Annotated in this window: 27 protein-coding genes; 10 read left to right on the forward strand and 17 right to left on the reverse strand. The window is 67.2% G+C overall.

The annotated features are described in order from the left end of the window. Nucleotides 1–548 precede the first annotated feature (548 nt). From ACZ4VW_RS31370 to ACZ4VW_RS31380, 3 genes are read left to right on the forward strand one after another with little or no spacing between them, the layout of a single operon-like run. Complete coding sequence (locus ACZ4VW_RS31370) at nucleotides 549–1,706, forward strand: restriction endonuclease-related protein (protein WP_467968338.1); 1,158 nt, start codon at nucleotides 549–551, stop codon at nucleotides 1,704–1,706. Then, the gene (locus ACZ4VW_RS31375; protein WP_467968340.1) at nucleotides 1,703–4,960 is read left to right on the forward strand and encodes a hypothetical protein; all 3,258 of its coding nucleotides are present in this window, start codon (nucleotides 1,703–1,705) and stop codon (nucleotides 4,958–4,960) included. The genes ACZ4VW_RS31370 and ACZ4VW_RS31375 overlap by 4 nt, the downstream gene beginning before the upstream one ends. Beyond that, entirely contained in the window at nucleotides 4,954–7,578 is a 2,625-nt protein-coding gene (locus ACZ4VW_RS31380; protein WP_467968342.1) for an RNaseH domain-containing protein, read from the forward strand. The genes ACZ4VW_RS31375 and ACZ4VW_RS31380 overlap by 7 nt, the downstream gene beginning before the upstream one ends. A gap of 61 nt (nucleotides 7,579–7,639) precedes the next feature. Here ACZ4VW_RS31380 and ACZ4VW_RS31385 read toward each other — a convergent pair whose 3' ends face one another. The 6 genes from ACZ4VW_RS31385 to ACZ4VW_RS31410 all read right to left on the reverse strand — a co-directional run bounded on the left by ACZ4VW_RS31385 (nucleotide 7,640) and on the right by ACZ4VW_RS31410 (nucleotide 18,604). Next, nucleotides 7,640–8,569: a hypothetical protein gene (locus tag ACZ4VW_RS31385; RefSeq protein ID WP_467968344.1), complete on the reverse strand. Its 930-nt coding sequence runs from the start codon at nucleotides 8,567–8,569 to the stop codon at nucleotides 7,640–7,642. Between the two features lie 79 nt (nucleotides 8,570–8,648). After that, on the reverse strand, nucleotides 8,649–9,668 hold the full coding sequence (locus ACZ4VW_RS31390; RefSeq protein ID WP_467968346.1) for a hypothetical protein: 1,020 nt from the start codon (nucleotides 9,666–9,668) through the stop codon (nucleotides 8,649–8,651). Nucleotides 9,669–9,966: 298 nt separating this feature from the next. Further along, on the reverse strand, nucleotides 9,967–12,219 hold the full coding sequence (locus tag ACZ4VW_RS31395; protein ID WP_467968347.1) for a helicase associated domain-containing protein: 2,253 nt from the start codon (nucleotides 12,217–12,219) through the stop codon (nucleotides 9,967–9,969). A 75-nt stretch (nucleotides 12,220–12,294) separates the two neighbouring features. Continuing rightward, a complete protein-coding gene (locus tag ACZ4VW_RS31400) occupies nucleotides 12,295–15,303 on the reverse strand; it encodes an AAA family ATPase (protein ID WP_467968349.1) in 3,009 nt (1,002 codons plus the stop codon). Between the two features lies 1 nt (nucleotide 15,304). Continuing rightward, nucleotides 15,305–16,504, reverse strand: a complete 1,200-nt coding sequence (locus ACZ4VW_RS31405; RefSeq protein ID WP_467968351.1) for an exonuclease SbcCD subunit D — start codon at nucleotides 16,502–16,504, stop codon at nucleotides 15,305–15,307. Between the two features lie 270 nt (nucleotides 16,505–16,774). After that, nucleotides 16,775–18,604, reverse strand: a complete 1,830-nt coding sequence (locus ACZ4VW_RS31410; protein ID WP_467968353.1) for an ATP-dependent nuclease — start codon at nucleotides 18,602–18,604, stop codon at nucleotides 16,775–16,777. Nucleotides 18,605–19,566: 962 nt separating this feature from the next. Here ACZ4VW_RS31410 and ACZ4VW_RS31415 point away from each other — a divergent pair. Both ACZ4VW_RS31415 and ACZ4VW_RS31420 read left to right on the forward strand, forming a co-directional pair. Next, entirely contained in the window at nucleotides 19,567–20,427 is an 861-nt protein-coding gene (locus ACZ4VW_RS31415; protein WP_467968385.1) for a serine hydrolase, read from the forward strand. Nucleotides 20,428–20,508: 81 nt separating this feature from the next. Then, on the forward strand, nucleotides 20,509–21,867 hold the full coding sequence (locus ACZ4VW_RS31420; RefSeq protein WP_467968355.1) for a serine hydrolase domain-containing protein: 1,359 nt from the start codon (nucleotides 20,509–20,511) through the stop codon (nucleotides 21,865–21,867). A 120-nt stretch (nucleotides 21,868–21,987) separates the two neighbouring features. On the opposite strand, the gene menC is transcribed toward ACZ4VW_RS31420, so the two are convergent. The 3 genes from menC to ACZ4VW_RS31435 all read right to left on the reverse strand — a co-directional run bounded on the left by menC (nucleotide 21,988) and on the right by ACZ4VW_RS31435 (nucleotide 25,715). Further along, the gene (gene menC, locus ACZ4VW_RS31425; protein WP_467968357.1) at nucleotides 21,988–23,106 is read right to left on the reverse strand and encodes an o-succinylbenzoate synthase; all 1,119 of its coding nucleotides are present in this window, start codon (nucleotides 23,104–23,106) and stop codon (nucleotides 21,988–21,990) included. Beyond that, nucleotides 23,103–24,008, reverse strand: a complete 906-nt coding sequence (locus ACZ4VW_RS31430; protein ID WP_467968359.1) for a GNAT family N-acetyltransferase — start codon at nucleotides 24,006–24,008, stop codon at nucleotides 23,103–23,105. The genes menC and ACZ4VW_RS31430 overlap by 4 nt, the downstream gene beginning before the upstream one ends. 117 nt (nucleotides 24,009–24,125) lie before the next feature. Further along, nucleotides 24,126–25,715, reverse strand: a complete 1,590-nt coding sequence (locus ACZ4VW_RS31435; RefSeq protein ID WP_467968361.1) for a PucR family transcriptional regulator — start codon at nucleotides 25,713–25,715, stop codon at nucleotides 24,126–24,128. A 185-nt stretch (nucleotides 25,716–25,900) separates the two neighbouring features. On the opposite strand from ACZ4VW_RS31435, the gene ACZ4VW_RS31440 reads away from it, so the two are divergent. After that, a complete protein-coding gene (locus ACZ4VW_RS31440; protein ID WP_467968363.1) occupies nucleotides 25,901–27,508 on the forward strand; it encodes an N-acyl-D-amino-acid deacylase family protein in 1,608 nt (535 codons plus the stop codon). 44 nt (nucleotides 27,509–27,552) lie between these two features. Next, nucleotides 27,553–28,629, forward strand: a complete 1,077-nt coding sequence (locus tag ACZ4VW_RS31445) for a M20 family metallopeptidase (RefSeq protein ID WP_467968365.1) — start codon at nucleotides 27,553–27,555, stop codon at nucleotides 28,627–28,629. Nucleotides 28,630–28,919: 290 nt separating this feature from the next. Here ACZ4VW_RS31445 and ACZ4VW_RS31450 read toward each other — a convergent pair whose 3' ends face one another. The 5 genes from ACZ4VW_RS31450 to ACZ4VW_RS31470 form a co-directional block, all read right to left on the reverse strand. After that, nucleotides 28,920–30,299, reverse strand: a complete 1,380-nt coding sequence (locus tag ACZ4VW_RS31450) for a serine hydrolase domain-containing protein (protein WP_467968367.1) — start codon at nucleotides 30,297–30,299, stop codon at nucleotides 28,920–28,922. A 125-nt stretch (nucleotides 30,300–30,424) separates the two neighbouring features. Continuing rightward, nucleotides 30,425–31,426, reverse strand: coding sequence for an ABC transporter ATP-binding protein (locus tag ACZ4VW_RS31455; protein ID WP_467968369.1), 1,002 nt, complete (start codon nucleotides 31,424–31,426; stop codon nucleotides 30,425–30,427). Beyond that, the gene (locus ACZ4VW_RS31460) at nucleotides 31,423–33,378 is read right to left on the reverse strand and encodes a dipeptide/oligopeptide/nickel ABC transporter permease/ATP-binding protein (RefSeq protein WP_467968371.1); all 1,956 of its coding nucleotides are present in this window, start codon (nucleotides 33,376–33,378) and stop codon (nucleotides 31,423–31,425) included. The genes ACZ4VW_RS31455 and ACZ4VW_RS31460 overlap by 4 nt, the downstream gene beginning before the upstream one ends. 47 nt (nucleotides 33,379–33,425) lie before the next feature. Then, the gene (locus ACZ4VW_RS31465) at nucleotides 33,426–34,361 is read right to left on the reverse strand and encodes an ABC transporter permease (protein WP_467968387.1); all 936 of its coding nucleotides are present in this window, start codon (nucleotides 34,359–34,361) and stop codon (nucleotides 33,426–33,428) included. 137 nt (nucleotides 34,362–34,498) lie between these two features. Beyond that, entirely contained in the window at nucleotides 34,499–36,094 is a 1,596-nt protein-coding gene (locus tag ACZ4VW_RS31470) for an ABC transporter substrate-binding protein (RefSeq protein ID WP_467968373.1), read from the reverse strand. A 243-nt stretch (nucleotides 36,095–36,337) separates the two neighbouring features. Between ACZ4VW_RS31470 and ACZ4VW_RS31475 the strand changes: the two genes are divergently transcribed. Further along, nucleotides 36,338–37,402, forward strand: coding sequence for a Glu/Leu/Phe/Val family dehydrogenase (locus ACZ4VW_RS31475; RefSeq protein WP_467968375.1), 1,065 nt, complete (start codon nucleotides 36,338–36,340; stop codon nucleotides 37,400–37,402). 766 nt (nucleotides 37,403–38,168) lie between these two features. Next, nucleotides 38,169–38,663, forward strand: a complete 495-nt coding sequence (locus ACZ4VW_RS31480) for a hypothetical protein (protein WP_467968377.1) — start codon at nucleotides 38,169–38,171, stop codon at nucleotides 38,661–38,663. A 582-nt stretch (nucleotides 38,664–39,245) separates the two neighbouring features. Here the strand turns inward: ACZ4VW_RS31480 and ACZ4VW_RS31485 are convergent. Beyond that, nucleotides 39,246–40,238 (reverse strand): pirin family protein, encoded by a 993-nt coding sequence (locus tag ACZ4VW_RS31485; protein ID WP_467968379.1) that lies wholly within the window; start codon nucleotides 40,236–40,238, stop codon nucleotides 39,246–39,248. Between the two features lie 672 nt (nucleotides 40,239–40,910). Here ACZ4VW_RS31485 and ACZ4VW_RS31490 point away from each other — a divergent pair. Beyond that, entirely contained in the window at nucleotides 40,911–42,158 is a 1,248-nt protein-coding gene (locus ACZ4VW_RS31490) for an alpha/beta hydrolase (RefSeq protein ID WP_467968389.1), read from the forward strand. 106 nt (nucleotides 42,159–42,264) lie between these two features. On the opposite strand, the gene ACZ4VW_RS31495 is transcribed toward ACZ4VW_RS31490, so the two are convergent. Together ACZ4VW_RS31495 and ACZ4VW_RS31500 are read right to left on the reverse strand one after the other, a co-directional pair. Next, entirely contained in the window at nucleotides 42,265–44,277 is a 2,013-nt protein-coding gene (locus ACZ4VW_RS31495) for an ATP-binding SpoIIE family protein phosphatase (protein WP_467968381.1), read from the reverse strand. A gap of 450 nt (nucleotides 44,278–44,727) precedes the next feature. After that, nucleotides 44,728–45,474, reverse strand: a complete 747-nt coding sequence (locus ACZ4VW_RS31500) for an MIP/aquaporin family protein (RefSeq protein ID WP_467968383.1) — start codon at nucleotides 45,472–45,474, stop codon at nucleotides 44,728–44,730. Between the last annotated feature and the right edge of the window lie 416 nt (nucleotides 45,475–45,890).

Genomic DNA, 45,890 nt, shown 5'->3' on the forward strand with positions numbered 1-45,890 from the left:
GGGGGCGGAGAGCCTGACGGCTCTTCAGTTGGCCTGACGGCCAACTACGGGCCTGACGGCCCGTAAGGTGACGCGCCGTCATGCCTGGCGGCATGACTGTGTGTTGACTGGGTTGGCCCTGACGGGCCAACAGGGAAAGGAAGCGGGGCCTGGCGGCCCCGCTGTTGCATGTTCAGGTGTCATGCCTGGCGGCATGACTGTGGGGTGCTGAGTAAATTCAGGTTCCCTGCCCTGCCGGGCAGGGGTTCTGTGCGTTTCGGCGCCTACGGCGCCGTGATGTCGTAAGGGTTTTTTAGACAGTTATCCGGTTCCTCTCCCCCCTGGTGTACCCGGACTGTGGGCTTTGGGCCCTGACGGGCCAACAGAACGGGGCCCATGAGACACGCCTGCCGGCGTGTCCAGTTTCCTATAGCGCCCCGCTGTCGCGGGGCACGTCTTCGCCGGTTTTGGAGTGCACTGTCAGACTCGGCCTGTATGTTCTGGAAGCTGTTGGCCCGTCTGGAATGAGCCCCGAATACCACTGGTGGGGCGTGGAGGGGTTGTGAGCTATGCCTGTAAGTCAACATGTTGCCGCTCGGAGGATCATTACCGCTGCTCTGCGGGCCGGTGCGGCGTGGATCAACCGGGTTGAGGAGCCTCGTGCCTGGCGGGAGCTGTCTCGTATGCACGGGGTGCTCTTGTCGAGTCTGCCGGTTGGGGCAGGCCCTTCGACCCCTGCCGAGATGATCGACTTGCTGCCGGTGCGCTTGCGGGAGTGGGTGCCGTTGGCGTGGGACGAGCTGCCTTCTGTCATGGGTGATTTGGTTGTCCTGACGGACAAAGGTGAGCTGACCGAGGATGCCTTCGAGGCGGGGATGAACTACCTGGAGGCCTTGTACGGGGACGACGGGTACTTCGATCTCGGTGGGATGTGGCTTCCGGCGTGGGTTCGGCAGACGGCTGAACAGACGGAGCGGGCTGCCTTTCGGCACATCCGCTCCGATGGACAGGCTGGCTATGTGACCGCGCGAACCATGCTGACCGAGGTGCCGTACGGCACGGAGCGAGCGTTGGTCGAGGAGTACTCGCGGCGTGGCGCGGCACGGATGGACGTGTATCGGCCTGTTCCCTCGGACCGAGTGTGGGCGGGGGCGGCGTCATGGTTGTGGCCGTGCCCGCAGTGCCGGTATCCGATGGTGCTGCGGGGCGGGCAGTTGCGGTGTGAGTACCCGCCGCATCAGAGCCGATTCGGCCTCGTCCCGGGCGGCGGCACTCGGGGTGGGCCGCCTGTACTGACCGGTGGGCGAGGCCGGTTGGCGACGGCTGCGGAGCCGGCGGAGGGCGTGTTGTGCCTGGACTGGGGGGTGTGGCGGTACATCACCTGTCCCGGGCTGAGTGAGGTGAACCTGATGCAGTGGCTGGAGAAGCAGGAGGGGGTGCGGATCGAGCGCTGGGAAAACCTGGACGAGTGGGATGTCGGCGTCTACCTGACGGACGGGCATCGCTGGCGGGTGGACGTCAAGGACCACCAGGACGCGCAGACGATCATCGACCGGCCGCCTGCCGGGGAGACGGTGGTTGTGCCCAACTACCGGCGCAGCCAGGTCAATCAGCTGCAGTCCGGGCTCGATGCGCTGCGGACTGCTGACGGGCAGCGCTACAGCGTGTTCACGGTCAGCCGTTTCAAGGCTGCCGTGACCCGACGGTTGAAGAGGGTGGGCGCATGACGTCGCCGAAGAACGCGAGGTACTCCGTCAGCGTGCCGCTGACGCTGCGGGCTGCGGTCCTGCTGGCCGCTCGGGTGTTCCCCAACCGTGCGCTGGAGGAGCAGGCGGCGTGGCGGCGTGTGGTGGATCTTGCTGATGCGCACTTCCTGGCTACGGGGCAGATGCATCTGTGGGACGGCTGGCCTGCTCTGGCTCTGCCCGATCAGGTGCGGATCACGCGGATGCTGCGGCAGCGGCCGGCTGTCCTTGCCCACCATTCGGTGTTTGTCACGGAGACGGCAGCGGTCCTGGACAGCGGTGAGGCGGTCGAGTTCGCCCCGGCCGGCGGGAAGGAGCAGGTGCTGATATTTCCCGCCGGCGACGAGGAAGCCCTCATTGACGCCTTACTGGACGAGCTTGAGGACAACGCGGCCAAGGGGCAGTTGCTGCCCAAGCCTGCGCCACCCGGCTACTACGTCAGCGACCTGCGGATCAAGGATCCGCTCAGCCCGTCCGGCCGGGTGGTGGACGTCTTCTACGACCTCGACTACCAAGGGTCGCCTGCTCCCAGCGTCGTACAGGAACTGGGTGATGCCCCGGTCACGGACGAGGTGGTGATCCCCTTCGCCGACCTGGGCGAGATCGCGGGCCGACTCGATGAGCTGCGCGGGCAGAACTACCGGCGCAAAGCGGTCGCGGACATCAGGCGCCACGCCCGCGGCCGCGACGGAACGGACGTGGGCGAGCTCCTGCGCGTCCAGGCCGGGCCGCTGCGGGTCTTCCACGCCCCCACCGGCATGGGCAAGAACGTCCTGAGTGAACTCGTGGCGGTGTGGTGCGCTCAGCAGGGCCGGGTGATCTCGCTGATCGTTCCGCAGAGCGCGCAGGTCCTGGCCACGGTGTACCGGCTGCGGCAGGATCTGGCGGATCTGAAGGTATCCGCGCAGGTCACACCGGTCGTCTCCCCCGCCTCCATGATGGATCTGGCCGAGCAGACGGCCGGCAATCCGCACGACGATGCGGACTTCAGGACCTGGGTGTACCGGGAGATGTCTTACAGCTGCCCCCTGACCGGGCATGCCACCACTTCCTCCGAAGCGGTGGATGCCTGGAGGCCGGGTCAGGAGCCGTGTGACCAGCTCAAGCCCAACGGTCCGAAAGCGGACAAGGCCCTGGCCTGTCCGTGGCGGGGCGGCTGCGGAAAGTTCCGCCACCACCGGGCCGCGGCGTCGGCGGACATCCTCGTTACCAACCATGCGAACTTCCTGACCGGGCACATCCACGCGCCGGTGGTGGGCCGGCCTGCTCCGGGGCGACGCATGACCACCGAGCAGCTCCTGTTGCACCGCAGTCATCTGGTCATCATCGACGAAGCCGATGCGCTGCAGGCGCAGGCTTTCGACCAGGCGGCCCGTCAGGTGCTGCTGGCGCAGGACGGTGCGGAGCGCACCCCGGTCCGCGAGCTCGACAGCCAGTTCCGGCGGCACTGCCACCGGCTGCCGATGAGCCTTGAGCAGTATCTGCGGCCGCTGATCAACCACCTGGTGTGGTTGGCCGAGTCCTACGTGTCGCACCTCGTCGGCGGGGTCATCCATCCCGACCGGGAACGGCGCAGCATGGTGGTGCCGCGTCGCTGGGATGGGATGTTCGCCTCTCGGATCTTCGGGCTGGAGGATGGGGAGCGGCCTACGGAGCAGCAGATGGAGGCGGTCAACCAGCTCTACAAGCGGGAGGGGCCGCTGGAGTTTGCCGATGAGGTCGAGGGGCTGGCCGAGCTGAGGGAGCTGTTGTCCTCGGTCACGGATCTGGCTGGCGGGTCAGACCGGCTCACCCACGCCACCTTGAAGCGCATCGGGGAAGCGTTTTCGGCGATCACTGGTGAGACGGACGAGAAGCGGCTGTCTTCGCTGGCGCTGCTGGCGGCCCGGCGCGCGTATCTGGAGGAGATGCGCAGTATCCTGCACCGCATCGTCGGTGTCGCTGCACCGTTGCAGGGGGCGGGGATCTCCGCCGGCAACGGCCTGGTGGACGCGCTGGCCTCGCACGTGCCGTGGCGAGCTGCCCCCTATGGTCCTTTGGGGCGTGCGCTGTTCGCGTTCTCCGAGACGTTCGATCCTGGCGACCGGCACCAGACGGCGCTGCGGCTGAAGTCCTATGTCGGGGACCCGCACGCTCACCTGGCCTACCTGGGCGAGGTGACCGCGCTCGCCCATACTGGCACCCGCCGGGCGGTGATCGGGATGTCGGCCACAGCGTTCATGCCGTATGCGCCGCGGCATCACCTCCTGCCGGAGCCGGCCTGGTACGTGCCGGACGACGTCAATGGAAGCCTCACCGTCGAACTGCAGGCCGGCCAAGACAACGGGGCAGGCATCGTGGTGTCCGGCACCGACGGGGTAAACCGGGAGCGCGCCTATACGGCGATGGGGCGCAGCGTCGGCCAGGACCTTCCCCCGCAGCTCGACGCGGTGGCCGCCGACCCTGCCACCGCGCATCGTGCGTATGCGCTGCTCGCGCCGACCGCCTACGACGCCGGTCCCGCGCTCGCCCGCGGCATGATCGACGCGGGAGTCGCGGCATCGGAAATCTGTGTGGCGGTGCGGCCGCAGGAGATGGCCTCGCTGGAGCGGATGCCGCCCGGCTGGGTGCCCATCCCCAGCAACCGGCTCGAGGAGTTCCCCCACGCCGTGGGTCGCGGCCGGTGCCGGTACCTGATCGCCCCCATGGCGCGGGTCGAGCGTGGTCTGAACATTGTTGACCGTGACGGGCGCTCCCTGCTGCATGTGGCCTGCCTCGTCAACCGGCCCATTCCGGTGATGGAAGATCCCCCGGTGCTGCTGTCCCTAGTCAACTCTCTGGCCTACCGACGGCGGCGGCCCGGTCCGGAGCCCGCGGCGGAGCTGGAGCGGTTGCGGATCGTGGCGGGCCAGATCTTCGATGACATCCGCAGCGGGCAGGGCTACTTCAAGTCGCTGGGCGAGGACGTCAAGCTCGCCGTGGTCGCGGAGATCCTGACCCGGCTGATCCAGCTGGGCGGGCGCACCCGCCGTGGCGGGGATCACGGGCGGCTGCGGCTGCTGGATGCCGCCTTCACCCAGACCGCCGCCGACTCCACACTGCCTGCCCTTCTTGAGCAGTTGCGCGGGAAATGGCAGGCGGAGGACCACGTGCCGCTGATCGACGCCGTCTACCGCACCACCATGACCGATGCCCTGCTGGGGCTGACGGAGCACTCCCCCACTGGATATGAGGAAGAGGCGATGAGTGAATGGTGAGTGACGAGCGTGGCCGTCTGTTCACCCTGTCCTTCGCGCTGGAGGACCGGCTGCTGGGCACGGTGCACGTCTATCCGCAGGACGAGGCGTTCGCGCCGGCCTGGCGGCGGCTACCGAAGCCGCGGGGCAAGGACGCCGTGCAGCCGATCGCGTCCCTGCAGACGGCGGCGCGTGCCGTGACCGGGGAGCGGCTGGTGTTCACCAACCCTGACCGGCCCGCCAGGACGGGCCGGTGGGCCGGGCGGAGCGTGATCGTCACGCCCGGGGCGCTGGACGGGGCCGTGGTGCGCACTCTGATGCGGGAGTGGGAGACGCGGCTGGAGGGGCATGACGGCCGTGACACCCTCGCCGCCCTGCTGCAGCTGTCCGACGACGGGCCCCAGCCACTCAGTTCGCTGCTGCACCGCGACGCCATGGGGCGGATCACCGGTCCCCGCTGGGCGTTCAGGGTGGCCGGGTGGCGGCTGGCGAGCATGCTGGCCGCCCAGCCGCTCCCGCTCGACGAGTCGCTGCCTGCGCTGCGGTTCCACCTCGACAGTGAGGGCGACCTGCTGGCGTGGCAGGCCCCGCTGGTCCACGAGCGGACGTGGATCGACGAGGAGAGCGGCAAACGCCGGCGCATCGCCGGCTACGCCATGGAGCGCATCCACGTCGAGGTCGAACCGGCCCCCGGCGGAAAGACTCTCATCGCGCATCTGTCGGCGCGTATCTCGCGCATCGCCACCCATTACAAGGGCATCCGCAACGTCCTGCTGCGCCATCCCGTCAACCCGGACATCATCCTCAAGGCTCCGATCACCACCCGGTGGGAGAAGGGCCCGGACGGATTCATGCAGCCCGCGGCCGTCCTCTACCGCGGGGCGGCGGCACAGATCGTCGAGGCTTGCGGTGTCGGCCGCCTGCCCCAGCCGCCCCTGACAGGGCTGGACGAGCTGGCAGAGGTGCGCGGGGTGCACCGCACGGGCAAGCATCCGATCGACAAGGGTGCGGGGGCGATGTTCCACGCCCGGCTCGAGGAACACGCCGGGGAGGTTCTCGGGCAGGAGCCCGTCGTGTACTCCGGAACATCGATCAAGATCAGCAAGCCGGGCGGGAGCCTGCCGCCCTACGTACCAGCTGGCAAGATGGCCGACGCCATGGCCAGTGCCCGCCTCGATACGGTGCGCACCGTCGTGTTGTATGAGTCGGCGCCGTGGCGCACGCGGGTGGTGGGGCAGCTGGCCCGCGACTACGCGCGGCCCGAGCTGGCCGATCTGCCCGACGAGCAGCCAGTGGTGCTGGCGCCCGGGTATGAGCTCGTGGCGGTGCGGCTGCCCGAGCTGGTCCGCCACGGAAGCCACGACCGCAGTCTGATTCTGAACACGCTGCCCTGGTTCAAGCCCGGTACTGGGCGGTCCCTGATCGCGGCCCTGTGCGAGACGCGCTATCCCAGCGAGCGGGAGAAGGAGGCCGGGCTGGCGGACGCCAAGCACGCGCTGAAAGGGCTTTTCGCCGAGCGCGGCATCCCCTCGCAGTTCATCACCATGGACTCCGATCCCGGCGATCCTTTCCGGCTGAACACGCCCGAGAAGGTCGCGCGGGCCAGGGCCCGTAACGCCGGTCTGCCGGAGCCGGACGTCGCCTACAAGAACGACCATGCGGTGCAGATCGCGCTCGGCAGCTTGCACTCCGACTCCGGCATTATCGACAACCGTCTGGCCGCCACCGCCTTCCACCGCAACGCCAAGGACACCGCCTTGGACCGGGAGGCCGTGGCGGTGGGGCTGTGGACGCGCTACCACCGCTTCGACGAACGTCCCGGCCGTCCCCGGAAACCGGCCGTGCTGGCTATCACGCTGGTCGCCATGCGGATCCCGCTCGGCGAGGACGCGTACTGGCCCACTCTCATGTACAGCGATCAGGGCTGGCTTCCGCTGGCTCAGGCCCGGGCCCTGCATCATGCCGGTCCCATCGGAAAGAAGGGGCATCACCTGCGGGAGGACCACGGGGGGCCGGAAAACGTGCGCACCTATGTGGATCGGGCGTTGGCCGCGCTGAGCAACCGGTTTCCGATCATCGTCTTCGCCGAGGAGCGTGAACGGATCTGGCCCGGGCTGTGCAACGACCGGCTCGGGGACGGCAGTGTCCCTGGGCGGAGCTTGATCGCCCAAGGGTGGGATGTGGCGATCGTGCGGGTCGGAAACGGGCAGGGCACACCCCAGCCGTCACGGCGCACCGGCGGTGGAGGCAAGCTGCCGGCCAACCCGCTGCAGCCGGTCATGCCGGAGAAAATCCTCTACCGCCACGACTACGAGGACGCGGTGTCCTGGCTGTTTTCCGGACAGTCCCGCCAGCACGCCGGCGGCCAGCGCACCGGTACCCAGTACACGCGCCGCACCCTGCCCGGCGGGCAGCTGGCCCAAATGGGCGCTCCTTTCCACGCCATGACCCGCACCGAATACGTGGTTGCCCGCCGTGGTGGCTGGCGTGAGGAGCAGTTGGTCGGTCTTGCCGCGCGGGTCTCGGAGCAGGCCGCCATGTGGGACGGGCGCACCAACCTTCCTGCGCCGCTGCATCTGGCCAAGAGCGCTGATGAGAAGCATCCCAGCTTCGTCGATCAAGACGGGTTCGGCGGGTAGTGCGTATGGCGTCGCGGGCTGCTGCCGGAGCACCTCGCGGCAGTGCGGGGGCTCGCTCGCGTCACCGGAGCCCCGCGGACCGCGGCCTGACGACGCCGCCCCCTACCGTTTCTTCCGCAAGCACGAGCAGCCGTCCGACGGAGACCCGCGCCGCGTCAAACGTCTCCTTGTAGCCGCCGATCGGCATCTGCGCGTCGCTGAGGAATACCGGGTGCCCCTCAGCCCTGAGCAGCTTGATCACCCTCTGCTCCACGCGGTAGGCGTCCGCGCCCGTGGCGAACTGGATCTGAGCGAACGGCATCCAGCCGTGGCTCTGGAACCGGACGACGCGGTCCTCGCGGGTCCGCAGTCCAGTGATCCCGATCTTCACAGCGCCGTACTCGGCGTGGGAGAGGACGTACAGGCGGGCCGGGGCGCCCGGGTCCAGCCCGTAACGCGCGCAGTGCTGGCAGCATTCGCCCCTGTTCCGGACGTTGTTCAGTCGAGGGGCTGAGATCTTCTGGCACCGCTCGCATAGCGAAAGCCAGGGCGAGGAGATGTTCTTGAACGGCTCCAGCGGGCGGAAGCCGACGGCCCGCATGTCGGCAACCGCCTCGTGCGGGTCTCCGGGGCCGTACCGCTTGCAGAACCGGCAGCCGCCGGCACGGCTGGTGACGTTGTCGTACCGTGGCGCCACGATGTGCCCGGCCGCGACGCACTGCGACAGCCACGGCTTACCGGTCCCGAGGAAGTCCACCAGCACGATGAAGCCGTGTTCCAGCATCGCCGCCGCAGCTTCTTCCGGGTTCTTCGGGGCGTTCGGCGCGCACCAGATGCAAGCCCCCTGCCCGCTCATCACGTTGTTGCGGTTCGGATAGATAACCTGCTTGCACGGGATGTGACGGCACATCCAGGGGTCGCGGGCCCGGCCTGGGTAGGGCTCCAGGGGCTCGGCGTTGCCCAGCCGGCGCATGTCAGCGGCCGCGACGCTAGCCGGAATCGACGGGGGCATGGCCATCTTCCTTCTGGGGGCTGATGTGGTCTTGATCGGCGGCGGGCGGGCCGCCGTCGGGAGCGCGCTCTGGCTGGGTCTACTGCTTTGGGTAGGTGACGAGGTACTCCAGGAGGGCAGAGAACGCCGTGACCATGTCGTTCAGGTCGACCTCATCCTGGAGCACGGCAGAACTTCCGTGCCCGCCACCCTCGTATCCGTAGTACCGGGGATGGCCCTTCGCTCCTGGCTTCTTCTTGAATCCGTCGCCCTGCGGATCCATCACAAGTGCCTGCACGCTGGGACCTGCGTGCTGGACGAAGCTTTTGCGGGCGAGCCATTTCTGATGGCGGTCCGCGAGGGATCCGTTGGCGACGGAAGTGGCCTCCGGCGTCTGCACCATGATGCGGATCTCGAAGGGGCTGTCCGTTCCGCGTCTGGGCTGCAGACGCTGGATCTCGGCGACGACATAGCCGTCTTTCGTCTCCCGCCAAGCGCAGATGTTCGGAGCTCCCATCTGGGAGCTCTGCCGCAAGTTGAACACCGTGCCCTCCGGGGCGGCAGCCTGCGCGAGGCGCGCCAGTCGCCGCAGCCGCAGTGCGTCGCTGAGCGCAATCGAGGCCTGGTCCGCCGGGCCAGTCGCCTCGGCCTCCAGCACCACGAGCTGCTGATGCGCCCGGATGGCCAGCAGCCGGGCGAGGTCGTCCGATGAACTGTTCCAGCCGCCTAGGAGACCGTCGAAAGTGAGCCGCCGGGACCATGTACCCGGGCCGTCCGGGATCGGATCGGCATTCGGGCCCACCAGGTAGCGGTCAGCTGCCGGTATGCCCTTCGCCTCCGCCCAGGCGTCGTACGCCGCGAACTGTTCGCCGTGAGCACCGGCGCCGAGCTTCATCTCCATCAATGCGCGCTCGACGCCGTCCAGCAGGACGACGAAGTCGACTCGACCGGTAGGCGCACCTTTGCGTGCCTTCACCCGAACCTCGCGTCGGACGGTGATCGTGCCCGGAGCTAGGCGCAAGGCCGACCTGAGCGGCTCGGGATCAAGCTCGGCAAGGAAACACAGCAAGTCCGACCAGTCGTCTTCGGTACGCAGCAGGCGCATCAATCCGTAAGTCACGGCCGGACGCTACACGCCGCCTCTGACAACGGGTCTGCTGCACGATCGGGTGATGTCTGAACCGGCTTGTCCTGCGGGGCGGGTGGGAAGGATGTCGCTGTGGCCGAGCCTTGTCCGGAAGAGTTCCGCGAGGACGTAGTGCTGGCAAGCAGCGACTGTGAGGTTGGATGGGCCGCGGGCCTCGGGCGGCCATCCGGCTCCTCGCTCGGACTTTCCGTCTCGTCGCTCACGGGCCCGGTATGAGGTCACTTGGAGTAGGTCTGCTTCCAGCGTGACTCGAGGAGGTGTATTTACTTGTTTACAGGCCGAGTTCGGCCAGGGCTGCTTGCCTCTGCGGACTGAGGCCGGAGCTGCGGCGGCGCAGGTTGCTCAACCACTGACCTAGGCGCACGGGGTCGCCTTCGATCTTCTCGATATGCCGCTGCGGGACGTCGAGATGGCCTTCGCGCGCGCGGAAGGCGCGTGCGGCGGCCAGCCCGCGCTGAAAGGCACGCTCGCGCGCCGGCAGGCGGCTCTCCCCCACCGGGGAGGCGGATGTGTCGGGCAGTTCGACCAGCCCCAACTCCGCGAGCAGCGACCTCTGCTCAGGGTGCAGGCGATCGGAACGGGCGCGCTGTGACTCAAGCCAGCGCTCTGCCTCGGTGGCAGTCTTGTTGGCTGTCCGGCTGTGACGGGCGGCGTGGTAGGCCCGTTGCCAGGTGATCGGCCAGGGCGGATTCCACCATTGGTCCAGGGCGGTGAGGGCGGTGGCGCGCTGCTTGGTGAGGGTCTCGGCGCGCTTGCGCTGGGTGGCTAGCCAGCGGCCGAGGGGGAAGCCGTCGTGGATCTCGTCGACGGGTGCGGCGAGGTGGCCGTGGCGGGCGGCGTACACGGCGGCGTGGGCCAGTGCGCGGTCGAAGGCCTGCTGGCGGGGGTCCCAGATGATGCCGAGGCGTTCGAGGGCCTGCACGCGTGCGGCGTCGAGCGTCCCTTTGGTGTGCAGGTGGCGTTGCCAGGTCAGCCAGCGTCCCAGGGGATAGCCCGTGGGGTCCTCGTAGTTCTGGAGGACGTCGAGGTGGTGGTGGATGTGGCGGAAGCGGCGGGCCGCGGCGAGGCCGCGGCGCCACTCGGCGCTCTTGGGGGCCAGGACGCGCAGGGACAGAGCGAGGGCGATCTCGTCTGCCTGGGTGGGACGGTCGAAACGCAGCCAGGCTTCGGGGTCCTCGGGGGGCATGGTGGGACGGTGGGTGCGCGGGTCGGACAGACGGGCGTCGAGGCGGTCGTCATGGGCGCGCAGGGCCTGGATGGTGCGCCATAGGGGGGTGTAGGCGTCGGCGCCGAGGAGGTCGTCGGGGTCTTCGTCGGGAGTGAGGTAGACGGGTACGACAAGGGTTGCCTTCTTGCCGGCGCCGGGGTGCTGACGCAGAGCGCGGCCGACGGCCTGGACGGTGTCGACGGGGCTGTTCTTAGGGTCGACGAAGACCACCGCGTCGATGTCGGGCACGTCGATGCCCTCACCCAGTACGCGGGCGTTGGATAGGACGGCCGGTGTGTCGGGGCTGGTGTGGGAGGTGAATTCGAGCAGGAGGCGGCGGCGGATCTGCGGGGTGTGGCTGCCGCTGACCCAGTCCGCCCACAGCCCTTGAGGGCGAAAGTGTTCGGGAAGGGCGGCGGCTGTCTCCGTCAGGGTGGTGGCGAAGGCTCGGGCGTCGGCGACGCGGTGGTGGAAGGTCAGGATGCGGCGCAGCTTGTGGTCGTAGATGGCGCGCAGGGCGGCGACCTGGCGGCCGGCCAGGTGCAGTCCGTCGACGCCGGCGCCGGCTCCGGTGGCGAGCCAGTCGCGCAGGTCTGCGTCGGTGACGACGGGGACGAGGATCTGGTAGTCGGCGAGCAGCCCGAGATCGATGGCGTCGGAGAGGTTGAGGTGGTAGGCGACGGGACCGAAGAGGTCTTCGTCGTCCATCGAGGCCACTGCCTCGGTGGCGTCGTCCTGGCCGTCGTCGGGGTCCCAGATGCGGGGGGTGGCGGTCAGGTAGAGGCGACGGGCGGCGGGGACCTGGTCGTCGTGGTGGACGGCCGCCCAGGCCTTGCCGAGACGGCCGGCTGTGCGGTGGGCCTCGTCGACGACCACCAGGTTCCACGGGGGCAGCCGGTGGTCGCAGTGGGCGGCGATGACGGCGGGCAGGGAGGCGTAGGTGGCGTAAACGGTGATCGGGCCGGAATTGGGCTGTCCGACCAGTGCGGACAGTTCGGCGGGGTCGGTGGTCAGCGGGATGTCGGTGCCGACCGGTTCGTGGTCGAGGGCCTGGCGGGCCGAGCACACCGCCATGGTGGTGCCCTTGCGGCCGGCCAGACGCCAGGAACGGATCGTCTGCGACAGCAGGTCCAGTGTCGGCAGCAGCACCAGCACACGGCCACGGGGGGCAATGCGGGCGGTTGTACGGGCGGCAATGAGGGTCTTGCCGGTGCCGCAGGCCGCAATCACGCTCGCGCGGGCGTGATCGCGGAGCGTGGCGGCCGCGGCGGCGACGGCTTCCTTCTGGTGGGGCCGCAGCTCGATTTCGGAAGCCATGAAGGTGTGCTGCTCCGTAGAGGTCGGCTGGACATCGAGGGCAGGGCAAGGCGCCCCGCCCTGTCAGTGTGCAGGCTATTCGGCTGCTTCGGTCAGGTGGGCGAGGGTGGATCCGGCGGGGCTTTTACGGACGTGCAGGCGGTGAGTGATGCGGCGGCGCAGTTCGGGGACATGGCTGATGACGCCGACGGTGCGGTCGTGGGCACGCAGGGAGTCCAGGACGTCGAGGACCTTGTGGAGGGTGTCTTCGTCGAGAGTGCCGAAGCCTTCATCGATGAAGAGAGTGTCCAGGGGGTTGCCGCCGGCTTCGTGGGTGACGACGTCGGCCAGGCCGAGGGCGAGGGACAGGGAGGCGAAGAAGGATTCGCCGCCGGAGAGGGTGTCGGTCTTGCGGGGGCGGCCGGTCCAGGAGTCGGTGATCTCCAGGCCGAGGCCGGAGCGGGCGCCGCGGGCGGCTTGGTGGTCGGAGTGGGAGAGGGTGTAGCGGCCTTCGGACATGATGTGCAGGCGGGTGTTAGCGGCGGTGACGACTTCTTCAAGGCGGGCTGCCAGGACGTAGGCCTCCAGCTGCATGCGCACCCGGGCGCTGGGTGAGTTGCCGGTGACGAGTTCGGCCAGGTGGCGGGCGGTGAGGTGAGCCTGCTCAAGCGGTTGCAGGCGCTGGATGGCGGCGCCGAGGTCGGCGGCAAGGGCGGTGAGGGCCTGGCTGCGGGTGTGGGCGGCGCTGGCGGCGGCGGTGGCCTCGGCGTGCTGGTCATCCGCGGCGGCCCTTGCAGCCGTGGCGGCGTCGAGGTCGGCGGAAGGCTGCGCGGCGGCCTGCTGCAGGGCCGGGTTGTCCAGAACTGCGGTGTGCGCGGCACAGGCCTCGCGCCACTGAGTGATCTCTTCTTCGATGGCGCGCAGGTCTTTGTCGCTGAGCAGGGCCTGCTGGGCGAGTGCCAGGGTGTCGAAGCCCTGGTCCTTGGCGGCGAGGGTGGCCTGGTCGGTGCGGTGCGTGAGGGTCTGGGCGAAGGCGGCGAGGGTGCGGGAGGCCTCGGCGGTCTCTTTGAGGCGGTCGGCGGTGCGGGTGAGGTCGTCGGCGTGGGCGGCGACGGTGGGATAGGTACCGCGGGCTGCGGTGAGCTTGGCCGTCAGCTCGGTGAGCTGCTGAGTGAGGGTGTCGTAGTGGGCGTTGCGGGCGGACAGGCCGGCCGTGGCGGTGCTGTGTTGCTGGGTCTGGGCCGTGTGCTCGCCGTCGAGTGTGAGGAGTTCTTCTTGGACGGTGCCCTGGTCTGCAGCGCGGTCCAGGGCGTCGGTCAACTTCGTGGTGAGCGTGGTGTGCTGGGTCTGGAGGTCGGTCAGGGGGGTGTCGCCGGCTTCACCGGTGGCGGTGGCAGCCTGTTCGCGGAGCCCGTGCAGCACGGCCGCGGCGGCTTTCTGGGTGGTCTTGGCCTGCTCGTGGAGGGCTTCCGCGTCCTGCTCGTCCTGGCGTGTGGGCTGCCCGTCCTGGGCAGCGGCGGGCGCCGGGTGGGTACAGGATCCACAGACAGGGCAGGGGGTGCCGTCGGTGAGGGTGGCCGCGAGTTCAGCGGCCATGCCTTCGGTGCGCCGACGGCGGATGGTGAGATAGTCCTGGCCGGTCTGGCCGGTGACCGCTTCTGCATCGGCCAGCTGCTGTTCGGCCTTGGTGACCTTGGCGAGATGGGTGTCGCGGCGCCTGGCGGCTTCGAGGCGGGTTTTGAGGCCGTCCAGGGCGGTCTGGTGGCGGCGGCTTTTTTCTTCGGCCTGGCGGGCGGCTTCTCGCCGGGCTTCGAGAGTGCCGCGCCGGGCGGGCTCGGCTTCGAGCCAGTCCTGGGCTGTGCGTTGCTGGGTGGCGAAGTCCTGCCGTTCGGCGTCGATGCGCTCCAGCTCAGTGGTCAGCCGGTGGATGGTGTCTTCTTCGGGGATGAGGGCGGTCAGGACGGCAGCTTCGGCGCGAAGACGCTGCTCGGCGGTTTCCAGCTGACCGGCGTCCAGACCCCTGTGTTCGGGCAACAGGTGCTCGCGGGCGGTCCGTTCGGCACTGTGGGCACGGGCGTGGTCGTCTGCGGCGGTTTCCGCGGCGTGCAGCAGCGGTGCTGCCTGTTGGGCACGGCGGGCCTGGTCGCGGCGCTGGATGAGTGCGTCCTGGTGCGGTGTCTGTTCCTGGAGCAGGTCGAGTTGCTGCCGGGCGCTGGTATAGGTGGTTTGCTGCTGGTGGAGTTCGCGGGCCGCGGCTTCGAAGGTCTGCTGTCTGACCAGGCTCTCCTTGGCCGTTGTGGCTGCTTGGAGTGTCCTGGCGTGGTCGGTGTGACTGGCGCGGAGGAGATCCTGGGCCCAGCCGCGGGCGGGTTCGGTGAGCGTGTGCGGATCGTCGGGGGTGGGCACCGTGTACTCGGTTTCCAGGTCGGGTCCGGCGGCCTGGTGGATGCGTTCGGTCAGGCGCAGTACGTCGGCGCGGGCAGCGTCGCGGTTCTTCTCGGTGGTGCGGCTGTAGTCGTTCAGCCAGCGCTCGATGAAGGAGAAGCGACCGGTGCGGAAGAGTTTGCCGAGGAGTTCTCGTCGGCCGTGGGCGTCGGCGTGGAGGAACTTGGTGAATTCGTTCTGCGGCAGCAGGACGACCTGGCAGAACTGATCCCGGCTCATGCCCAGCAGGTCGGTGACCTCGGCGGCCGCCTCCTGGTGGGACTTACTGGAAGGTTCCCAGCGGCCCTGGCCATCGGCGTCGACGGCCCATTCGCTGAGCCGGGTTTCCGCTTTCTGGGAGGTCTCGCCTTCACCGGATCGCTTGGGGCGCATCTGGGCAGGGATCCGGTCGATGCGCAGGCGGCGCCCTGCAAGAGTGACCTCGAGTGTGACTTCGGTCAGGAGGCCGGCGGGAGCGTGGTGGCTGCGCAGCAGCAGGTCGCGGTCGCCCGGTGGTTTGCCGTAGAGAGCGAAACAGATGGCCGCGAAGATGGTGCTCTTGCCTGCTCCGGTATCGCCGTGCAGGAGGAACAGGCCGTCGGCGGACAGTGTGTCGAAGTCGATGGTGTGGGTGCCGGCGAAGGGTCCGAATGCCTGCAGGCGCAGGGTGTGCAGGCGCATGTCAGACGATTTCCTTCTGCTGCTCGTTCAGGCGGGAGGCTTCGACGGCCTGCTGCAGCAGGGCGTGTTCGTCCGGGGTGGGGTCGGTGCCGCGCATGCTGCTGATGAAATCGCCGGCGATGTCGAGGTCGTTGCGGCCCCGGATGCGCTGACTGTAGGTGGGGGTGTTTGTGGCCTGGGCGGGGATGAGGGCGGGCTGGTGCTTGAGGCTGGCGGTGTGGGGGAAGCGGCGGCGCAGGCGGGCCATGGCCTCGAAGGGCAGGGCCGTATCGGTGAGGGTGACCTCGAGCCAGGCATCCTTCAGCGGCTCGTGGTCGGGGTTGGTCAGGAGGTCTTCCATGAAGCCGGTCACGCGTTCCAGGCGGAGCGGCACGGGGCAGGGCTGGCGGGCGAGGGCGGGAACGGTGTTGGGGGTGAGGTCGACAAGGGTGATCGACTTGGTGTGGCGGGCTTCGGAGAAGGAGTAGGCCAGCGGGGAGCCGCTGTAGTGGATGCGGTCGGTGACGCGCTGGGGGCCGTGGAGGTGGCCTAGGGCCACGTAGTCGATCCCGTGGAAGACGTCGGAGCCTACGTGTGCGACACCGCCCACGGCGATTTCGCGTTCGCTGTCGGCCTCTTCGCTGTCATTGCGTTCCTCAGGCTGTCCGGTGCCGGAGGTGACGAAGGCGTGCGCAAGGACCACGGACCGGGTGCCGGCCGGCTGGTTGTTGGTGAGGTCGGCGTGGATGCGGTCCAGGGCTGCGGTCAGTACTGCGCGGTGGGAGGTGGCTTCGGCTTCCAGGCGGTCGCGGACCATCGACGGCTCGAGGTAGGGGATGCCGTACACGGCGACGGGGCCGTCGGCGTCGTCGAAGAGGACCGGGATGTCGCAGGTGTCCGGGTCGGTCCTCAAGTGGATCCCGGCACGGGCGAGGAGGCCGGATCCGACGCCGAGGCGGTGCGCGGAGTCGTGGTTTCCGCTGATCATGATGATCGGCACGCCGAGGTCGGCGAGCTGGTGCAGAGCGCGGTTGAACAGGCGCACGGCGTCCAGGCTGGGGATAGCCCGGTCGTAGATGTCTCCTGCGACGAGGATCGCGTCGACGTCCTCGGCTCGGGCAGTGGCGACCAGGTGGTCGAGGAAGGCACGCTGGGCGGGGATCAGGTCTTCTGTGTGGAACCGGCGGCCCAGATGCCAGTCGGATGTGTGGAGAAACCTCATGCGCTTACACCTCGGCTTTGTCGCTCAGCGTGATTGTCAGTGCTCGCAGGGAAGATGGAGAGCGTGGGAAGGAGGAGAGATGCCCTCTCCAAGGTCTGCTCGTGCTGCCTGCGTTCCCTCACCGGGGGGGTGCAGGTGGTGTGGGATCGATGCTCGAATCCATGCTCGCCAATGGGTGGAACCGGTTGGCTGGCATGTGTGGCAGACGCCGACCGACGAGCAGCGCAAAGAGCGTATGCGGGCGCGTCGTGCGCGGCGGTCGGCGCCGGATCAGTGAGCGAGTTCTTGCAGGTGGGAGAAGATGTCCCGTAGCTGCCGGGGCACGTCCTGGGCCGTGGTGAGGGTGCTGGCCAGCCCGTAGACCATGGCGGGTTTGCCGTTGGGGCTGTTGTTTCCGGCTTGGTTTTGGATCATGTCGAGGATGCGGGTGCTGAATTTCTTGCCGTCGCGGTGAGCCGTGAAGTCGTGGGCTTGCCAGGTCTGCGGGGCCGGGCGAGGCCAGTGAGTGTTGGCGGCGGTGGCCCACTGCTCGTCGCTGAAGAGTTCTTCCAGTTCGTTGTAGCCGTCGGCTTCTCCGACGTAGGAGACGTGCTTTTCGAGGTCGAGACCGGCGCGCCGGAGGCGTTCGTCTTTGAAGAGTTTGTTGGTGCGGCTGTCGGCGTCCACCATCAGCATCACTGTGCGTTGGTGTTTGACGAGGTAACGGGCCAGGTGCAGGGCTCCCTCGTTGTTCTCGCAGCCCCACAGGGCGATACCTGCTGCCTGGAGGGACATGTTCTGGGCCAGGCGGAACAGCAGCGGCAGGCTCTTTTGCTCTGTGTCGCCCTCGACGGCCAGGAAGCAGCGCTCGTGGAGCAGGACGGAGTTGCGCAGACCCAGCGATGCCGCGATCTGGCCCAGGTGGAAGTCAATCCCGTCGTGCTGGTCGTCATCGAGCCGTTCGACGACGGTGCGCCCGCCACGTCCAAGGCTCAGGTGGACGACATCAGCAATGTCGACGCCGTCGATGAGGTTCATCGAGTGGGTGGCGACCATGACGCTGACATGGGGCAGGGCGCACTGCTTGCGGATGATGTCCATGACCGTGCGCTGGTGGCGGTAGTCAAGGTGGGTGTCGGGCTCGTCGTAGACGACGATGGTCTGCGTGGGCTGGGTGGCCGCGGGTTCTCCTGATGCGGCCAGTTCGGCGTTCTCCAGAAGGTTGCTGGTCCACTCCCAAACGGCCAGGGCGATACGGCGGGTACTTCCCTGACCGGCGCGCGTCAGGTCGACCGGTTCACCATCGGCTCTCGAGACGTGCAGCGGGGCACCCTGGAAGCCTCCCTTGAAGGAGACCATGGGCTTCACGTTTACGCTGACGTACTCGGCGCAGTGCTGGCGGATGTGATGACACAGGGAGTCGGCTTCCTTCTCCAGCCGCTGGGTGATCTCCCCCTCGATCTCCCGGACGCGGCCCTGAAGGGTCTCGTCCTCCAAGTGCGTCTTGTAGCTGCTGCTCAAAGCGGTGCGCACGGCGTCATCGGGGCTCTCGTCCTTCCCACCGAACGACAAAAGCCGCGGGAGTCGTTCCTCGAGTGTCTTGGGGAGCAGCTGCCACCCCTCGTCCTGGGGCAGCCCCCTGGCGTGCGCCCTCAGCTCTGCCAGCAGATCCTCCTTGAGGTTTCCTGCTGGAGACAGCCCGTATTCGGCAACAAGCGCCGTCAGCGCCGGCTTGAGCAGCCGGCCCAGGTCACGCAACCGCGGGTCGGCGGGCTGGCTGCCGAAATACTCCAGGCAGGTCGCCTCCCCCAGCAGCGAGCGCCGGCGGATACGCACACGTTCGCCGACCCCGCTCTGGGCCTGTTCCTCGGCGTCCAGCCGGAACTGGCCCTCCACCCAGGTTTCGGCGCACCGCCGCCCCTTGGAACCCTCCTCGTCCTGCACGTAGGTGCGGTCTTCGTCGGTCAGGCGGTGGGCGCCGAGAAGGAAGGCCAGCGCGGCCAGCACCGCACTCTTGCCACCGTCGTTGCGGCCGGCCAGGACAGTGGGCCGGCTGACCGGGATGTCCGTGACCTGAGCTAGGGAGCGGAAACCGCGCGCGGAGTAGCTGTCGAGATACACGGGAGGAGCTGCTCCGTATCTCCCCGTCCAGAGCGGACAGAGGCGTGGTGTGCGGCAAGCGCGGAGGCTGATGAGGCACCTGTGCCACAGGCACAGGCCGTCATATTAAATGGCGTTGAACAACTGGGGTGGCTTTTGCGTCAGTTGAACCAGCCAGTAGGGTCGGGGCCCCGGCGCAGGCGCGCCCCTATCTTTTGTCAGACAAGACCCGGGTGGACCGCTTCTTCGCATACCTGATCGATATTCGGCAGGAGGTTGAATTGGCTCGGATTCGACCATGGTCCCTCTGACGGGAAGTTCCAGCCCGAGCACTAAAGCGAGCACGTCTCGGAGGTTGAGGTAAGCCACGGGGCATCGGGCGGCAATCGCAGACAGGTGCCGCAGGAGATGCGGGCGCAGTGTGTGCCCGCGCCGCCGGAAAGCCAGCTCGGGTGGATCAGGACCATCTCTCGCGGGCAGCCACTGTCCTGGCCCCGTGTGGTGCTGCTGGTCGCTCGGTACTGCCGCCTTCCCGCAGGGGGCAGGCGGCGGTGATGTCGGCGGGCCGGTTGCGTGCCGGGGTGGAGGTGAAGAAGGCGCGCAGGGTCTGTTCGATGTGCTGTGCGCGGCCTGTGCCCTGGGCGGCGGCCTCGAGCAGGGACGCAACGGAAGAGCATGATCGGCAACACCTGCCGTACCGGCCCTCCCGTCGTCTGCCTCGGTTTCGATCCTGTGATGGACACAGAGCATGTCAACGATCATTCGGGGTCGCTGTCTTGGGCCGAGGGCCTCAGCCGGGCGAGCATGCTTTGTCGGACAGGATGAAGACGCCGGAGCGAGTCACTGTCCATGCTCGTCGAACTGGAGGAAACGCGCCCTGGACGGAACAGAGCGGTCTTGGCGAGAGGGGTCTGGCGTTGGAGCTTTTCGAGACAGTGGGCGTCGGGCGGTTGCCCCTCGGTGACAAGGGTGCAGCAGCTGCGATGGCTGCGGCGTTCGCGGCTATCGATGTAGCGGGGGCCGTCCACGCGGTCGACCTCGATTCGGGCGCGGAGGTGGGGTTGCAGCCCGATGAGCCGGTGGTACTGGCAAGCGTCTTCAAGGTGCCCGTCCTGGTCCATCTCTTCGCCATGGCGGCAGAGGGACTGGTCGACCTGACGGAGCGGATCGAGGTCCCGTCCGATGGGCGCACTGTGGGTCCGACCGGCTTGTCGGTGATGCGTGACGCGGTCGAACTGTCGGTGCGTGATCTGGCGCTGTCGATGATGAACGTCAGTGATAACGCGGCGACGGATGTGCTGATGGATCGGTGGGCTGACGCGGCGTCGGTCAATGCGCGTATGGGGAGGCTGGGGTTCGAGCAGATCCACGTCATCGGTTCGTGTAGCACTCTGTTCGACACGCTCACTCAGGACATCGGGCGACCGTTGGAGGAGGGGCTGGAGGCGGTGAGCGACGAAGCCATCCTTGCTTCGCGTGCCCTGAATCCGCTGCGCACGACACGGGGGACGCCTCGGGCTGTCAGCCGCCTGCTGTCGGCGATTTGGAATGACGAGGTGGCTCCCGCAGAGATGTGCGAGGAGATTCGTCGGATCCTGCGTCTGCAGGTGTGGCCTCACCGGTTGCGCAGCGGCTTTCCTGGCGATGCGATCCGCATCGCGGGCAAGACGGGCAGCTTGCCCTTCGTTCGCAACGAGGTGGGGGTTGTGGAGTTTCCCGACGGAGGCCGGTATGCGGTGTCGGTCTTCGTGCGGCAGCGCGTCCGTGACTTCGGGCTGCCGAGCGCTGACCAGGTGATCGGGACCGTCGCGCGCATCGCAGTTGATTCTCTGCGGAGGCGTTGACCCGCACACGGTGCCCTGGAGGAGGCGGGCGCGGTGGCCTGGGTGCGCGGCGATCTCGGCTTGATGAGACGAGGAGTGTTTGTGGCATCCGAGGAGATTCGCGGCGATGGGGCGCTTGAGGAGTTCCTGCGTGGGAGCGCCGAGCGGCACGGGGTGCCTGGGGTTGCGGTGGGCGTTGTCCACGACCGCGTCGTGTATGCGGCGACGTGTGGGGTGACGAGCACGGCCGATCCGTTGCCGGTGGACGCCGACACCTTGTTCATGATCGGCTCCACTACGAAGACTGTGACGGCGACCGCTGTGATGCGTCTCGTGGAGGACGGTCGGCTGTCCCTGGATGATCGAGTGGTCGACTACCTTCCGGGGCTTCGGCTGGCCGACGCGCAGGTCCGCGAGCGGGTGACCGTGGGTCACCTGCTGACGCACACGGCCGGATGGGACGGCGACGTGGAAGAGAACTGGGGATGGGGCGACGACGCCTTGTCCCGGCTGGCTGTCGATGGCCTGGTCGCACTCCCCCAGCTGACCGAGCCAGGCACGGTGGCGTCCTACAACAATGCCGCCTTCCTGCTGGCAGGACGGCTGGTCGAGACGGTCACCGGGATGCCCTACGAGCAGGCGGTGCGCGACATGGTGCTGGAGCCGCTGGGGATGGGCGAGACGTGTTTCGCGCCGCACGAAGTCGCACACCGCCGGCACGCGGTTGGCCACATGCCCGAGGGCGGGCGGGAGATCGCGTACAAGGCATGGCCCATGTGGCGGGCGCACAATGCTGCGGGTGGCTTGTGGAGCTCGGTGCGCGACCAGCTCCGCTATGCCCGTTTTCACCTGGACGGCACTTCGGCCGGTTCTTCGCCGGTCGGCGAGCGCACTCGCGTGGACATGCAACAGGCCCGGGTGGACATAGGCGGCGCGCGTCGGGTGGGGATCTCCTGGATGCTGCGCGACCGCGGGTCACTGCGGATGGTCAGCCATGGCGGGAACATCTCCTTCCAGCAGTTGTCGTCGTTCGACATGGTGCCTGACGCCGGGTTCGCGGCGACTGTGCTGACCAATGCCAGCGGTGGACGGATGGTGATCCGGGAGGTGACCGACTGGGCGCTGGAGCACTTTCTCGGTGAGCCGGGCCCGGCTCGCGCTGTCGTTCGCGCACCGGATCCGGCAGTGCTGGAGGAGTATGTCGGCAGTTACCGGATGGCGTTGTGCAAGGTCGAGGTGACCCGGTGCGGGGAGGACCGGTTGACCATCGCCATGGTGTTCCCCTCCGGTTCGCCAGACAGGATCGCCGCGCCTGCGCCTGTTGATGTCTTGGTGGGCGCACGGGATCGGCTGGTTATGGTGGCCGATCCAAGGGAAGAGGTCGGCGACTTCCTCCGTGCTCCTGATGGGAGCGTCCGTTGGCTGCGCTGGGGCATGCGGCTGGCCTGCCGCGTGGAGTGACAGCCCTGCGGGTTGGTGTTCCGGCCCGCCTCCTGAGGAAGGGGGGCCGGCAGTGACCAGTTCTGTGATGCTCTACCGCTGGGAGCGGTGGGTTGCGCCGGTCTGGCGCGCACTGGCTGCTTACCGCAGGCGATCCAGGGCGATGTACCTGCTGGCGACTGTCACCTCTTGGAGGGCGTCGGCGTCGACATCTACGCCGATGCCGGGGCCGGTGGGCACTGTCAGGTGTCCGTCGTCCAGGACGAACGGGGTGGTGATGTCCTGGGTGTAGAAGCGATTGGAGGCTGAGACGTCGCCGGGCAGGACGAAGTTGGGCAGGGCGGCCAGGGCCACGTTGGCGGCCCGTCCCAGTCCGGTCTCCAGCATCCCTCCGCACCACACTGGAACGCCCAGGGCGTCGCATACGTCGTGGATGCGGCGTGCTTCCAGGTAGCCACCGACTCGGCCAGGCTTGATGTTGACCACCGCGCACGCGCCGATGGCGATGGCGTCGGCTGCCGACCGGGCGGAGGTGATCGATTCGTCAAGGCACACGGGCGTGGTGATCCGCTTGGCGAGTTCGGCGTGGCCGCGGACGTCGTGCTCGGGAAGCGGCTGTTCGATCAACAGCAGGCCGAAGGGATCCAGACGTGCCAGGTGGCTGGCGTCGGCGAGGGTATACGCGGTGTTCGCGTCCACTTGGAGCAACAGGTCTTCGCCGAATTGCTTGCGCACGGCGCGCACGGGCTCGATGTCCCAGCCGGGCTCGATCTTCAGCTTGATCCGCGCGTATCCCTCGGCCACATAGTCGGCGACCGCGTCAAGCAGTGCGTCGACGGAGTCCATGATGCCGACTGAGACGCCGGCGGGCACTCGGTCGTGCACCGCGCCCAGGCGCGTAGCGAGGGAGGTGTTGCAGGCTCGCAGTTCGGCGTCGAGGACGGCCGTTTCTACTGCGGCCTTGGCCATGCGGTGGTCCTTGACCGGGGCCAGCAGCGGGGCGATGCGCGCGGCGGATATGTCTGGGGCTGTCGCCAGACGTGGCAGGAGGAAGTCTTTGATGACCTGTTCGGCGCCGTCGAGGTATTCAGCGGAGTACACCGGAGCGGTCATGGCGACGCATTCTCCCCACCCCTCGGCATCAGGGATGACGGCTCGTACGAGGAGCAGGTCGCGGGTGTCCTGGGTGCCGAACGAGGTTCGGAACGGAGAGACGAGCGGGAGCTGCACGCGTCGCAGCTCGAAGCCGTCGATCTTCACGAAAGTTCCCTCCGGGTGAGCAGGTAGTGACCGGTCCGGGTCATGGTCCGGATCTGCAGGCCGTCCTTCGCCGCGTGGGTGAGCGCGGTGCGCAAGGCGAGCCGCCACCGGGCCGCCAAGGCCGGATCGTCGCGTCGCAGCACGTCGATGTCGGGGGGGATGAAGCAGGTCTGGAGGTCGGCGGTGGCGGGCTCGTGGGCGGGCTCGCCGGTGTGTGACTCGACGAGTCGTGGCTGGGCATGGGGGACAGCGTCCGTGACGGCGTCCGCCGCCTTTGGGGTCGCGCCGCGTGCCAGGGCTGCGACCTCCGGTGAGAACAGTGGCCAGCTCAGGTACAGCCGGTCGCTTCCCTGGCCGGCGTTGATGCCGTCGGTCATCTCGCCGTAGAAATCGGGTAGGTAGGTGACGGCCTGGGCCCCTAGTTTGGCGAGGTTGAAGTAGGCGTTGCGTCGCACGAGTGGGTCAAAGGTCCAGGTCACGGTCCGGATGCCGCGGCGCATGGCCCATGCCCGCTGGTGGATCTTCAGGGCGTAGCCGATGCCGCGTGCCTGGGTGCCGGCGGCAACCCCGCTGATGTGTGAGTGCAGGGTCGGTCGGTCTTGCATGCCACAGAACGCCACGGAGGCGCCGAGCAGTTCGTTGCCGTCGAAGGCTCCGACCACATAGTTGCCGGCGTGGGCCAGGGCTCGCATGACGTCGGAGCTCAGAGGCGGCCGATCGGGGGCGGTACGCCAGACTTTTGTGAACAGCGCGGCGATCCGACGCAGGTCGGGCACATCGCTGAGCTCTCGTACCTCGACGCCCGCTCGGTCTGCGATCGCGGCAGCCGCGGCAATCGCAGCGCTCAGGGTGCTGGCCTCGGCAGGGACACAGGCCGGGGCGGGAGGAGGGGTAGTAGCCACGTCCCTACTGTGCGGCTGTGCGCGGCCGGGGGCATCGTCGTCCTGTCCCAAGCGTCGGGAGCTGTTTGGTGGGCGGCAACGAGTGCCCACAGGCGGGGCGGCGAGAGCGGGCCGGTGTCAGGTGAGCAGGCGTAGTTGCAGCCACAGGACGAGGCGTTGGTCAGCATCGGTCAGGTCCACGCCGAACAGCTCGGCTGTGCGCCGGATCCGGTACCGGAAGGTGTTCTGGTGGACGTGCATGTTCTCCGAGGCCGCGGCCACGTCCCCGAAGGAGTCGAAGTAGGCCAGCAGGGTCGCGGCGTAGCAGGTTTGCTTGTCGGCGTCGTGGCGCAGCATGGCGGTCACGGAGGGTAGTTGGGCTCGGGGGTTGTCGGCGATAGCGTCAGAGAGGTCGAGCAGTACGGCCTGACAGTGGACGTCTTCGATGCGGGCGATGCGGCCTCGGTTGGGGTCGGCCGTCAGGACGCTGAGCACGCGGTCGGCCTCGGTACGGGAGCGCCGCACGTTGTCGAAGCCGATCACTGGGGAGCCGATGCCTGCGGTGAGCTGGACCTGCAGGGATTCTTCAGCTCGGTCCAGGACGGTTTCTGCCAGGGCGGTGATCCTTGCGGTGGGCGTGTCCTGGGTCAGGGGCAGGAGGGTGTAGACGACTCGGCCGTCCAGGACGCAGGACGTGGAGCGGGCCGTTGTTTCGCCGTAGGCGGTGATGAGGTCGCACACTTGCAGGCCGACGATGTCGGCGGGGGCGTTATCGGGTCCGGCAGGCAGCTGGAAGGCGAGGACTGCCATGGGTCCGGGGTCGATACCCAGACGGGCGGCCGGTGATTCGGCGGTCTGTCCGGTGAGCAGGTTTCGCAGCAGTTCGCCGCGGGCGCGGCGTTCCAGGTCCTGGGCGCTGCGCAGGCGCAGCAGGTGCAAGGCTGCGACGCGGGCTGCATCGGCCAGGGCCTGTTCGGCTTGTGGGCCGAAGGGCGCTTCTGATTCGACGGCCCAGATCGATCCGAGTACCTCCGCGCCGGCGCGGACCGCGACGGCCAGCCGTGGCAGTGGGGCGACGTCCTCGACACGGATCACGCTCTCGACACGCCACATTTTGCGGTAGACGCGCAGGTAGGCGTTGTGGTCGGGAACCTGGCGGCCGAGGATGCTGTCGCGGCGGGCGTCGTCGATGCACTGGCCGGGAAGGTTGGAGTAGGCCAGGACCTTCTGGCTCGGGTCTTCGATGGTGATCGCGCCACCGACCATGGCGGCCACCGCGTTGGCGAGGGCGAACAGGTCGCCGACGGCCACGGTTGAGATGAATCCTTGGGTGTCGCGGCCTTGGCTGCCGGCGGCTGCGGTGAGCAGGGAGTCGACGTGGCGCCACGGGATGGTGTCGGCAATGGCCACGACGGCGACGCCCGCAGCGGTGGCGGTCTCCACCAGTCGGGTGGAGTCGGTCCCCCGCGTTTTTACGGCGAGGGCAGCCGCGCCAGCTCTGCCCAGAGCCGGGAGGGCATCGAGCAGGCCGGGGGAATCGGGGCGCATGCCGATGGCCAGGACCATGGCTCCCTCGCGTATGGGTTCGTCCTCCTCGGTGACGTCGAGGATCGCCTGCTCGGTGACCGGAACGTCGAGCCCGGCGGGCGCGACGAGGACGTGCATGGCGGAGGCGCCCAGCAGGGTGGTGACCTGGCCGAGGGTGAGGCGGGTGTATTCGTTCGTCACGTGCATCCTTCCGTGCGGTCCACAGGTGCGTGTCCGCACTCCCAAGACTCGTGCCGCGGCCTGGTCAGCTGTATGTCCTGGTGCACAGGATGAGACGGGGCTCTTCGTCGGGGAGGACGACGCCCACGGTACAAGATCGGCGCAGACTGGCCAGGGTTCACCGATCCGCAGTGGGGAGAGCGCCTGTGTACGACCTCAAGTTTCGTGGCGGAACCGTCCACGATGGTCTCGGTTCACCGGCGGTCCGCGCCGATGTCGCGGTCATGGGCGACCGGGTGGTGGCGGTCGGTTCGGACCTGGGTCCAGCCCGTCGCGAGATCGATGTCGAGGGGCTGGTCGTGGCTCCGGGCTTCTTGGACCCGCACAGCCACTCGGACATGGTGCCGATGATGGATCAGCCTCAGCCGTTCAAGCTCCTGCAGGGGGTGACGACGGAGATCGCAGGCAACTGCGGGTACTCCCCCGCCCCGATGGATGCTGCCGCCGCCGAGGAGGCCGCCGCGCTCTTCGGGGATCTATCGGCTGGTTCTCGGTACGGGACGAGCACATTCGCCGACTTTCTCGACGCCCAGGAGACCGCCGGGCCGACGAATCACATGGCGATGCTGGTGGGCCACCACACCCTGCGGTTGACAGCCAACGGCATGGAGCGCGACCTGGCGCCGGGTGGGCTGGAGCAGATGGTGGAGTTGGCCGAGGAGGCTTTCGCCGCTGGCGCCGTGGGCTTCTCCACAGGCTTGATCTATACGCCGGGTTCTTACGCCGGCATTGAGGAGCTGGTGGCGATCGGACGGGTGGCTCACCGGTGGGGCCGTCTGTACGCCACCCACATGCGTGATGAGAGTGACGCGCTGGAGGAGGCCCTGGACGAGGCGATCGAGGTCTCCCTGCGTTCCCGGATCCCGCTTCAGGTGTCGCACTGCAAGGCGGCGGGGCTGGCCAATCACGGCAAGGGGCCCGCGCTGCTCAGGAAGCTGCATGATGCGCGCAGGGCGGGCGTGGACGTGCGCGGTGACCAGTACCCGTACCTTGCCGGCGGGACGATGATGCACGCGCTGCTTCCTCCGCAGGCGCTTGTCGGCGGAATGGGCGCGCTGCGCCAGCGTTTGAAGAGCGTCACCGAACGGGCTCGGCTGAAGGCGCGGGCGACGGCCCCGGACGCCGCTGTCGCGTCGGGTCTGTGGCGGCAGGTCGAGCCGTCTGACGTGCTGGTGATCCGGCACGCACGGCCGGGCGTCACCGGCCGAGATCTGGCCGTCGTCGCAGGCGACCGCGATCCGTGGGAGACGCTGTGCGACCTTCTCCTTGAGGACGGGAACGCGATGATCGTGCCGACGATGATGTCCGAGGAGGACATGCGGACGATCATGGCCGACCCGCTGATCGGGATCGGCTCGGACAACGGAATGCCGATGGGGCTTGACCATCCGCGGACCTGGGGCTGCTTCCCGCACTTCTTGGGCCGCTATGTACGGCAGGAGGGCCTGGTGAGCTGGCCTGAGGCGATCCGGAAGGCCACGTCTGCCACCGCTGCGCAGTTCGGGTTGACCGGACGCGGTTGGCTCGGGGCCGGTGCAATCGCCGACATCACCGTGTTCGATCCCGAGACGGTCGGACACGACGGTACGTATACGGTGCCGGACGTTCAGCCCACCGGAATCTCGTTCGTGGTGTTGGCCGGGCATGTCGTAGTCGACCAGGGCGAATTCACCGGGGGCCGACTCGGGCGAGTCCTGCGGTCGGGCCACGCCGAGCGTCCGGCCCGTGCCGAGGCTACGGGCGTGTCCGCGTGAATCGTCGAGCACTGCTGGAGGCAGCCCGCGCAGCGGCGCCCCGCATGCGGGAGAACCTGGCCCGACTAGTGTCCCAGGAGTCGTTCTCCTCCGACCTGCCGTCGCTGCACGCGTGCGCTGACCTGGTGGCCGAGCTGGGCACCGCTGCTGTGGGGCGCACGCCGGAACGCATCGAACTGGAGGGCCGACCCCACCTGCTGTGGCGTGGTTCCGGCGACGGCGACGTCCTGCTGCTGGGGCATTTAGACACAGTGTGGCCGATCGGCACGCTGGCGGGGTGGCCGTTCTCGATCGACGGTGACCTCGCCACCGGGCCGGGCGTGTTCGACATGAAGACCGGCATCGTTCAGATGCTCGAGGCGGTGAAGCTGCTGGAGTCCACCGAACGCGTCGCAGTGCTGCTCACCTCCGACGAGGAACTGGGCTCGCCGTCGTCGCAGAAGCTGATCCAGGAGACGGCGCGGGACTGCCGGGCGGTCTTGGTGACTGAGCCGAGCGCGTCCGGTGCGTTGAAAACGGCCCGCAAGGGCATCGGCACCTACCGGCTTATGGTCCACGGCCGGGCGGCCCACGCCGGGCTGGAGCCGGAGAAGGGCGTCAACGCCACCGTGGAGCTGGCAGCCCAGATCCTGCGCGTCGCCGCGCTAGCGAATGCTGAGGCCGGCACCACTGTCACTCCGACAGTGGTCGGCGGCGGCAGCACCATGAACACCGTCCCGTCGCACGCGTGGGTGCAGGTCGACGTCCGCGGCTGGACTGCTGCAGAACTGGAACGGGTCGACGCCGGAATGCGGGCACTGACGGTGAACACGCACCAGGCGTCGCTGGAGCTGTCCGGTGGAATCAATCGGTACGCCCTGGAGGCGCGCAGCTCTGCATCGGTGTTCGCGCTGGCCTGCCAGGAGGCTGAGGTCCTTGGCCTGGAGCCGCTGCGCGGTGTGAAGGTCGGCGGCGGCTCGGACGGGAACATCACCGCGGCACTGGGTGTGCCCACGCTGGACGGCATGGGCGCAGTGGGCGACCACGCCCATGCCGAGGGTGAGTTCGCAGACCTGTCCGTTCTCCCGGAGCGCACTGCTTTGACGGCGGCCGTGATCGAGCGGCTGCTCACCGGGGGCTGAGCTGGGCCGGTTTGGCGCCTGCGGTACGGAAGCGGAAAGCCTTCGTCCGCAGGCTTTCGTCGTGGCGCACCAGTGAGGCCGCGGCCCGTACCCCGGGCTGCAGTCCGGGGACCTCCTGCCGCAGCGCGCAGGGCCGGAGCTTTGTGCGCCTCTGGGGTACCGGTCGGAAAACTGATCTTCGAAATACTGGCCGATCGCGGTCAGCGACGCTCTGCAGTGCCTGTGAGGTGAGAGCGGTTGGTCACGTGCGGTCCGGCCACGTGAGGTGATGAACGCGGCAGAGCGGCGCGTCAGCCGGTCTTGCGGATGGCCCGTCCGCTGAAGTGCAGGTAGCGGCTGCCGTCGTCGAGGGCGACTGTCACTATCGGCACCCAGGGCGTGGAGGGCTCCGGTTGCAGCAGGTACAGGCCTTGCGTGGAGTCGACGGCGACGATGGGCTGGGTCGTCGTGGGCTGCTCGGATCCAGTGAGGTCCTGAGTGATGGTCGTTGTCAGCGTTGGGGTGCCGTCCCGGCCGGGGGCGAGTTCGGCGTGCAGGCCGTATGCCTCGTAGGTGCCGTACCAGTCCCCCAGGTCAGGCTCGAGCGGTTCGGCGGGTGGCGTCGGCCAGTCGGGTTCGCGTAGTCCGGTCAGGGGGGTGATGAGCTCGTTGACGAGGGTGTGCCACATCTCCCTGGCGCGACCACCGTTGGTGAGGAGCACGAGCGCGGTCTTGTGGTCGGGGAGCACCCGGAGGAAGGCGTGTTGGCCGAACGTGGCACCGTCGTGGCCGTAGATACGCTGCCCGTCCCAGGTAGGCAGCAGCCAGCCCAGGCCCCAGTGGGTCGCCAGGGTCCACCGGTCGGGCACTTCGGTCTGAGGCGATCGCATGGCTCGGGTCGACTCCGCGGACAGTACGCGGGTGCCGTCGGCAGCAAGGCCGTCGGCGAGGTGCATGCGGGCAAAGGTGATGAGGTCCTCAGCTGTCGAGCAGACATTGCCCGCCGGGCCGGCCGATCGAGGTATGTCCCATCGTGAGGCGGGCTTAGGGTATGCCCCATCCGTGCCTGGTCCCGGGTGGCCCAGGGCGGCACGGAACCGCAGTACGTCCTCAGGGAAGGTGAACGATTGGTTCATGCCCAGGGGGCGGAGGAGCAGCTCGTGCAGGGCGGAGTCCCACGTCTTGCCCGTGATGACCTCGACGAGGCGGCCGGCCAGGGTGAATCCGGTGTTGCAGTAGGACTGCATAGCGCCCAGGGGGTGGACCTGTCCGAGATTCGCGCACAGTGCGGTGTACCGCTCCAGGGCGTCGTCACCGCGCCCTGTGTCATCGAAGACGTCGCCTTCGATGCCGCTGGTGTGGATGAGCAGGTGCCGCATGGTCAAAGAGGCGGTGGTGTCGGCGTCGGCGACCTTGAAATCAGGGAGCATCTCGACGAGGGGACGGTCGAGGTCCACCAGGCCCTCATCGACAAGCCGCATCACCACACTGGTGGTCAGGACCTTGGTGATGGAACCGATCTGGAAGAGGGAGTCGGTGGTGACCTCGACTCCTGTGGTGCGGTTGAGCAGGCCGGTCACAGCGGTCGTCGTCCCAGCGCCGGTGTAAAGGGCCAGCGAGGCCCCAGGGACCTTGTAGCGCTCGGCTAGTTCGGTCAAGCGTGATTGGAGCAGCACGCGGTCGACGGTCATGGATTCTCCTCGGTTGTGGTTTCCGCGGAAGGGGATGACGGCCCGGTGGGGCGCTCAACGTCACAGGGCCTGGCCGGTCAGACCAGCAAGGCTTCACTGGACAGCGCTCGAGCGAGGCCGCCGCCTCAATAAGTGGCGGACTCAGGCGCCTGGATGGCAGCAGCGTTTGCCTGCGTCTGGGTGAAGTGGCAGGCGGCGTGGTGCGCCCGGCCGGCCGCGCCGAGCTGCGGGTCGAGGGTGGCGCAGATGGCACGGTCGGTGTGGGCGGCCGGCCCTATGGGGCAGCGCGGATGGAAGCGGCAGCCTCGCGGGGGATGGTGCGGGTCGGGTGGTTCCGTGTCGCCGGTGGGCGCCGGGATGTCAGTCCAGGTCCGGCCTAGTCGGGGTAGGGAGGCCAGGAGCGCCTGGGTGTAGGGGTGGCGAGGGTTGGACACCAGTTGTTGAGCGGGTGCGGTCTCGACAATGCGCCCGAGGTACATCACGGCGATGTCATCGCTGACGTATCTGACTACCTCCAGGTTGTGTGAGATGAAGAGCATGGAGGTGCCTGAGCGTTGCTGGATCTCGCGGATGAGGTTGAGCACCGCGCCTTGCACAGATACGTCCAGTGCGCTGGTGATCTCGTCCGCGACGATGAGTTGGGGTTCGGCCGCCAGGGTACGAGCGAGGGCGACGCGTTGCCGCTGTCCACCGGACAGCCGATTGGGCCTGAGCGTGGCGTGTTCAGGGGAGAGTGCCACCCTCTGCAGGAGTCGTCCGACCTCGGCGCGCCTGATCTGTTGCGGCATCCGCGGACCGGGTCGGGTGGTGAGGGCTTCCTCGATCGCGGCGCCGATGGTCATGCGGGGGTTGAGCGAGGCGTACGGGTCTTGGAAGATCATCTGTGTTTTGCGGCGGGCGCTGCGGGACACTGCGAGGTCCTGCCCGTCGAGGAGGATGCGGCCGGAGGCGATGGGGGTCAAGCCCACCACGGAGCGGGCAAGTGTGGATTTTCCTGATCCGGACTCGCCGACCAAGCCGACGATCCGTCCTGGCGGGACGGTCAGGTTCACGCCGTCGACAGCGGTCATGGCACGACGCCCCCGACCGAAGCGCACCGTCAGTTGCTCGATCTGGAGTCCGGTCATGTGGATCCCGCCGTCTTCGTCAGGTCGCTCTGGCCACCGGTGGCGCTGGGCTGCGATCGGGGGCTGTCGGCGAAGGGTTCCATGGGGTGCCAGCAGGCGACGCGGCTGCCGTTGTCGCGGATGGTGAGCGGCGGCCGCTCCTGCCGGCAGTGGTCGGACGCCAGCGGGCAGCGGGGGGCGAAGGGACAACCGCTGGGTTGATCGGCCAGCTGCGGCGGGCGGCCTGGGATGGTGGCGAGCGGCTGATCGCGGTCGCTGTCCATGTGAGGGACGGCTTCCAGCAGCGCGCGGGTATAGGGGTGAGCCGGGCCTTCAAGGAGGGTCGGGGTATCAAGGTCTTCGACGATCCGGCCGGCGTACATCACGACCACGCGGCGGCACAGCGAGGTGACTACGGAGATGTCGTGGGAGATCAGCAGGATTGCGGCGCCGGTCTCTTGGTTGACTGTGCCCAGAAGGCGGATGATCTGTTCTTGGACGGTGACGTCCAGGGCAGTCGTCGGCTCGTCGGCGATGATCAGTTTGGGTTGCCCCATGAGCCCCATGGCGATCATGGCGCGTTGACGCATGCCGCCAGACAGCTCGTGCGGGTACTGGCCCATCCGGATCTCCGGGCTGGGAATCCGGACGCCGCGCAGTTGGCGCACTGCCAGCGCGGTGGCCCTTGCGTGGCTGAGTCCGCTGTGTGCTTCGGTGGCTTCGGTGAGCTGGCGTCCCATGCGCAGGGCCGGGTTGAAGGAGCTCATCGGGTTCTGGAAGACCACTGCCAGTGAGGTGCCGAGGAAGGTGCGCCGCTCGGCGTCGGTGAGGCTATCCAGATCGCGGCCGGCGATCTCGACAACTGTGGCGCTGGATCTGCCTGGTGGGGGCAGGATCCCGGCGAGGGCCATGGCTGTCATCGTCTTGCCGCTGCCTGACTCGCCCAGGATGCCTACGGTTTCACCGCGGCTCACGTCCAGGTCCAGGTCGTGGATGGTGTGTATCTCGCCCTCCACCGTCGGGAAGACGACGGACAGTCCGCGCACTCGCAGGGCGTGCGGGCTGTCGCTGACCGTGAGGGTGTCTGCGGTCACGGTGGGCGCGCCTGGCTTGGCGGTCTGGGCGCCGCCGGAGCGGCGTGGGCTCTGGCCGAGGAGGGCGAACCGGGCTCGTCGGGCTGTGCGGGTGTGTTCGCCCCGGGCGAGGCTCGAGGCGGCCTCGCCGACCATGTTGAACACCACGCCAGCCAGGACGATGACGGCGGCGGCGCCGAGAGCGGCGGACGGGGAGGTGTAGATGCGGTTGAGGTTGTCTCCGAGCAGGCGCCCCCAGTCATAAGAGGGGGGCTGGACACCCAGACCTAGGTAGCTGAGGGCGGACAGCGCCACCAGCATCCCGCCGATGTTCATGGTGATGGTGATGATGAGGGGCTCGGCAATGTTGGGCAGGATGTGGCGGGATACCAGGCGGCGCCGGCCTACGCCGAGGATGCGGGACGCAGAGACGTAGTCCGATCCGGCGATCGAGGAGGCGAGGGTGTAGGTCAGTCGGGCGTACTGCGGCGCGGAGGCGACGCCGAGTGCGATGACCGCACCTTTGGCGCCGACGCCGACGACGGTTGCCACGCACAGAGCGAGCAGGAGACCGGGGAAAGCGATCGCGGTCTCGATCACTGACTCGCAGGCCCGGCGGACCCGTCCGGTCAGGACCGACGAGACTGCGCCGAGCACGATTCCGAGCCCTGCTCCGACCACGGTGGCAAGCAGGGCTAGCAGCAGGGACAGGCGGCTGGCGGTCAGCACGCGGGCCATCACGTCGCGACCGAGTTGGTCGGTGCCGAAGGGGTGCTTGAGGGAGGCGCCCTGCAGGGCCGCCGACACGTCGGTGCGGGCGGCGTCCTCAGCCCAGAGCAGGGGCCCGAGGACGGCGAGAAAGAGAAGCAGCAGTACTCCTGTGGTGGCAGTGATCGCCATGGGGCTTGTCAGGGTGGCGCTGCGCACTGGTCGTTTCGTCACGGTCGTCAGCTCCTCGCGAGGGTCGTACGGGGGTCGAGGAGGCCGAGTGTCAGGTCGACCAGCAGATTGACCACGAGGACGATCAGGGCCAGCACCAGGACCACACCCTGGACGAGTGGGTAGTCCTTGGCCAGGATTGCGCCGACCACGGTGTAACCCAGACCGGGCCAGTTGAAGACCGACTCGACCAGGACGCTGCCTCCGACGAGCGTGGTGAGGAACAGTCCGCCCAGGGTGAGGCCGGCGGTGACCAGATTCGGCAGAGCGTGGCGTAGGTAGACCAGCCGGGCCGGCAGGCGCTTGCTGCGTGCCACCCGCAGGTAGTCGAGCTCCAGGACGCGGGCGGTCTCGGTACGGATGATTCGTGACAGTGCGCATACCGGCCCGATGGTCAGGGCGAGCACCGGCATCACGTATGAGGCTGCGGTATCGGCCCCGGCCGGCGGGAGCCAGTGCAGCGTCGCGGTGAACAATGCGATCATCGCGATGCCGAGCAGGTACTCAGGTACCGCCGTGAACAGCCCGGTGACACTGGTGAAGGCCATGTCAGTACCAGGGCGGCGACCGTTGCGGGTGGCAACGGCGATCGCCATTCCCAAGGGGACGGACAGCAGTGCGGTCAGTCCGAAGGCGATGCCTGCAAGTTGGGCAGTGGCTGGAAGCCGTTCGCTGATGGTCGCGGCGACGGGTTCACCGCTAACGAGGGAGGTGCCGAGGTGGCCGTGGAGCAGGCCACCCAGATAGCTGGTGAACTGCTCGGTGACCGGGCGGTCCAGGCCCAGTTGTGTCCTGCGTGCCTCCACCACTGCGGGGTCGGCCGTGGGCCCGAGGGCGTCACGGACCGGATCTCCCGGGACAAGGTGCACCAGGAGGAAGGCAGCCGTGGCAATGACAGCGAGGGAGATCACAAGTCGCAGCAGGCGGTGCAGGAGGAAACCGATCCAGGGTGAGGGGCGCCCAGCGGCCGTGTGTCCTCGGTGCTCGCCCGTGCCCGACTTCGCCGAGTCTGAACCAGCATTGTCGGTGGCGACCGCCGCATGGACCGGTGAGGGCTGGTGGGTCATGAGGGGTCCGTTCCTCAGTTGGCACGCATGCGAATGCTGGTCGGGATCGGCACGCCGCCGAGCATCTCGAAGTCCGCCTTGACTCCGAAGTAGCTCTGCATGCGCTGGGCAACAGGGATCGCGTCGGCGTTGGCGTACAACTTCTTGGCGGCCTCGATCCAGAGCTTGCAGCCCTCCGCGCCGGGGGTCTTCATGGCCACCTGCACGGCCCTCTCATACTCGGCGTTGTCGATGCTCGCCCAGTTGTTGCCCTGCGGAGCGTCAGGTCCGGAGAGGAAGGGCACCACCATGGAGGGCAGCTGGGTTGCCAGGCTCAGGGCTGGCAGGACATCCCAGTCGCCGCCGTTGTTTTTGGTGATGGTGGAGATCAAAGTGGAAGTGCGCTGGCCATCATGTCGGACGTCCACGCCGATCTTCTTCCATGCCGCGCTGATGAGCTCGACGGCGGCGGCGGTGTTCTGCGTATCCGACGGGTAGAGGAGCCTCATGGTCAGACGCTTGCCGTCCTTGGTACGGATCCCGTCCGTGCCCCTTCTCCAGCCGCCCTTGTCGAGGAGCTTTTCGGCGGCGGCCATGTCGTACCGGGGAATGGCGGTCGTGGCAGGTTCGTCATTGCACAGCAGCGGGTCCTGGCCGTTGAGGGACGTGCCGGCCTTGCCGGCCCTATCAGTCAGCACGGATGCCACCTGGTCACGATCGAGGGCGTGAGTGAGGGCTCTGCGCACGATCGGGTCGGCGCCGGGGCGTCCCTGGCGCTGGTTGAACAGCTGCAGGTAGGTGCCCAGCTGGTAGCGGTATTCCTTGGCCGTGGCCTTGACGCGTGCGATGTCCGGGCCGGCGACGGGGGTTCCGTTCAGAGTGCCGCTCGCCAGCATGTTGGCAGCTGTGCTCGGGCTGCCGACCACCTTCATGACGATCTTCTCCGGAGCACCAGGTACATCGGTGGAGTCGCCGTTCGGCCCCCACTTGTATTCCTTGCGGCGAGTGAGCGTGTAGCTGTCCCCACTTTGGGCCTTCGTCAGCTCGTACGGGCCGGAGCCGCTGGATGCCTTGGCGAGCAGGTCACGGTCCTTCTGGCCTTTGCCGCAGACCACCAGGATGTTGGACAGCGACTCGAGCAGCATGCCGAACGGTTCGGCGCTGGTCACGGTGACCGTCTTCGCCGAGTCGTCGGGCTTCACCGTGACGTTGGGCCCGGGGATGGCGATGCCCATCAGGGGGGAGGCATTCTTCGGGTCCTTGATGTACTCGATGTCCTCTGCGATCACGCTGGGTGTCACCGCCGAGCCGTCCGAGCAGGTGACGCCGTCACGGATGGTGAGGGTGACCGAGTTGGGCTTCACTTCCCACTTGGTGGCAATACCTGAGACGACCTTGCCCGTGGCGTCGAGGGTGACAAGTGGGTCGTAGGCGTAGACCAGTAGCATGTTCGCCGCCCCGACGACCGTGTGGTACGGGTCGAGCTTTCCGGGGTCGACGGGCAAGGTGCCGGTGAACGTTGCGTTGCCGACATACGAAGGCTTGCTGGCGCTGTCGGAACCGGTGCCTGTCGAGCATCCTGTGGCAGCAAGTGCGATCGCGCACGCCGTCGCGGTCAGGTGCAGTCTCATGTTCGGCCTCCAACAGCCCACCATGTGGTGATGATTGGGGGGAAGCCTCCAGCCATCCGGCCTGTCGGGTCTTCGTCGCGCTCAACCAGATACCGGCCCGGTATTCGTCGGAAGATCCAATTCGGCTTGTCGCCAAGTCACCGCAGAATTAGTGAGGTTGGCTTGCTGGGCTGCATCCCTCACCCCACCCGAACACACGCTTGGGACCGTCCGGTGCCGTACGAGCTGAAGGAGAGTGGATCTGTGCTCCACCACGAACAGGTTCTCATCCAGGTCGGGCGGCGTTCAGGCCTGCCAGTGATCATTGCTCTGCATTCCACGACGCTCGGTCCGGCGGCCGGCGGCCTGCGGCTCTGGTGCTACCCCGACTGGCGTGACGGCCTGACCGACGCTCTTCGCCTTTCTACAGCCATGACCATGAAGATGGCCGTTGCTGGCCTGCCCAGCGGCGGGGGGAAGACTGTCGTTGCCGTCCCTGCAGGGAAGCAACTGAATGCGACCCAACGGCGTGACGTCCTTCATGATGTCGCCAACACCATCGCGTCGCTGGGCGGATCGTATGCGACCGGGCCGGACGTCGGAACTGGTCCCACCGACATGGCAGTCATCGGCGAGACCACCCCTCATGTGTTCTGCAAGCCGGCGGAACTTGGCGGAAGCGGTGACTCGTCGCCACACACTGCATTGGGCACACTCGCCGCATTGCGTGCTGTTGCCTACAGGCTCTCCGGTACGACTGACCTGAACGGTCGCCGACTCGCTTTGATCGGCCTGGGCAGGGTCGGTGAAAGCCTCGGCCACCTGCTGGTAGCTGAGGGAGCCGAGCTGACAGTGGCTGACATCGACCCACGTAAGCGGGACACAGCAGACACACTTGGCGCAAAATGGCTCAACCCCGATGAGATCATCACTGCGGACGTGGACTTCATCGTCCCCGCAGCACTCGGCTCAACGCTCACCAGAAGGGTCGTACCCCGGCTCCGCTGCAAGGCCGTTGTCGGGCCGGCGAACAACCAGCTCGCCACCCCTGATGTCGCCGATCTACTCCATCACCGCCAGATCGTCTGGGTACCCGACTACGTCGCCAGCGCGGGCGGCGCTATCAACGCGATAAGCACCGAACTCCATCACCTGGGCGCCGACGAAAGCCGCGCAAGGATCCTTGCCATCCAAGACACCGTCGGCGAGCTGCTCGACACCGCTCAACGCCTCGGCCAGACCCCCGCACAGGCTGCCGTCACTATCGCAGAGCACCGCATTAGTGAGGCCGCCCCCAGCCGATCCCCGAGCCTTGAAGAGTCTCCATGAGCTCCGGGCTTAGCGCGGGATGCGTGGAGGGGCAAGGGCTCCTCGGACCAGTGCGTGCCCGCGGAGGTGGCCGTCGCGGGCGTGGTCGGGACCGCTAAGGGTCGGCTGTCTGAGAACAGCGAGTCGAGTGTGCCGAGGTTTCCGCACCTCAGCGACTGCCGGCTCGGCTGTGCCGAAGCCGACCAGCTTGAAACGTGTCGTATTCGGTCTCCCGAACCTAGAGGAGACGTGCCGCACAAAGGTCCCACGCTCGGGCCGGATACCTCGATGGCTCTATCAATGGGACGTCTTGGCACAACTATGGATTGGCCGTGATGAGTCGACCAGCGGCATGCGGAGCACACCACGCCAGTTTGCGCGGTGTGCTGGGTCTGCTCGTTGCCGCTGTTGCAGTCTTCTGTGTGTTTTCCCAGAGTCATGGGCAGGAGAACGGTTCCGTCCAGGACCAGCCGCGCCTTAACCTCGAGCACTCGCACGCCCATAAGCTTCCCTCACTCGTCACAGACGCCGATGGCTCTGCCCTGCCATGCGGGCAGAAGGCGATCGGCCAGCAGAGTGTCCCCCGTCCCCTGAACAAGCTGCCCGCGACTTCCTTGGCGCCCGCGGCTGATGTCCAGGATGTGTCCTTCACATCAACGGCCGCATACTGTCACCGCGTGCGTACTGGCGGGCTAGCGCCACCTCCTCTTTCCGCCCTCTCCGTTCTGAGGTTTTAAGCCGACCGCCGCGTCGTGTCCTTGAACCCCTTGGAATGGAGTGCTTGAACATGTTCCCTGCCCCTCGCTCGATGCGTCTGGCAGCTACTGCGTTGCGGGGTTGGCAGCCTCAGCAATGGGTCACAGCCGGCATCTGCACGCTACTGACCGCAGGGCTGGTCGGCGTGCCGACAGATGTGGTGCCCAATCCGCTGTTTTCCCGGTCAGTCGCCGTGCAGTGGTGGAGCTATCCAGCCCTCGCCATCACCGCCGTGCTGTCCGGTCTCATCTTGACCACCTATGTGCGCCTCCCTTCCACGCCCAGCGCACCAGAGTCCCCGACCGGTGGCCGGCTGGGCTCGGCGGGTGGGCTGCTGTCCCTTCTGGCGATCAGCTGCCCGGTCTGCAACAAAGTCGTCCTATTGCTCCTCGGAGCCTCTGGCGCGCTCAGTTACTGGGCTCCCCTACAGCCTCTGGCCGCCCTCACGTCCGTGGCTCTACTCGCCGAAGCAGCACTGCGCCGACTGTCGACTCAGGTCGGGTGTCCTGTGCCTGCTTCCGCCTGAACCTCAACCAGCTGAAGCTCCGGGGCGCGGGCTGAGGGCACCGCTTGTACATCTCACCTCGCAGGCAGGCACTTCACGCCGCGAGGGTCCGATTAGGGTGCAACGGTGCCTAACAATGCCGCCGCCCTGCCCTCCCCCGCCGAGGGGCTGTTCCGGCTCGCCACGCTCACTCGCTTCACTGGGAGGCGAGTTCGCCTGACCGTCCATAAAGCGCAGTGCCCGGTGGTTCCTGAGCACGGCAAGGTTGTGGTCAGCAGTGGTTCGTGGCAGGTCCTGGACGTGCCCGGCAGCCAGGTCGCCCGTCATTTGCAGGCAGCCAAGGAAGGCAGGGTGAGCGTTCTTACATCATGTAGGCGCTGTGGTGGATGGCAGGTGTGACGTCTCAACGCGCCGTGGGGGCTCTGTCGCGTCCAGGGCGAAGGCAAAGCAGTACCTGCCGCGTATTGCTCTGCGACACAGCTGAGGCCGTCAGGGTTCTGGCGTGCGCTGTATGGGACCCTGCAAAAGGCTCTGGCGATGCCCAGCCATCCATCACTCTTGCAGGTTCAGCGGGCTTCGGAGCCACCTTGACGAGGTGCGGCCTCAGTGGCCTGTTACTTGGGCGCCAGACTCATCTTGCCTGACATGCGTGGCCGGAATGTGCCCCATGCGGCCCTTGTTGAAGTCATCAATGGCATCGTGGATTTCGCGCGCCGTGTTCATCACAAAAGGCCCATACCGGGCTACCGGTTCGTTGATCGGCAGGCCTCCGAGGAGCAGGACCTCAAGCTGTCCGGTGCGGCCGTTCTGGTGGGGCCCTGCTTGGACAGTGACAGTGTCGCCTGCTCCGAAGATGGCAAGCTGCCCTTCGCTCAGAGGCCGCTTGTGCTCACCCACATATCCGCTGCCTTGCAGGACGTAGACCATCGCGCTGTACTCCCTTGGCCATGCGGTATGCAGCTGAGACTGCGGCTCGAGACTCGCGTGGGCGTAGGTGATCGGAGTATGGGTCACTCCGGGGCCCTGATGGCCTGCAAGTTCTCCTGCGATCAGCCGGACCAGCGCACCACCGTCGTGGGAGGTGAGCAGTCGCAGCCTGTCTGCTCGGATGTCCTGGTAGCGGGGCTTGGCCCACTTGAGGCTTCTGGGGAGGTTGACCCAGAGCTGGACACCGTGGATGAGACCACCGTTGAGGATGGTCTCTTCTGTGGGCACTTCGTCGTGGAGAATTCCCGATCCAGCGGTCATCCACTGGGTATCTCCGTCGGAGATCAACCCACCGCCACCGTTGGAGTCGTGGTGGACGACGGTGCCGTCGATGACGTAAGTGACGGTTTCGAACCCGCGGTGAGGGTGCCAGGGGGCGCCTTTCGCTTCGTGGGGGGCGTAGAGCGTTTCCCCGACATGATCCAGGAGGAGGAACGGGTCGGCCTGGTCCATGGTGGCGCTCGGGAAGGGCCTTCGCACCATGAATCCCGCCCCCTCCCGCTGCTGGTGTGCGGTGACCACGCGGCCCACGGGACGGCCGCGGGCAGCGGCAGCCGGCTGCGGGATGCGGGGAAGCACCAGCAGATCTTCCACATTCAGTGCGGGCACAATGACTCCTTCAACGTTCGGCGGCGGATAGTCCCGCACGTTTAGTTGAACAATAAACCATAAATTCCGGTTTTCGCCTCAGCTCCCGGCGCGCTGCGCAGCATCGACACATCCAGTAGCTCTCACACCTATAGCGACACCCCGCGCACGGAGAGCAGCCAACGAGGGCGGGCGGCGCCCTCGCCGAACGCAGGCGCTTATCTCCACACCAGGAGGTGGTCTCCCGCGCTCGGAGGATGGCGCACTCCCTCTCCTCCGTGGGGACGAGGCCCGATCTCCTCCCTGCCGCCCCCTTCATCGGCTGGCCCTGCGCCGAGACTGTTGAAGATTCCAGGTCGTACCGCAGGGCTACACGACCAGCCGCACCCAGAGGAGCCGTTACGGATGAAGCCGAAGCATCGCGCCCTGGCCGCAGTCATCACCGGAGCGACAGTTGTAGCGACAGTGGGCGTGGGCCAGTCAGCCACCACGGAGGACCTGATGCCCCCAACGCCAGACAAGGTTTCGTGGGGATCCTGCACGGCTCCTTCCAGGGAGCGAGCCATCGATCCGGAGTTGGAATGTGCAACGGTGCAGGTTCCACTCGACTATCGCGACTCTGCGGGTCCGACAATCGGCATAAGGGTCTCCCGTCGAGTAGCCCAGTCCTCCGAGCGCCGCGGCGCGCTCCTGATGAACCCAGGGGGGCCTGGAGCGTCCGGCCTGGAGTTCCCTTCGGTTTTCGCGCACGGAGCAACGGCTGCAGGGCAGCAGCGCCTTCTCAGGCACTACGACCTCATCGGCTTCGATCCCCGAGGGGTGGGGCAGAGTAGTCCCATCTCATGTGGGCTCACGCCAGAACAGACGGCAGCAGTGGGGTGGCCCTGGCCGGACCGCAACGGAATCTCTGCCAACATCACAGCAGCTCGCAGTGCTGCGCATGCCTGTGAGGCTCACTCGGGAAGCATTCTTCCCCACATCACCACGGCGAACACTGCCCGCGACATGGAGCAGATCCGCAAGGCGCTGAGTTTCGACAAGTTCTCCTACTACGGCCTGTCGGCCGGCTCGTACCTGGGGGCGGTCTACACCTCTATGTTCCCTGGACGAACCGACCGGATCGTCCTGGACAGCTCTCCAGACCCCAAGGCGATCTGGAGAGACATGAAGGTCGACATTGGCGCAGGTGTTCAGCGACGCTTCGAGGAGTTTGCCAAGTTTGCTGCCATGAATGACGCTCAACTACACCTGGGTGCCACACCGAGCGCCGTTCAGGCCGCGTATCTGGCCGCGGCTGAGCGGTTGGATGGGACGCCAATCCAGGTAAACGGACGGAAGGTTGACGGAGACACCTTGCGTACCACTGTTCTGCAGGCCATGTACGCCGACGACACAGTCATGCCAGCTCTGGCTGGTGTGCTCCAGTACATCGAGGGGCGCCCTGGAGCCCCCTCCGCAGGTGAGGTGTCCGAGGTGATCGGCGCCTTGACGCCGAGCATGGACGCTGCGATGGCGAACACCATCGCGGCCCAGTTCGCGATCATGTGTGGAGACACCGCTTGGCCGCGATCGGTTGGTACGTACGTAAAGGATGTACGTGAGCAGTCTGGTGCTTACCCTGTCGCTGGTGGCGAGACCGCCAACATCACCCCCTGCGCCTTCTGGGCGAACCAGCCGCTGGAGCCGACGCCGCAGGTCAACAGCGACGGCCCTCACAACGTTCTAATGGTCAACAATCAGCGCGACCCTGCCACGGGGCTTGCCGGAGCTTTCGGGATGAAGTCAGCTCTGGGACAGCGTGCTCGCCTTGTCAGTGTGAACCAGGGGGGGCATGGGGTGTTCATGGCACCAAATGCGTGCGCCAACAACGTTGTTACCGACTGGTTGGCGGAGGGGCAGATGCCTAAGGACGGAACCATCTGCGCCCCTCGAACGTCGTAGGTGCGCACCAGTAGGGGGCTGCGGCGATGGCATGTCGTGGGGACTCAGAGCGACCGGAGGGTGTTCCCAAACTGCTCTCAGGCCAGAATCTCGGTCACCCACGTGACTACAACGCTTGCGGTTCCGGCAGTTGTTGTTCCGTCCAGACATACTTGCCTGAAGCCTCGTAGCGGGCGCCCCAGCGATGGGAAAGAGCTGTCACGAGTTGCAGACCGCGGCCCCCTTCGTCAGTTTCGGCCGCCCGGCGTACATGCGGCGTAGTAAGACTGCCGTCAGCCACCTCGCAGACAAGGGAGTCGCTGCGCAGGAGGCGGAGTCGGATAGGGCCTCGGGCGTAGCGGACGGCGTTGGTGACCAGCTCACTGACAATGAGTTCTGTGGTCATGACCAGGTCTTCGAGATCCCAGCTCGTCAGTTGTTCACGAATCATGGATCGCGCCTGTCCAGCCGCGACTGCTTCTTGCGGCAGAGTCCAGCTGGCCATATCGGATCGGGCCAGGGAGTGAGGCTGAGCGATGAGAAGTGCTGCATCGTCAGTTGTGTCAGACGGCGAGGGCAGCAAGGTATCGGTCAGGGCGTCGCACAGTCGTTCCGTTAGAGGCTGCGGTGTCGGCATGCCCCGGGAGGCAACCACCGGACTGTCGGCATCAGGGTTCTTCAGCATATGGCTAAGGGTGCGGGTGATCATTGCCATGCCTCGGTCCAGGCTGCGCGTGGCGGTCTCAGCAAGGCCATCCGTATAGAACACCAGCAAGCTGCCGTCGGGGATGTGGAGTTGTGTGGTCTCAAAGGGAGGTTCAGCGACCCCCAAGGGGGAATTCGGTTCGAGGTCGACGAGTCTGGCGATGCCATCTGGATCCACGAACACGGGTGGCGGATGGCCGGCTGTGGTGAAGATGCAGCTGGAGTCGGTGGGATCGTAGACCGCGTAGAGGCATGTGGCGTAGAAGTCTTCTCCGATGTCGGCCACCAGGTCGTTCAAGTGGGCCAGGAGATCGTCTGGGGCTAGCTCTAGGTCTGCGAGGGTGCGCACTGCAGTTCTCAGGCGTCCCATGGTTGCAGCTTCCGAGAGACCGTGTCCCATGACGTCGCCGATCACGAGAGCGACGCGGCCGGCTGACAGAGGAAGGACGTCGTACCAGTCACCTCCGACATCCACGGCTTCTCCGGCCGGCAAGTAGCGGGCGGCCGCGGTGAGGGAGGGCAGGGCAGGCAGGTCGCGCGGCAACAGTCCACGTTGCAGTTCGCGGGCACGGAAGTGATCGACGTCGTGGAGACGGGCTCGCTCGAGGGCTTGGGCGATCAGACCGCTGAGCGCTATCAGCAGGGTCCGCTCTGCATCGTCGAGTCGGCGCTGTTCGGAGAAGGAGATGGAGCAGGCGCCGATGGGTCGTCCGGACGCAATGAGCGGGAGGAAAGCCCACGACTTCTTGCCGGATACGGCTACGCGGTGGGCCATGTGGGGATAGCGGTGGATGTGTTCCTCGATCGTATCGACGAAGAGTGGGGCGCCAGCGCTCAGGACGTCACTGACGGGCGATAGAGCAGGAACGGGTTCGGCTTCCACCATCTCGGTAAAGCTCGCGGGGTAGCCGACCGCCCCCACGATGCGAACGCGGTTCGGCCTGCTTTCTTCCAGGAGGCCGATGGTCAAGCCAGAGGCACCAAAAGGGGGCAGAACGCGCTCGGCCACAGCTGAGACCACGTCTTGGACGGTCAAGGCTCCTGACAGCGCTACGGTGAGGTCTTTGATTCGCTCTGCCTGTTGCACAGCCTTACGGTGAGCGAGGGTGGTTTCAGCTTCCCGGTCTTTCGCCGCGGTGACGTCACTGATGTGCACACTCATACTGTCGGAGGCTGGCGCCAGACGCAGGTGGTACCAACGATCGTCGGCGAGCCGCCGCAGGTCGACCCCCTTGGGCAGACCGGAAGCGACAGCATCTCGGCAGTGGCGCTCCACGTCTCCAGCGCTCTGGAACGCCTTCGCAGCCTCCCAAAGCAGGTGCCCCACTGGGGTATTTTCGGGAGCGCCTCCGATAGCGCGGAGCAGCCGTTCAGCGGTGGCGTTGGCGTAGAAGATCCGCCACTCACTGTCCACCAGCAGAAGACCATCCGCCATCTGCTGCAGAGCTTCACCTACGCGCCCTTTGGGCAGGTCAGGATGGCCCTGGGGGTGGCGTGGGGAGGAAGCCCGACGTTCATTCACAACCAACCTCACCCTCTACAGCCTCTTGCCCCCTTCACGCCTATTACCGCACACGACTCCTCTCAATGCCCGGCATACCTGGCGCGCTCGTTGGTCCGACCAGCGCGGCAGGACGGACGACCCCCCGTCGCCACGTCCGAGCCGAGCTTCTCCGGGGTGATCGCGTTCGGCACCCGATGATTACCGGTCGCCCTGGGCCCCACGCCCGTTCGGCCAGGCCGGGCGGCAGTTTCCTCGGCACGTTGATGCATTACGTGCTGACGGTCGAAGGCGGGGTGGGCTGGAAAGGCATCCACCATGGTCTGCCAAGGCAACCACGACTCCGGCGCGATGATCCGCCGGACAGGACCCATAGCAGCCAAGCTACTCGGTACCTCTCATCCGGATCAGAAGACCAAGGAGCAGTGCGGCTGCAGCAGGCCCCGCAAAGTACGGCCACAGGTTGGCCAGTTCACCGGCCAGGAGGGCGGGACCAAATTGACGAGCTGGGTTGAGGCTGCCGCCAGTAGTCTGCGCAGTCACTCCAATCAGGATGGCAAGCGTCGCACCTATGCCCCAGGGCATCCACCTCACCGGGCGAGGCCCGGCGGACAGGGCCGCCACAGCGAAGAGGAGCATGAACGTCGCCAGGGCTTCACCCAACGCAACAGAAAGCTGCGAGGAAGTCGCCAGCGGTCTCAGCAGTGCGTAAGCAACCTCGGGGTGAGCCACGGCCGGCCCCGCCAGTTGCCGAGCGGCAAGTACGCCAAGCACTGACCCGGTCAGCTGCGCCGAGATGTACGGCAGGACATAGCGACCCGGAACCTTGTACATCGCCCACATCAGGATGGTCACCGCGGGGTTCATGTGCGCCCCGCTCATCCGACCTAGCGGACTGACGATGAGCAACGCCACGACGAGGCCACTGATTCCTGCGTCCACAGCAAGGCGCTGCGCCGGGCTAGGAAACACCCCGTGAAGCCCTGCGCCGGGGAGGAATAGCCAACGGAACAGCACACCCATGGACAGCATCAACGTGGCGGTGGCGAACAGCTCCGACGCCCAGAGCGCCGTGGGGCGCGAGCCTCCTCCGAAGCGGCGAGGAGCAATCTCGAGATGGTCGGTCGTCACGGTCGCTGGTCCTTTGGTGCTGGCAGGCGGCTTTTCATATCAAGCACCACGCCCCGGCGAACGTTCACCACCATCGCAGCCACAAGCACCTCAGATCCGGACCTGCCCGTCCGCTCTGCACATGCTTCGAAGCCCCCTCCCGGCCTTTCCTTTCCCGCCCTCGAGACTGTGGACTCCCGCCCGATGTCTGGATCTGTGTTTCGAACGTCCCAAACCGTAGACAAGATCCTTCCGGGTGAACGGGTTGAGCAGTAACGAGGGCCTGGAGCAGGTCCCGCCGGAGGCGTAACACCCTCCTCAACCCATCCACTCCATTTCTTGAGGAGCTCACGATGAACACCTTGGCAGCGGACGTGAAGCGCCCGCGCTCGGAGTTCTTGATCGCGCTGGGACTGGCCGCGGGCCCCGTGGTAGCA

It is taken from the genome of Streptomyces sp. NPDC029139 (genome assembly GCF_055564335.1).

Excerpts from the sequence above, each read along its gene's own strand:
- ACZ4VW_RS31370 (WP_467968338.1), top strand. The coding sequence starts at position 549 with ATGCCTGTAAGTCAACATGTTGCCGCTCGGAGGATCATTACCGCTGCT.
- ACZ4VW_RS31375 (WP_467968340.1), top strand. The coding sequence starts at position 1,703 with ATGACGTCGCCGAAGAACGCGAGGTACTCCGTCAGCGTGCCGCTGACG.
- ACZ4VW_RS31380 (WP_467968342.1), top strand. The coding sequence starts at position 4,954 with ATGGTGAGTGACGAGCGTGGCCGTCTGTTCACCCTGTCCTTCGCGCTG.
- ACZ4VW_RS31385 (WP_467968344.1), bottom strand. The coding sequence starts at position 8,569 with ATGCCCCCGTCGATTCCGGCTAGCGTCGCGGCCGCTGACATGCGCCGG.
- ACZ4VW_RS31395 (WP_467968347.1), bottom strand. The coding sequence starts at position 12,219 with ATGGCTTCCGAAATCGAGCTGCGGCCCCACCAGAAGGAAGCCGTCGCC.
- ACZ4VW_RS31400 (WP_467968349.1), bottom strand. The coding sequence starts at position 15,303 with ATGCGCCTGCACACCCTGCGCCTGCAGGCATTCGGACCCTTCGCCGGC.
- ACZ4VW_RS31405 (WP_467968351.1), bottom strand. The coding sequence starts at position 16,504 with ATGAGGTTTCTCCACACATCCGACTGGCATCTGGGCCGCCGGTTCCAC.
- ACZ4VW_RS31415 (WP_467968385.1), top strand. The coding sequence starts at position 19,567 with ATGGCTGCGGCGTTCGCGGCTATCGATGTAGCGGGGGCCGTCCACGCG.
- ACZ4VW_RS31445 (WP_467968365.1), top strand. The coding sequence starts at position 27,553 with ATGCGGGAGAACCTGGCCCGACTAGTGTCCCAGGAGTCGTTCTCCTCC.
- ACZ4VW_RS31450 (WP_467968367.1), bottom strand. The coding sequence starts at position 30,299 with ATGACCGTCGACCGCGTGCTGCTCCAATCACGCTTGACCGAACTAGCC.
- ACZ4VW_RS31455 (WP_467968369.1), bottom strand. The coding sequence starts at position 31,426 with ATGACCGGACTCCAGATCGAGCAACTGACGGTGCGCTTCGGTCGGGGG.
- ACZ4VW_RS31460 (WP_467968371.1), bottom strand. The coding sequence starts at position 33,378 with ATGGCGATCACTGCCACCACAGGAGTACTGCTGCTTCTCTTTCTCGCC.
- ACZ4VW_RS31470 (WP_467968373.1), bottom strand. The coding sequence starts at position 36,094 with ATGAGACTGCACCTGACCGCGACGGCGTGCGCGATCGCACTTGCTGCC.
- ACZ4VW_RS31480 (WP_467968377.1), top strand. The coding sequence starts at position 38,169 with ATGTTCCCTGCCCCTCGCTCGATGCGTCTGGCAGCTACTGCGTTGCGG.
- ACZ4VW_RS31490 (WP_467968389.1), top strand. The coding sequence starts at position 40,911 with ATGAACCCAGGGGGGCCTGGAGCGTCCGGCCTGGAGTTCCCTTCGGTT.
- ACZ4VW_RS31495 (WP_467968381.1), bottom strand. The coding sequence starts at position 44,277 with ATGGCGGATGGTCTTCTGCTGGTGGACAGTGAGTGGCGGATCTTCTAC.